At 72.1% G+C, this 56,826-nt stretch carries 49 protein-coding genes and 1 pseudogene (2 of these 50 only partly in view); 29 read left to right on the top strand and 21 right to left on the bottom strand.

Annotation, left to right across the window (positions count from 1 at the left end; translation table 11 throughout):
• The 4 genes in view from pcaH to QFZ75_RS06760 are tightly spaced (at most 8 nt apart) and all read right to left on the bottom strand, a layout consistent with a single transcriptional unit that may run on beyond the window.
• Positions 1-41, bottom strand: the start of a protein-coding gene (gene pcaH / locus QFZ75_RS06775) for a protocatechuate 3,4-dioxygenase subunit beta (protein ID WP_307534674.1). The gene continues 754 nt to the left of window position 1, outside the view; only the first 41 of its 795 coding nucleotides appear in the window; the start codon lies at positions 39-41; its stop codon lies off the left edge, out of view.
• 8 nt (positions 42-49) lie between these two features.
• Positions 50-1,252, bottom strand: a complete 1,203-nt coding sequence (locus QFZ75_RS06770; protein WP_307534672.1) for a thiolase family protein — start codon at positions 1,250-1,252, stop codon at positions 50-52.
• The gene (locus QFZ75_RS06765) at positions 1,249-1,920 is read right to left on the bottom strand and encodes a CoA transferase subunit B (protein ID WP_307534670.1); all 672 of its coding nucleotides are present in this window, start codon (positions 1,918-1,920) and stop codon (positions 1,249-1,251) included. The genes QFZ75_RS06770 and QFZ75_RS06765 overlap by 4 nt, the downstream gene beginning before the upstream one ends.
• Positions 1,920-2,732: a CoA transferase subunit A gene (locus tag QFZ75_RS06760; RefSeq protein WP_307534668.1), complete on the bottom strand. Its 813-nt coding sequence runs from the start codon at positions 2,730-2,732 to the stop codon at positions 1,920-1,922. Before QFZ75_RS06760 ends, QFZ75_RS06765 begins: the two co-directional genes overlap by 1 nt.
• A gap of 207 nt (positions 2,733-2,939) precedes the next feature.
• Between QFZ75_RS06760 and QFZ75_RS06755 the strand changes: the two genes are divergently transcribed.
• Positions 2,940-3,422 (top strand): MarR family winged helix-turn-helix transcriptional regulator, encoded by a 483-nt coding sequence (locus QFZ75_RS06755; protein WP_307534666.1) that lies wholly within the window; start codon positions 2,940-2,942, stop codon positions 3,420-3,422.
• Between the two features lie 57 nt (positions 3,423-3,479).
• Here the strand turns inward: QFZ75_RS06755 and QFZ75_RS06750 are convergent, their stop codons facing one another.
• The 3 genes from QFZ75_RS06750 to QFZ75_RS06740 all read right to left on the bottom strand — a co-directional run bounded on the left by QFZ75_RS06750 (position 3,480) and on the right by QFZ75_RS06740 (position 9,438).
• On the bottom strand, positions 3,480-4,442 hold the full coding sequence (locus QFZ75_RS06750) for a DUF3048 domain-containing protein (RefSeq protein ID WP_307534665.1): 963 nt from the start codon (positions 4,440-4,442) through the stop codon (positions 3,480-3,482).
• A gap of 323 nt (positions 4,443-4,765) precedes the next feature.
• A complete protein-coding gene (locus QFZ75_RS06745; RefSeq protein ID WP_307544257.1) occupies positions 4,766-6,961 on the bottom strand; it encodes an OmpL47-type beta-barrel domain-containing protein in 2,196 nt (731 codons plus the stop codon).
• A 47-nt stretch (positions 6,962-7,008) separates the two neighbouring features.
• On the bottom strand, positions 7,009-9,438 hold the full coding sequence (locus QFZ75_RS06740; RefSeq protein ID WP_307544256.1) for a ThuA domain-containing protein: 2,430 nt from the start codon (positions 9,436-9,438) through the stop codon (positions 7,009-7,011).
• Positions 9,439-9,803: 365 nt separating this feature from the next.
• Here QFZ75_RS06740 and QFZ75_RS06735 point away from each other — a divergent pair, with 365 nt between their 5' ends.
• From QFZ75_RS06735 to QFZ75_RS06725, 3 genes are all read left to right on the top strand, one after another.
• Positions 9,804-10,790, top strand: coding sequence for a multicopper oxidase domain-containing protein (locus QFZ75_RS06735; protein ID WP_307544254.1), 987 nt, complete (start codon positions 9,804-9,806; stop codon positions 10,788-10,790).
• A gap of 282 nt (positions 10,791-11,072) precedes the next feature.
• The gene (locus tag QFZ75_RS06730) at positions 11,073-12,113 is read left to right on the top strand and encodes a LacI family DNA-binding transcriptional regulator (RefSeq protein ID WP_307534664.1); all 1,041 of its coding nucleotides are present in this window, start codon (positions 11,073-11,075) and stop codon (positions 12,111-12,113) included.
• 166 nt (positions 12,114-12,279) lie between these two features.
• The gene (locus tag QFZ75_RS06725) at positions 12,280-12,564 is read left to right on the top strand and encodes a WhiB family transcriptional regulator (protein WP_373465817.1); all 285 of its coding nucleotides are present in this window, start codon (positions 12,280-12,282) and stop codon (positions 12,562-12,564) included.
• Positions 12,565-12,787: 223 nt separating this feature from the next.
• Here the strand turns inward: QFZ75_RS06725 and QFZ75_RS06720 are convergent, their stop codons facing one another.
• From QFZ75_RS06720 to QFZ75_RS06710, 3 genes are all read right to left on the bottom strand, one after another.
• Positions 12,788-13,768, bottom strand: a complete 981-nt coding sequence (locus QFZ75_RS06720; protein WP_307534661.1) for an acyl-ACP desaturase — start codon at positions 13,766-13,768, stop codon at positions 12,788-12,790.
• Between the two features lie 236 nt (positions 13,769-14,004).
• Entirely contained in the window at positions 14,005-14,781 is a 777-nt protein-coding gene (gene ddaH, locus QFZ75_RS06715; protein WP_307534659.1) for a dimethylargininase, read from the bottom strand.
• A 209-nt stretch (positions 14,782-14,990) separates the two neighbouring features.
• On the bottom strand, positions 14,991-16,622 hold the full coding sequence (locus QFZ75_RS06710; protein ID WP_307534658.1) for an ABC-F family ATP-binding cassette domain-containing protein: 1,632 nt from the start codon (positions 16,620-16,622) through the stop codon (positions 14,991-14,993).
• A gap of 358 nt (positions 16,623-16,980) precedes the next feature.
• On the opposite strand from QFZ75_RS06710, the gene QFZ75_RS06705 reads away from it, so the two are divergent.
• Positions 16,981-17,646: a GPP34 family phosphoprotein gene (locus QFZ75_RS06705; protein WP_307534657.1), complete on the top strand. Its 666-nt coding sequence runs from the start codon at positions 16,981-16,983 to the stop codon at positions 17,644-17,646.
• A gap of 111 nt (positions 17,647-17,757) precedes the next feature.
• Complete coding sequence (locus QFZ75_RS06700) at positions 17,758-18,600, top strand: isocitrate lyase/phosphoenolpyruvate mutase family protein (protein WP_307534656.1); 843 nt, start codon at positions 17,758-17,760, stop codon at positions 18,598-18,600.
• Positions 18,601-18,705: 105 nt separating this feature from the next.
• Here QFZ75_RS06700 and QFZ75_RS06695 read toward each other — a convergent pair whose 3' ends face one another.
• Positions 18,706-19,122, bottom strand: coding sequence for an SsgA family sporulation/cell division regulator (locus tag QFZ75_RS06695; RefSeq protein ID WP_307534654.1), 417 nt, complete (start codon positions 19,120-19,122; stop codon positions 18,706-18,708).
• A 267-nt stretch (positions 19,123-19,389) separates the two neighbouring features.
• On the opposite strand from QFZ75_RS06695, the gene QFZ75_RS06690 reads away from it, so the two are divergent.
• From QFZ75_RS06690 to mmpA, 3 genes and pseudogenes are all read left to right on the top strand, one after another.
• Positions 19,390-20,469, top strand: a complete 1,080-nt coding sequence (locus QFZ75_RS06690) for a YCF48-related protein (RefSeq protein ID WP_307534652.1) — start codon at positions 19,390-19,392, stop codon at positions 20,467-20,469.
• 94 nt (positions 20,470-20,563) lie between these two features.
• A pseudogene (locus tag QFZ75_RS06685) lies at positions 20,564-21,266 on the top strand (endonuclease V).
• Positions 21,267-21,337: 71 nt separating this feature from the next.
• Positions 21,338-21,478, top strand: coding sequence for a morphogenic membrane protein MmpA (gene mmpA / locus QFZ75_RS06680; protein ID WP_307534650.1), 141 nt, complete (start codon positions 21,338-21,340; stop codon positions 21,476-21,478).
• Here the strand turns inward: mmpA and QFZ75_RS06675 are convergent.
• Both QFZ75_RS06675 and QFZ75_RS06670 read right to left on the bottom strand, forming a co-directional pair.
• Complete coding sequence (locus QFZ75_RS06675) at positions 21,465-22,367, bottom strand: adenosine kinase (RefSeq protein ID WP_307534648.1); 903 nt, start codon at positions 22,365-22,367, stop codon at positions 21,465-21,467. The two genes, mmpA and QFZ75_RS06675, sit on opposite strands and share 14 nt — an antisense overlap.
• Positions 22,368-22,440: 73 nt before the next feature.
• The gene (locus tag QFZ75_RS06670) at positions 22,441-23,631 is read right to left on the bottom strand and encodes a trans-acting enoyl reductase family protein (RefSeq protein WP_307534647.1); all 1,191 of its coding nucleotides are present in this window, start codon (positions 23,629-23,631) and stop codon (positions 22,441-22,443) included.
• 204 nt (positions 23,632-23,835) lie between these two features.
• Between QFZ75_RS06670 and QFZ75_RS06665 the strand changes: the two genes are divergently transcribed.
• The 4 genes from QFZ75_RS06665 to QFZ75_RS06650 all read left to right on the top strand — a co-directional run bounded on the left by QFZ75_RS06665 (position 23,836) and on the right by QFZ75_RS06650 (position 29,652).
• Positions 23,836-24,993: a CaiB/BaiF CoA-transferase family protein gene (locus QFZ75_RS06665; protein ID WP_307534645.1), complete on the top strand. Its 1,158-nt coding sequence runs from the start codon at positions 23,836-23,838 to the stop codon at positions 24,991-24,993.
• Complete coding sequence (locus tag QFZ75_RS06660; RefSeq protein ID WP_307534643.1) at positions 24,990-26,132, top strand: acyl-CoA dehydrogenase family protein; 1,143 nt, start codon at positions 24,990-24,992, stop codon at positions 26,130-26,132. The genes QFZ75_RS06665 and QFZ75_RS06660 overlap by 4 nt, the downstream gene beginning before the upstream one ends.
• A 39-nt stretch (positions 26,133-26,171) precedes the next feature.
• Positions 26,172-27,386 carry an acetyl-CoA C-acetyltransferase gene (locus tag QFZ75_RS06655; protein WP_307534642.1) on the top strand — a complete coding sequence of 405 codons (1,215 nt, stop codon included), beginning with the start codon at positions 26,172-26,174 and terminating at the stop codon, positions 27,384-27,386.
• A gap of 73 nt (positions 27,387-27,459) precedes the next feature.
• The gene (locus QFZ75_RS06650; RefSeq protein WP_307534640.1) at positions 27,460-29,652 is read left to right on the top strand and encodes a 3-hydroxyacyl-CoA dehydrogenase NAD-binding domain-containing protein; all 2,193 of its coding nucleotides are present in this window, start codon (positions 27,460-27,462) and stop codon (positions 29,650-29,652) included.
• On the opposite strand, the gene QFZ75_RS06645 is transcribed toward QFZ75_RS06650, so the two are convergent.
• Complete coding sequence (locus QFZ75_RS06645) at positions 29,577-30,491, bottom strand: ABC transporter permease (protein WP_307534638.1); 915 nt, start codon at positions 30,489-30,491, stop codon at positions 29,577-29,579. The two genes, QFZ75_RS06650 and QFZ75_RS06645, sit on opposite strands and share 76 nt — an antisense overlap.
• Before the next feature lie 205 nt (positions 30,492-30,696).
• On the opposite strand from QFZ75_RS06645, the gene QFZ75_RS06640 reads away from it, so the two are divergent.
• Positions 30,697-31,422, top strand: coding sequence for an SDR family NAD(P)-dependent oxidoreductase (locus tag QFZ75_RS06640; RefSeq protein WP_307534637.1), 726 nt, complete (start codon positions 30,697-30,699; stop codon positions 31,420-31,422).
• A gap of 15 nt (positions 31,423-31,437) precedes the next feature.
• On the opposite strand, the gene QFZ75_RS06635 is transcribed toward QFZ75_RS06640, so the two are convergent.
• Positions 31,438-32,142, bottom strand: a complete 705-nt coding sequence (locus QFZ75_RS06635) for a MerR family transcriptional regulator (protein WP_307534636.1) — start codon at positions 32,140-32,142, stop codon at positions 31,438-31,440.
• Between the two features lie 206 nt (positions 32,143-32,348).
• On the opposite strand from QFZ75_RS06635, the gene QFZ75_RS06630 reads away from it, so the two are divergent.
• The 3 genes from QFZ75_RS06630 to QFZ75_RS06620 all read left to right on the top strand — a co-directional run bounded on the left by QFZ75_RS06630 (position 32,349) and on the right by QFZ75_RS06620 (position 37,391).
• Positions 32,349-34,313: a Xaa-Pro dipeptidyl-peptidase gene (locus tag QFZ75_RS06630; RefSeq protein ID WP_307534635.1), complete on the top strand. Its 1,965-nt coding sequence runs from the start codon at positions 32,349-32,351 to the stop codon at positions 34,311-34,313.
• The gene (locus QFZ75_RS06625; RefSeq protein WP_307534633.1) at positions 34,310-35,593 is read left to right on the top strand and encodes a M14 family metallocarboxypeptidase; all 1,284 of its coding nucleotides are present in this window, start codon (positions 34,310-34,312) and stop codon (positions 35,591-35,593) included. Before QFZ75_RS06630 ends, QFZ75_RS06625 begins: the two co-directional genes overlap by 4 nt.
• 88 nt (positions 35,594-35,681) lie before the next feature.
• Positions 35,682-37,391, top strand: coding sequence for a BCCT family transporter (locus QFZ75_RS06620; RefSeq protein ID WP_307534631.1), 1,710 nt, complete (start codon positions 35,682-35,684; stop codon positions 37,389-37,391).
• 120 nt (positions 37,392-37,511) lie between these two features.
• Here QFZ75_RS06620 and QFZ75_RS06615 read toward each other — a convergent pair whose 3' ends face one another.
• On the bottom strand, positions 37,512-38,477 hold the full coding sequence (locus QFZ75_RS06615; RefSeq protein WP_307534628.1) for an FAD-dependent oxidoreductase: 966 nt from the start codon (positions 38,475-38,477) through the stop codon (positions 37,512-37,514).
• Positions 38,478-38,543: 66 nt separating this feature from the next.
• On the opposite strand from QFZ75_RS06615, the gene QFZ75_RS06610 reads away from it, so the two are divergent.
• Both QFZ75_RS06610 and QFZ75_RS06605 read left to right on the top strand, forming a co-directional pair.
• Positions 38,544-39,581, top strand: a complete 1,038-nt coding sequence (locus QFZ75_RS06610) for an oxidoreductase (RefSeq protein WP_307534627.1) — start codon at positions 38,544-38,546, stop codon at positions 39,579-39,581.
• A 94-nt stretch (positions 39,582-39,675) separates the two neighbouring features.
• Positions 39,676-41,316, top strand: a complete 1,641-nt coding sequence (locus tag QFZ75_RS06605; protein WP_307534625.1) for an ABC-F family ATP-binding cassette domain-containing protein — start codon at positions 39,676-39,678, stop codon at positions 41,314-41,316.
• Between the two features lie 100 nt (positions 41,317-41,416).
• Here the strand turns inward: QFZ75_RS06605 and QFZ75_RS06600 are convergent, their stop codons facing one another.
• The 3 genes from QFZ75_RS06600 to QFZ75_RS06590 all read right to left on the bottom strand — a co-directional run bounded on the left by QFZ75_RS06600 (position 41,417) and on the right by QFZ75_RS06590 (position 45,650).
• Entirely contained in the window at positions 41,417-43,813 is a 2,397-nt protein-coding gene (locus QFZ75_RS06600) for a Tex family protein (RefSeq protein ID WP_307534623.1), read from the bottom strand.
• Positions 43,814-43,944: 131 nt separating this feature from the next.
• On the bottom strand, positions 43,945-44,811 hold the full coding sequence (locus tag QFZ75_RS06595; RefSeq protein ID WP_307534621.1) for a hypothetical protein: 867 nt from the start codon (positions 44,809-44,811) through the stop codon (positions 43,945-43,947).
• An 80-nt stretch (positions 44,812-44,891) separates the two neighbouring features.
• Positions 44,892-45,650, bottom strand: coding sequence for an enoyl-CoA hydratase/isomerase family protein (locus QFZ75_RS06590; protein WP_307534619.1), 759 nt, complete (start codon positions 45,648-45,650; stop codon positions 44,892-44,894).
• Between the two features lie 96 nt (positions 45,651-45,746).
• Here QFZ75_RS06590 and QFZ75_RS06585 point away from each other — a divergent pair, with 96 nt between their 5' ends.
• Both QFZ75_RS06585 and QFZ75_RS06580 read left to right on the top strand, forming a co-directional pair.
• Positions 45,747-46,415: an HdeD family acid-resistance protein gene (locus QFZ75_RS06585; protein WP_307534618.1), complete on the top strand. Its 669-nt coding sequence runs from the start codon at positions 45,747-45,749 to the stop codon at positions 46,413-46,415.
• Positions 46,416-46,544: 129 nt separating this feature from the next.
• A complete protein-coding gene (locus tag QFZ75_RS06580; protein ID WP_307544252.1) occupies positions 46,545-47,051 on the top strand; it encodes an ATP-binding protein in 507 nt (168 codons plus the stop codon).
• A gap of 116 nt (positions 47,052-47,167) precedes the next feature.
• Here the strand turns inward: QFZ75_RS06580 and idi are convergent, their stop codons facing one another.
• Together idi and galE are read right to left on the bottom strand one after the other, a co-directional pair.
• On the bottom strand, positions 47,168-47,761 hold the full coding sequence (idi, locus tag QFZ75_RS06575; protein WP_307534617.1) for an isopentenyl-diphosphate Delta-isomerase: 594 nt from the start codon (positions 47,759-47,761) through the stop codon (positions 47,168-47,170).
• Between the two features lie 323 nt (positions 47,762-48,084).
• Entirely contained in the window at positions 48,085-49,053 is a 969-nt protein-coding gene (gene galE / locus QFZ75_RS06570) for a UDP-glucose 4-epimerase GalE (protein WP_307534616.1), read from the bottom strand.
• Positions 49,054-49,342: 289 nt separating this feature from the next.
• Here galE and QFZ75_RS06565 point away from each other — a divergent pair, with 289 nt between their 5' ends.
• The 8 genes from QFZ75_RS06565 to hpnC all read left to right on the top strand — a co-directional run.
• Positions 49,343-51,154 (top strand): DUF5941 domain-containing protein, encoded by a 1,812-nt coding sequence (locus QFZ75_RS06565; protein ID WP_307544250.1) that lies wholly within the window; start codon positions 49,343-49,345, stop codon positions 51,152-51,154.
• Entirely contained in the window at positions 51,151-51,903 is a 753-nt protein-coding gene (locus QFZ75_RS06560; RefSeq protein ID WP_107019961.1) for a sugar phosphate nucleotidyltransferase, read from the top strand. The genes QFZ75_RS06565 and QFZ75_RS06560 overlap by 4 nt, the downstream gene beginning before the upstream one ends.
• Positions 51,891-52,955, top strand: coding sequence for an iron-containing alcohol dehydrogenase family protein (locus tag QFZ75_RS06555; protein ID WP_307534614.1), 1,065 nt, complete (start codon positions 51,891-51,893; stop codon positions 52,953-52,955). The genes QFZ75_RS06560 and QFZ75_RS06555 overlap by 13 nt, the downstream gene beginning before the upstream one ends.
• The gene (locus QFZ75_RS06550) at positions 52,933-53,712 is read left to right on the top strand and encodes a CDP-alcohol phosphatidyltransferase family protein (RefSeq protein ID WP_307534613.1); all 780 of its coding nucleotides are present in this window, start codon (positions 52,933-52,935) and stop codon (positions 53,710-53,712) included. The genes QFZ75_RS06555 and QFZ75_RS06550 overlap by 23 nt, the downstream gene beginning before the upstream one ends.
• 35 nt (positions 53,713-53,747) lie before the next feature.
• On the top strand, positions 53,748-54,602 hold the full coding sequence (locus QFZ75_RS06545; protein ID WP_307544249.1) for a glycosyltransferase family 2 protein: 855 nt from the start codon (positions 53,748-53,750) through the stop codon (positions 54,600-54,602).
• 97 nt (positions 54,603-54,699) lie between these two features.
• Positions 54,700-55,629, top strand: a complete 930-nt coding sequence (locus QFZ75_RS06540; RefSeq protein ID WP_307534612.1) for an ABC transporter permease — start codon at positions 54,700-54,702, stop codon at positions 55,627-55,629.
• A complete protein-coding gene (locus QFZ75_RS06535; RefSeq protein ID WP_307534610.1) occupies positions 55,622-56,395 on the top strand; it encodes an ABC transporter ATP-binding protein in 774 nt (257 codons plus the stop codon). The genes QFZ75_RS06540 and QFZ75_RS06535 overlap by 8 nt, the downstream gene beginning before the upstream one ends.
• Positions 56,396-56,785: 390 nt before the next feature.
• On the top strand, positions 56,786-56,826 hold the start of the coding sequence (gene hpnC, locus QFZ75_RS06530; protein WP_307534608.1) for a squalene synthase HpnC. It continues 862 nt past the right edge of the window; the window shows 41 of its 903 coding nt (coding positions 1-41); it begins with the start codon at positions 56,786-56,788; its stop codon lies beyond the right edge, outside the window.

The raw sequence follows: 56,826 nt of genomic DNA, 5'->3' as shown, positions 1-56,826 counted from the left end.
GGCTGCGAGAGCGCCGGGGTGGGTGCGGGGGTGCGAGCCATGAGGGTTCCTAACGCTCCAGTACGAGGGCGAGGCCCTGGCCGACGCCGATGCAGAGGGTGGCGACGCCGACCCCCGAGCCCTTGCGGGCGAGCTGGTGGGCGACGGTCCCGGCGAGGCGGGCGCCGGACGCGCCGAGGGGGTGGCCCAGGGCGATGGCGCCGCCCTGCGGGTTGAGGACGGCCGGGTCCAGCTCGGGCCACTCGGCGACGCAGCCCAGCACCTGGGCGGCGAAGGCCTCGTTCAGTTCGAGGGTCGACAGGTCGTCGAAGGTCCTGCCCGCCTTGGCGAGTGCGCGGTTGACGGCCTCGACGGGGGCGAGGCCGAAGTAGTCCGGGTCGAGCGCGGAGACGCCGGAGGCGGACACCCGGGCGAGCGGCTCGCGGCCGGTGGCCGCCAGGCCTTCCTCGTCGACCAGCAGCAGGGCGGCGGCGCCGTCGTTGAGGGGCGAGGCGTTGCCCGCGGTGACCGTCCCGTCCTGGGGGCGGAACGACGGCTTGAGACGGGCCATCGCGGCGAGGGACGCGTCGGCGCGTACGCATTCGTCGGCGGCGAAGGGCAGCGGGTCGCCCTTGCGCTGCGGGACGGGGACCGGGGCGAGTTCGGCGTCGAACAGGCCCGCGGCCCGGGCGGCGGCCGCCTTGCGGTGGCTGGCGAGGGCGAACTCGTCCTGCTGCTCGCGGGTGATCCTGTGCTTGTCGGCGATCAGCTCCGCGCTCTCGCCGAGCGGGACGGTCCACTGCGGGTCCATCCTCGGGTTGACCATGCGCCAGCCGAGGGTGGTGGAGTACAGCTCGGTGTGCCCGGCCGGGAAGGGCCGGTCGTTCTTCGGCAGGACGTAGGGGGCCCGGGTCATCGACTCGACACCGCCGGCGAGGGCGACGGAGGCGTCGCCGAGCGCGATGGCGCGGGCGGCCTGGATGACGGCCTCCAGGCCGGAGGCGCACAGCCGGTTGACGCTGACGCCCGGTACGGAGGTGGGCAGTCCCGCGAGCAGGGCGGCCATCCGGGCGACGTTGCGGTTCTCCTCGCCGGCGCCGTTCGCGTTGCCGAAGTACACGTCGTCGATCCGGGCCGGGTCCAGGTCCGGGGTACGGGCCAGGAGTTCGCGCAGGGCGTGGGCGGCCAGGTCGTCCGGGCGGACGCCGGCGAGGCTCCCGTTGTACTTGCCGAACGGGGTACGGACGGCGTCGACGATGTAGACGTCCTTCACGGCTGCTTCTCCTCGGTGAGCTGTTCGGTGAGCTCTTCGGCGGCGTGGACCTCGGCGGCGGTCTTCGCCACGATCTCCTCGACCGTGACGCCGGGCGCCGTCTCGACGAGTACCAGGCCGTCGTCGGTGACGTCCAGGACGCCGAGGTCGGTGATGACGCGGTCGACACAGGCCCTGCCGGTCAGCGGCAGCGTGCACGCGTCCAGGATCTTCGGCGACCCGTCCTTGGCGGTGTGGGTCATCACGACGATCACGGTACGGGCGCCGTGCACCAGGTCCATGGCCCCGCCGATGCCGGTGATCATCTTGCCGGGCACGGCCCAGTTCGCCAGGTCGCCGCCCGCGGAGACCTGCATCGCGCCGAGCACGGCGACGTCGATGTGCCCGCCGCGGATCATCGAGAAGGACAGCGCGGAGTCGAAGTAGGAGGCGCCGGGCAGGACCGTGACGGTCTCCTTGCCCGCGTTGATCAGGTCCGGGTCGACCTGGTCCCCGGCCGGGTACGGGCCGGTGCCCAGGATGCCGTTCTCGGACTCCAGGATCACCTCCACGTCCGGCGGGAGGTGGTTGGGGATCAGCGTCGGCAGCCCGATGCCCAGATTCACGTACTGGCCGTCGGCGAGTTCGCGGGCGGCGCGGGCGGCCATCTCCTCCCTGCTCCAGGCCATTACCGGCTCACCTCTCCCGGTGCGGCCGCGCCGGGTGCGACCGTCTTTTGTGCGGCGGGCGCGGACACCGTGCGCCGCTCGATCAGCTTGGCGGCGGCCTGTTCCGGGGTGAGCGCGACGACCCGCTGTACGAAGACGCCCGGCAGGTGCACCGCGTCCGGGTCGATCTCCCCGGGCTCCACCAGCTCCTCCACCTCGGCGATCGTGATCCGGCCGGCCATCGCCGCCAGGGGGTTGAAGTTGCGGGAGGACTTGTTGAAGACGAGGTTGCCGTGCCGGTCGCCCTTCGCGGCCCGCACCAGGGCGAAGTCGGTGCGGATGCCGTGCTCCAGCACGTACGGGGTGCCGTCGAAGTCCCGCACCTCCTTGGGCGGCGAGGCGAGCGCGATGCCGCCCTCGCCGTCGTAGCGCCAGGGCAGTCCGCCGTCGGCGACCTGGGTGCCCACGCCGGCCGGGGTGTAGAACGCGGGGATGCCGGCGCCGCCGGCCCGCAGCCGCTCGGCCAGGGTGCCCTGCGGGATCATCTCGACCTCCAGCTCCCCGCCCAGGTACTGCCGCGCGAACTCCTTGTTCGCCCCGATGTACGAGCCGGTGACCCGGGCGATGCGGCCCGCCGCCAGGAGGACCGCCAGACCGGACTCCATCGCCCCGCAGTTGTTGGACACCACGCCCAGGCCGGTGACCCCGCGCTCGTACAGCGCCTGGATCGTCACGTTCGGCACACCGGCGAGACCGAACCCGCCGACGGCGAGCGTCGCCCCGTCGGGCACGTCGGCCACTGCCCCGGCGGCGGTGGAGACCACCTTGTCCATCTGTGAAGCCCCATCTCTCCCGAGCGTCCCGCGTCCCCGATTAGTCAGGGCACTGAGTATTTCTGCGAGGTTCCGAACACGCTGCCATTCCGGCCGTGAACCGTCAAGACCCCCGCCGAACGACCAGCTCGGCGACTCGGTGCGGGAGAGGGACAGGAAGAGCGGTCGCCCGCTATCGTTCAGTGCACCAACGAATAAGGAGCGCTCATGGCCGCGGTGGACCTCTCCGCCCACCCCGGGCACCTGGCCCGGCGGCTGCAGCAGGCGCACTACCTGCTGTGGAACACGATGGTCTCCGAGGAGATCACCTCACCCCAGTTCGCCGTCCTGAACGCGCTCGTCGCCGAACCCGGTCTCGACCAGCGCACGGTGGGGGAGCGGGTGGGGCTCGACCGGTCCACCATCGCCGAGGTCATCAGCCGGCTCGGCCGGCGCGGTCTGCTGGACAAGGTCCGCGACCCGCAGGACGGCCGTCGCTCCATGCTGCGCCCGACCGACGACGGTCTGCGCGTCCACCGCAAGCTGACGGTGCGGACGGCCCGGATGAACCAGGTCTTCCTCGCTCCGCTCTCCGGCGAGGAGCAGACCCTGTTCCTGGACCTGATCCGGCGCGTCTCGGACGCGGCGGAAGGACTCCGCAACCCCGGCACCCCCGGTGCCCCGGAGGAGCCGGCCGTCGGCCGACGGTGAGCGCCGCCGGCAGGTGCGGCACAGCCCCTGCGCCCCTCACCGGCGCCCCGGCGGGGGTCACGCCCGCGCGAACACCACCCACACCTGGCCCTCGGCGAAGTTCATCGGCGCGCCGTCCGCCGTGGTGAACCGCGTCCCGCCCGTGGCCGTGGGCCGCTTCCAGACGGCGTCGAAGGACTTGCCGTCGCGCAGCACCTTCGCCGTGCCCGAGCCCACCGTCTCCGTGTAGGGCGTGATGTTGCCGAGGTAGTCGTGGTACCTGGACGCACGGATGTTCACGTACTGCACGACGACCGTCGAGGCGGCCACCCGCTTCCCGCCGGCCGTCACCGCCGGCGTGCCGTCCATCGACACCAGCCAGCGCCGCCGGTCCCCGGACCAGTCGAAGGTGAAGCGGGCCTGCGGGAAGCGGACGGTACGCGTGTCCTCGGGGGTCCCCCCGGCGGGCGCCGCCCCGTACCGGAACCCCGTGGTCAGCGCGTCGGCCCCGGGTGCGGAGGCCGGCAGCCGCCCAGGGCGCAGATAGAGGTTGTGCGGCGAGGGCCGGTCCGTGCCCCGGTAGTACGCGGACGTCTTCTCCTCCGGAAGGGCGGTCCGCAGCGGTGCCCTGCCGATCAGCGGCAGCAGCTTCTTCTGCGCGCCCGAGAAGGCGAGGGTCGGGTCGTGGAACTGGCGCAGCAGCTCCAGGTCCGACTCGCGCGCGCTGCGTACGGGGCCGACGACCTCCGGCAGCCGGGTCGCGTACACCGCCATCAGCCGGCTGAGACCGCCCTCGACCTGCTCGGCGTACACGAGGTCGGCGACGTCCAGACCGGTCTGCGGACGGGCGCCGGGCACGTTGTCGATCTTCACGACGAGCGGCGAGGCGGCACGGGGCGCCGGGCTCGCCGGTCTGCTGGGACCGTCCGTCGTGCCGGTGCGGTGCGGCGGGCCGCCGCGTCCGTCGTCGGACGGCTCGCCCCGCGTGCAGGCCGTCGCCGCGGTGCCCACCAGGAGGGTGGCCAGCAGCGCCGTCGTCATGGCGGAGCGCCGCGCCCGCCCAGGCCCCGTCCGTCTCATATCCACCGTGCCCCGTTTCGTCGTCCGTCCGGTGACAGGAACGGTGAGTACGTACCCCGTGCCGCCGGTACCGAAGGCGTGCACTGGTCCGAGCGGGTCACGGGCGCGAGCGGGACATCACGGCGGTTCGCCGGACGGGGCAAGGGCGGGGGCGGTCCTGACGCGTTCCCCCGGAGGGGGTATTTCGCAGGGCCGTTCGGTCCTGCGGTCCCAGGAGACCGGGGACGGTGCGGCGGTGGCCGCCCGGGGACCGCGGCCGTCGGACGGCCGCGGTCCCCGGTGACTCACAACTCCTTGATCCGGACGTCGCGGTACGACACCACGTCCGTCGTGCTGTGCACCTGGAGCCCGATGTAGCCGGAGGAGAACCGCCGCCCGTCCGTGCCCGGGTCGTCCGAGCGCGGCGGGGTGAAGTCCTGGCCGCCGGTGTTGTCGAACTCGTTGATCAGCACGCCGTTGCGGTAGACGGAGTAGTGCTGGTCCACCACGCGGATCTCGTAGTCGTTCCAGGTGCCCTTCTGGGTGACACCGGCACCGGCCAGGCCCACCCGGTCGAAGCCGTAGACGGAACCGGTCTTGTACATGTCGCCGGTGGGGCTGTCGAACTCCTGGATCTCGTGCCCGTACTTGATGGCGACCCACTCGGGCCGGGATTCCTCGGGATGGTTGTGCACCTGCGGGAACCGCACGAACACGCCGGAGTTGGCGTTGCCAGTACCCGGCGCGTCGTCACGCCACTGGAGCTTCAGCGAGAAGTCCCCGTACTTGCGCTCGGGGAACCACAGCATGCCGAGGCCGTCCCTCGTCCTGCCCGACGTGATGGTGCCGTCGCCGTTCAGCGCGAACGAACCGCCGCCCACGTGCTGCCACGCGCCGAAGGTCTCCTGCGTACCGTCCATGATCGTGCGGTAGCCCTCGGTCTGGCCGGGGTCACCGATGCCGGACTCGTCGGCCGCCTCGTCGATCAGGTCGTACTCGCGCTGGACGATGACACCGTCCTTGAGGAGCGTCTTCAGGACCGTCGTCACGTGCTTGAGGAACAGCGCGTGGGACGTCCACTCCTTCTCGTCCTCGATCAACTCGTTGATGCGGCACCGGCTGTTGGTGATCCGGTTCGGCACGCCCGTGTCGACCGTGCCGACGACGACCGTCAACCGCTCGTCGTACTCGGCGCAGTTGGGCGCCGGCACGCCGCCGCCGGGGGCGATCGTGAAGCTCACCGTCCGGGCGTCCGAGGTGTTGCCCGCCTTGTCGCTCGCCCGGTAGACCACCGTGTGCGCGCCCACCCGGTCGACCACCACGGGAGCGGTGTACGCGAGGTAGGGGCCGCTGTCGAGCGAGTACTCGATCCTCTCCACCCCCGAGCCGCCGTGCGCGTCGGTCGCGGTCACCGTCACCTTGGCGGTGTTGATGTACGCCCCGGCCGAGTTCTTCGTGCCCTCGACGTTCACACCGGTCACCGGGGGAGTGGTGTCCTCGACGGGCGGCGCGACGACGGCGAACGACACGGACTTCTCGGCGGCCGCGTTGCCCGCCTTGTCCGTCGCCCGGAACCGCACCTTGTGCGCGCCCACCTCGTGGACCATCACCGGAGCCGTGTACGCCTGCCAGGCACCGGCGTCACCGAGCGCGTACTCGATGGTGTTGACGCCGGAACCGGTGTCGGAGGCCGTCACCGTGACGGTCGCCATGGAGACGTACTCGCCCTGCGCGTTCTTCTCGCCGGTCACCGTGGCCGAGGTGTCCGGCGCGGTCGTGTCGTCCGTCGGCGGGGCCACCACCGTGAACTGCTCCGCCTTCTCCGCGGACGTGTTCCCGGCCTTGTCGACGGCCCGGTAGCGGACCTTCTGGGCGCCGGCCTGGTCGACCACCACGGGCGTGGTGTACGGCTGCCAGGCGCCCGCGTCACCGATGGCGTACTCGATGCGCCCGACGCCCGAACCGGCGTCCGTCGCGCTGAGCGCCACGGTCGCCGAACCGACGTACGCGCCGTCCGCGTTCTTCGTGCCGGTCACCTGCGCCGCGGTCTCCGGCGCGGTGGTGTCCTCGCCGGTGCCCTCGGTGACCACCAGGATGCCCTGCATCTGGCCGTGGCCGGGGATCGTGCAGAAGTAGCGGTACCGGCCGGGTGAGAGCGTCACCTCGGCCGTGTGCCGGCCGCCCTGGTCGTCGTTCGGGTTGGCCAGGATGTTCAGCGGGACGTCGTTCTGGTACTCCGGGTCCGACACGTCGAACGTCAGCGTGTGCGGCATGCCCATGGTGTTGCCGGTCGCCTCGCTGTTCTCGAAGACGATCGTCGTCGGGCCCGCGACCGCGGTGGTGGGTGCGGACGCGTACTTGGTGATGTCGTCACCGGCCGTCCAGGTGAGCGTCTGCGCCGCGGCGCCCGCCCTGGACGGGGTGTGGTCGGTCTGGCCGGACGCCGAGGTGGACGCGAGGCCCAGCACCATCAGCAGTGAGGCGACAAGCGCCGTCCACAACCGTCCAGTTCTTCGCCCGCGGATGCCGCGGTTGGTCGTCGTGCTCGTCACTGCGCCTCCCTGGCGAGCTGATCGGCGGCGGGAGTGGGGCCGCCGCCCTTGTACGTCACCTGCCACAGAGCGGACTTGGAGTCCGAGGTGAAGAAGCCGCGGCCGTAGTCGAGGACGTACAGCGTGCCGTCCGGGCCGAACTTCCAGTCCATCAGGTTCTTGATGCCGTCGTTGCCGATGGGGACGATCTTCTTCAGGGACTCGGCGTGCACGGGAATGCCGCCCTGCCCTGCCGTCTTCGGGTCGAGGAGCACGGCGTGGCGCGGCTGGTCGGCGTCGTAGAAGTCGCCCACGAACCACTTGCCGTCCCAGTACGAGGGCCACTTGGCGGCGTTCGCCAGCGTGCCGTCGTAGCGGTAGACGGGCCCGTCCATGGCCGCCTGGCCGCCGCCCTTGAGCCACGGCAGCAGGAACTTCTGCTCCGCCGTCTTGTACGACGGGACACCGTTGGCGTCCCGCGGGAAGTCCGGTCCGCCGCCCTGGGGCGAGTACCAGATGGTGTTCGACGTGACCGGCGGCAGGTTCACGAGACCGTCGTTGTTCGGCGACTCGTTCTTCGGCGCGTTGCAGTCGTACCAGCCCAGCGGCTTCGTCGGATCGGGCAGGTTGCGGTCCCGGTAGGGCTGCTTGTTGCCCATGCAGTACGGCCAGCCGTGGTTGCCCGGCTTGGTGATCGCGGCGAACGTGTCGTACTTCGCCGGTCCCCAGGTCGTCGACGGCGCCCCGGCGTCCGGGCCGACCCAGCCCGCGTACAGCGTGTCGGTCTTCTTGTCGACGGAGATGCGCGCCGGGTTGCGGACACCCATCACATAGATCTCGCCGCGCGTCTTGCCGCCGCCCTCGGCGGTCTCCTTGCCGGTGAAGAGGTTGCCCTCGGGCAGGGTGTACGTGCCGTCCTGCTCCGGGTGGATGCGCAGGATCTTGCCGTTGAGGTTGTTGGTGTTGCCCGCCGTGCGGCGCGCGTCCGCGAAGGAGACGCCCTTGTAGTTGGGCTGCGGGTTGTTGCCCGAGTAACCGTCGCTGAAGCCACTGGAGTTGTTGTCACCGGTGGCGATGTACAGGTTGGCCTTGGAGTCCCAGGCCAGGCCGCCGCCCGCGTGGCAGCAGCTGTGGATCTGGACCGGCCACTTCAGCAGGACCTTCTCGCTGTTCAGATCCAGCCTGCTCGTCGTCGAGTTGTAGGTGAAGCGGGAGACGTAGCGCTCGGCCATCCGCTTGTCGCGGTCGATCCGGGAGTGCGGCGTGTAGTGCAGGTACACCCAGCCGTTCTCCTGGAACCGCGGGTCCAGCTCGATGCCGAGCAGGCCCTCCTCGACCTTGACCAGCTCGTCGCCGCCGCCCTTGTTGCCGAAGACGTTCAGCGTGCCGGCCAGCGTGACCTTCTTGGTCCTCGGGTCGTAGACGTGGATCTCGCCCCTGCCCTTGCCGACGTCCGGGTTGTTCCAGTCCGTGATCACCGGCTGCGAGGAGTCGGCGCCGCCGCGGCCGATGTAGAACACACGGCCGTCGGGCGCGGTGACCAGGCCGTGGGGCTCGCCTATCTGGTCGTTCTGGCCCGGCTGGTTGGGCTGGGTCAGCCGCTCCGCCTTGTAGTTGGCGTTGATCGTGGCCTTGCAGTCGGCCTGCGAGATACGGGTCGTCCAGGCGAGCGCGCCGCGCAGGTGCGAGCGGAACTCCGTCTCGTCGTACGAGGACTCCGTGCCGCCCATACCGGTGTAGAAGGACCGGCCGCCGTCGTAGTCACGGCACCAGGAGACGGGGTGGTCGGCGCCGTTGGCGCTCGTGCCCGGCGCGTACGTCGACTCGCGGACCCGGGCCACCGTGTGCACGTCGCCGGACGGGTTCTTGGCCCAGTTCAGCCACCGGTCGGGGCGCTTCCACTGGAGCGGGAGGTCCTTGGTGGCCGGATGCTGCCGGTCGCCGACCTCGACGGTGGCCCGCTGTACGGTGGTTGGGCCGTTCGCCGCCGGACGGGCCCCGACGAGTCCGGTGAACCAGTCCGAGTACGGCTCGGCGCGGGCCGCGTCATGGATGCCGAGGAAGCCGCCGCCCGCCTCCATGTACGCCTCCAGACCGGCCTCCTGCTCCGGTTCGAGGACGTCGCCGCCGCCGGTCAGGAAGACGACGGCGTTGTAGCGGCCGAGTTCCGTGTCGTCGGTGAAGACCGAGGCGTCGTCCGTGGCCGTCACCTTGAACCGCCCGGCCGTGGGGCCCGTCTGGCCGATGTCCTCGATCGCCTCGATGCCGGCGTTGACGACGGGCGACTCGTCGCCGCCCGCCGCGGACCCGTGGTAGATCAGCACCCGTACGTCCGAGCCGCCGGGCGGCGACGTGATCGACATCGTTGTCAACGACGGGTCGGGCGCCGGGCGTGCGCTCGCGGCCGGCCCCGAGAGGACGCCCGCCGCCACGACTCCCGCAGCCAGTGCGGCCGTCCAGCCTCTCCGTCTGGTCCTGTTCGACTTGCGTACCGTCAGTGGCGTTCGATGCGGTGTGGGCCGCATGTGGTCACCCCATCCTCCTCGGTCACAGCAACAGCGCCATGGAAGCTAGACCTTTTCTCGGAACTCGCCAATAGCTATGACCGGGATGGCATGAACTTTGTCCTGAGTGTGGATAAACGAAGGCGATGCCACTACCGTCTCCCCAGTTCGTCTCTGTCACCCGGTTCGGTCGGATCCGCCACCAGATCCGCGACCGGACCCACCAATCCCGTCAATTCCGTTGACCGCGTTGCAGGTTGGGAGAGTTCGGCATGGGCACCACGGACGACATGGCCACCACGGACGCGATGGACAGGCGTGGGTTCAGCCGTCGGATGGTGATGGGCGGGGCCGCCGTCGCCACGGTCGCGACATCGTTGTCGCTCGTTGCCGCGAAGGACGCGACGTCCGCCGCCGGTGCCGAGAGGGCCGCCGGCGCGAGCGCCGCGCTCCGTACGGCCCCCGCGGGCGGCGAGGTCAGACGCCTCAAGCTCTATGTCGAGAAGCTCGCCGACGGGCAGATGGGCTACGGACTGGAGAAGGGCGCGGCCACCATTCCCGGCCCGCTGATCGAGCTCAACGAGGGCGACACCCTGCACATCGAGGTCGAGAACACCATGGACGTGGCGGCGAGCCTGCACGTCCACGGCCTGGACTACGAGGTCTCCAGCGACGGCACGAAGCTGAGCGGCTCGCATGTCGAGCCCGGCGACACGCGTACGTACACCTGGCGCACGCACGCCCCCGGCCGCCGTAAGGACGGCACCTGGCGGGCGGGCAGCGCGGGCTACTGGCACTACCACGACCACGTCGTCGGCACCGTGCACGGTACGGGCGGCATCCGCAAAGGCCTGTACGGGCCGGTGATCGTGCGCCGGCAGGGCGACATCCTGCCCGACAGGACCCATACCATCGTCTTCAACGACATGACGATCAACAACCGGCCGGGTCACGACAGTCCCAACTTCGAGGCTACGGTGGGGGACCGGGTCGAGTTCGTGTCGATCACGCACGGCGAGTACTACCACACGTTCCACGTGCACGGTCACCGCTGGGCCGACAACCGCACCGGCCTGCTGACCGGTCCCGACGACCCCAGCCGGGTGGTCGACAACCTGATCGTGGGTCCCGCCGACTCGTTCGGCTTCCAGGTCATCGCGGGCGAGGGCGTCGGCGCGGGCGCGTGGATGTACCACTGCCACGTCCAGAGCCACTCCGACATGGGGATGGCGGGCCTGTTCCTGGTGAGGAAGACGGACGGCACGATCCCGGGCTACGAGCCGCACGAACACTGAACACACCACCGCCCGCGACGCTTTCAAGGGACGCGGGCAACCACGGCGTACCCGCACCCGGCGGTCGGCGTGCTTTCAAGGGGCGCGGGGAACGGCGCGGGTAACCAGGGCGTACCCGCACCGGGCGGTCGGCCTGTTTTCAAGGGGCGCGGGGAACGGCGCGGGTAACCACGGCGCACCCGGCGACCGCCGCGCAGCCCGGGGCTCGCCTGGGAGCGCTCTCAGCGACCCGTCGGACGAGGGCTATCCTGATCGGCAACCGCCGCCCTGAGGAGCCCCGAGGTGACCGACCAGTCCACAGCGCCACGCCCCACCCTGGAGGCCGTGGCCGCCCGGGCCGGAGTCTCTCGGGCCACCGTGTCGCGCGTCGTCAACGGCGGCGAGGGCGTGCGCGAACCCCTGGTCGAGCGGGTCAGGCGCGCCGTCGACGAACTCGGCTACGTCCCGAACCAGGCCGCCCGCAGCCTGGTCACCCGACGCCACGACGCCGTCGCCGTGGTCATCGCCGAACCGGAGACCCGCGTCTTCGCGGACCCCTTCTTCGCCCTGCAGCTCCGCGGCATCAGCAAGGAGCTCACGGCCCATGACTCCCAGCTCGTACTCCTGCTCACGGAAGGCCGCGACGACCACGCCCGGGTGGCCCGCTACCTCGCCGGCGGCCACGTCGACGGCGCGCTCGTCTTCTCCCTGCACCTCGACGACCCGCTCCCGGGCCTCATCCGCGGCGTGCCGACCGTGTACGGCGGTCGCCCCGGCTGGAGCGACGCGTCCCGCGACGCGGTGTACGTCGACTGCGACAACAGGGGCGGCGCCCGCGAGGCCGTACGGCACCTCGTCGGCCTCGGCCGCCGCCGCATCGCCCACATCACCGGCGCCCTCGACCAGACCTCGGCGGTCGACCGGCTCGACGGGTTCCGCGACGTCATGGCGGACGCCGACCCGCGGCTGATCGTGGAGAGCGACTTCACCCCGGGGGGCGGTGAGCGCGCCATGCGCGAGCTGCTCGACCGCTGCCCCGACCTGGACGGCGTGTTCGCCGCGAACGACCTCACGGCGGCGGGCGCGCTGCGGGTCCTGCGGGAGCGGGGACGACGGGTGCCCGAGGACGTCGCCGTGATCGGGTTCGACGACATGCTGCCGTTCACCGAGCAGGCCGACCCACCGCTCACGACGGTCCGGCAGGACATAGAGGGGATGGGCCGGCTGATGGCGCGGCTGTTGTTGCAGGGGCTGGAGCGGACAGGGGCGGCGTCCGCGGAGGAGATGGGCGCGCCGTCCGGTGTCGTGCTGCCCACCACGCTGGTGCGACGGGCCTCCGCGTAGCGCTCCGGCGGGACTTTCGCGAGAAACCTCGCGGATTCGTCGCGCGCCGGTGTGCGTCCACCACGCGGCCGGGGAATCATCGGGCTTCGTGGCACGCCCCGGACCTCGCGTTCGGCGCCGGCCCCGCGGTCCATGAACGTGCGGGCGGTGTCCCGTTGAGCCGACGTTGATCGAACGTTTTTCGATGTACGGCACGATCGCCGGCATGCGCAACGACACCACCGCCGTGCCCGACCTCTCCTGGCAGGAACAGGCACTGTGCGCCCAGACCGGATCCGACTTCTTCTTTCCCGAACCGGGCAGCTCGGTACGGGAGGCCAAGCAGATCTGCGGCATGTGCGAGATGCGCTCCGCCTGTCTCGAGTACGCGCTCAACCATGACGAACGCTTCGGCGTCTGGGGCGGCCTGTCCGAGAAGGAACGGCTCGGCCTCCGACGTGCCCGGCACTGACCGCCGGCATCGGTACCGGGACGCTTCGTCCCGGCGACCCGCGTGTCCCGGCACGTGGCGCCCGTCTCGACGTACGGACCGGGGACCGCTGCGGCGCGCCCAGCTGGACGCACTGCGCCGCCACCCGGTGGCCGATGTGCGCGACATGGTGCCGGCCCGGGTGACGGCGTACGAATGACGGCCGTCCCGGTCCCGGCGCACACGCCGGGACCGGGACGGCGTGTTACTTCGCGGCGGCGCGGGCCGCCATGCGGGCCTTGCGGGTCGCGAGCTTCTCGTCGAACTTGGCGGCCTCGGCGTCCAGGCCGCCCATGTAGAGGCCGAGCTCTTCCTGTGCCTTGAGACCCTCGGGGCCGAGCCCGTCGATCTGCAGGACCTTGAGGTGGCGAAGGATCGGCATCAGCACGTCGTCGTGGTGGATCCGCATGTTGTAGACCTCGCCGATCGCCATCTGCGCGGCGGCCCGCTCGAAGCCGGGCATGCCGTGTCCGGGCATCCGGAACTGGACGATGACATCCCGCACGGCCTGCATGGTCAGGTCGGGGGCGAGCTCGAACGCGGCCTTGAGCAGGTTGCGGTAGAAGACCATGTGCAGGTTCTCGTCGGTCGAGATGCGCGCCAGCATGCGGTCACAGACGGGGTCACCCGACTGGTGTCCGGTGTTGCGGTGCGAGACGCGGGTCGCGAGCTCCTGGAAGGCGACGTACGCGACGGAGTGCAGCATCGAGTGACGGTTGTCCGACTCGAAGCCCTCGCTCATGTGCATCATGCGGAAGGCTTCGAGCTGATCCGGGTCCACGGCGCGCGACGCGAGGAGGTAGTCGCGCATCACGATGCCGTGGCGGCCCTCCTCGGCGGTCCAGCGGTGCACCCAGGTGCCCCAGGCGCCGTCGCGGCCGAACAGGGAAGCGATCTCGTGGTGGTAGCTGGGCAGGTTGTCCTCGGTCAGGAGGTTCACGACCAGCGCGATGCGGCCGAGCTCGGTGACCTTGGACTGTTCCTTGTCCCAGGCCTCGCCGTCCTCGAAGATGCCGGGGAAGTTGCGACCGTCGGACCAGGGCACGTACTCGTGCGGCATCCAGTCCTTGGCGACCTTCAGATGACGGTTGAGTTCGGTCTCCACCACTTCTTCCAGTGCGAACAGCAGGCGCGCGTCGGTCCAGTCGGAGGACGGGCTGCCGAGTTGGGGAGAAGTGATCGTCACGGGGGCTCCAGGGGGACGTAACTGCTGAGCGGTAACTCCAACCTACGGCATCGTAGGCTACGTAAGCGTAGGTTACGATGCCGTAGGTTAAGGTCGTGGTAAAGAGCCCTGATCAGCGATGATCTGTTCGAGGGCGCTCGCGGCATCTATACGGAGGCCATCCGTCCGGCGGATGTGCAGCTCATGCGCGGCGGATGCGCGGATCCGGGGGCCGCGCGGAGGGGCCCGCCGGCTCCTCAGACGTACAGGTCCCGCAGGCGGACCGAGAGGCATGTCACACAGCCTTCGAGCTTCTCGAACTCGCTGATGTCGACGAGGACGGGTTCGAGGCCGAGACCGGCGTACAGCTCGGCGGTCTTCGGGGCGCTCGCCGCCATCAGGAGCCGTCCGCCGCCGAGGAGGACGACGTGCGAGCCCGCCTCCTCCGGCACCGCCAGGAAGCGCGGGAACAGCGACGGTGTGTCCACCAGCGGCTCGTGCCCGACGATCGTGCCGTCCGGCAGCGCGGTGACGGCCGACTTCAGGTGCAGCACCCGGCTCACCGGTACGGCGACGACCCGGGCGCCGAGCGGCTCGAACGTGGCCCGCAACTGCTGGATACCGGCTCCGTTGGTGCGCCCGCCGAGACCCACGTAGATCGTGTCGCCGACCTTCAGGACGTCGCCGCCCTCCAGGGTGCCCGGCTCCCACACCCAGTTCACCGAGCAGCCGAGGCGCGCCACCGCCTCCTCGACGCCGGCGGTCTCGGCGCGCCGGGACTCCGCGCCCGGGCGGCCGATCAGCGCCACGTTGCGGAAGACGACCACCGCGTCCTCGACGAACACGGAGTCCGCGCAGTCGTCGGCGGGCTCCACCTCCAGGGTCTCCCAGCCGTGCGTACGCAGGGCTTCCACGTACGCCTCCCACTGGTCGACCGCCAGAGCGAGGTCGACCGGCGTGCGCTCGAGGTGCGTGACGAGACCTTCGGCGAGGCGGGGGCTGGGACGGCGAACGAGGGCTTTCTGGCTGGGCACGTGCGGATCTCCGTCTCGGCAGGGTGTGTCCTCGCACATCATGCAGCCCCCACCGACCTGGCAACAGCCCCCTCGGCACGCCGCGGCCCGGGCCCCGCCCGCCCGCACCCTGCGAACGGCCGACGGCTGCCGGAACGACCGGCGGACACCCGGGCGGCCGACGGCGGCGGCCCGGGTGACCCGGCAGCGGCTGCCCGGGCGACCGACGGCTACCCGGGGTACCCCAGCGCTTCCGGCGTCGTCCCCTTCAGCTCCCCCTCCTCCAGCAGCAGCCACCGCGTGATCCCGATCGACTCCAGGAACGGCATGTCGTGGCTGGCCACGATCAGCGCCCCCTCGTACGACTCCAGGGCCGTGGTGAGCTGGCGCACGCTCGCCATGTCGAGGTTGTTGGTCGGCTCGTCGAGCATCAGGAGCTGCGGCGCGGGCTCGGCGAGCATCAGCGCGGCCAGGGCCGCCCGGAACCGCTCGCCCCCGGAGAGCGTCGCCGCCCGCTGGTCGGCCCGGGCGCCCCGGAACAGGAAGCGGGCCAGCCGCGCCCGGACCCGGTTGTTGGTGGCACCCGGCGAGAACCGGGCCACGTTCTCGGCGACCGTCAGCTCGTCGTCGAGGACGTCCAGCCGCTGGGGCAGGAAGCGCATCGGCACATGGGCCCGCGCTTCCCCCGCGACGGGTTCCAGCTCCCCGGCGATGGTCCGCAGCAGCGTGGTCTTGCCCGCGCCGTTGCGGCCGACCACCGCGATCCGCTCGGGCCCGCGCAGGTCGAAGGAGCCCGCGCGCGCCCCGTACGCCAGTTCCAGGTCCAGCAGCGTGAGGACGGTACGTCCCGGCGGCACGGCCGTGTACGGCAGGTCGACGCGGATCTCGTCGTCGTCCCGCACGGCCTCCACCGCGTCGTCGAGCCGTCCCTTCGCCTCGGCGAGCCGCTCCTCGTGCATGATGCGGTGCTTGCCCGCGGACTCCTGGGCCGCGCGTCTGCGCGCCCCCATCACGATCTTCGGCTCGCGTTTCTGCTCGAACATCTTCTGCCCGTACCGCTTGCGCCGGGCCAGCTTGACCTGCGCGTCGGCCAGTTCGCGCTTCTGCTTCTTCAGGTCGGACCCGGCGACCCGCACCATGCGCTCGGCTGCCTCCTGCTCGGTGGCCAGGGCCTCCTCGTAGGCCGAGTGGTTGCCGCCGTACCAGGTGATCCCACCGGAACGCAGGTCGGCGATCTGGTCGACCAGGTCGAGGAGTTCGCGGTCGTGGCTGACCACGACCAGAATGCCGGAATAGGCCTCGACGGCCGCGTACAGCCGCCGGCGCGCGTACAGGTCGAGGTTGTTGGTGGGCTCGTCCAGCAGGAGCACGTCGGGCCGGCGCAGCAGCAGCGCGGCCAGGCGCAGCAGGACCGACTCGCCGCCCGAGACCTCGCCGATGGTGCGGTCGAGGCCGATGTGACCGAGGCCGAGTTCGCCGAGCGTCGCCACGGCACGCTCCTCGACGTCCCAGTCGTCGCCCACGACGTCGAAGTGCGACCCGGACACGTCGCCCGCCTCGATGGCGTGCAGCGCGGCCCGCTTCGCGGCGATGTCCAGGACCTCGTCGACGCGGAGCGCGGTGTCGAGGGTGACGTTCTGCGGCAGCCGGCCGACCTCGCCCGTGACGCGGACGGTGCCCTCGGAGGGGGTGAGTTCCCCCGCGATGAGCTTCAGCAGGGTCGACTTGCCCGAGCCGTTGACGCCGACGAGCCCGGTCCTGCCGGGGCCGAAGGCGACCTGGAGGTCCTCGAACACGAGGGTGCCGTCGGGCCAGGAGAAGGAGAGGGAGGTGCAGGTGAGGGAAGTGGGGGCATGAGACATACAGGCCTCGCGATGCTGGATGCGGTCAGGGCGACACGTATCGAGACACCGGAAGGCGGCGACGGCCGGAAGGACGGAACCCTTCGGGACATCCGCGGAGTGCGGGGCACGGGAGAAGCCCTGTTCCGCCGGACGGCTCGGAGCCGAGGTCGCACGCTGCGCACACACGGGACGTGGGTGACGCGGTGTCTCGTGACCTCAGACGAGCAACGTCCTTCTCCATTCGGCGACAACAGGGCGATCAACACGGTAGGAGGGGGCCGAACCACTGTCAACGAATTAAATGACCCCACCCCACTTTTGACCTCGGCCTCGACCCCGGTCCGGCTCCCATCCCCGACCACCTGAAGGAGACTCCGTGCCCAACGGCCCGCTCTCGCTGCCCGCCCGTCTCTACCTGCTGGCCTGGGACACCACGAAAGGCAAGGTCACCGGTGCTTCCCAGGTTCCGCACCTGGTCCGCGCCGGTGCCCTCACCGAGCTGGCGCAGCGCGGGCTGCTGGCCGACGCGGACGGCGTCGCCGTGCCCACCGACCCCGACGGCCGCACCGGGGACCCGGTCCTCGACGGCCTCCTGGAACTCGTCGAGGAGTCCCTCCCGCACAAGTGGAAGACCTGGGTGAGCCTGCGGGCCCGCATCACGCTGGACGCGGTGGAGGCGCAGCTCGCCGCGGACGGCTATCTGCGCGCCGAGAAGACGCGCGTGCTCGGTGTCTTCCCGTCCGTGGAGTACGAGATCGACCGGGTCGCCGTGGTGGACAAGCTGCGCGAGGAGGCACGCCTGGTGCTGGAAGGACCGGTACCGGTCGACGAGGTGTCCCCGCGGGACGCGGCGCTCGTCGCCCTGGCGGCCGCGGCCGAGGTGCGCACGCTGGTGCCGGGCAGGGAGTTCCGGCAGTACGAGGCCCGGACCGCGGCCCTGGCCGAACGCGGCGGGACGACGACGCCGATGCTGAAGCAGGCGGTCCAGGACATCCTCTCGGCGGTGGCCGGGACGGCGCCCCCCGGGGTGCCGGGGCACTGAGCGGCGCGGCCCACCGGAAGGGGCGCCGGGTCCGGCGGGGTCCGTCCGGTGTCCACGCACGTGTCGGATTCCTGCCAGCGGGCAGCCCTGCCCGGTGGTTGGCTCCTGCGCATGAGCAGACTTCTCGAGCAGGCCCTGGAGTTCCGCGCGCTGCACGTCGCCGGACGGCCCCTTGTCCTCGCCAACGCCTGGGACACCGCGAGTGCCCGGCTCGTCGAGGCGGCGGGTGCCCGCGCCGTCGCGACCACCAGCGCGGGCCTCGCCTGGGACCTCGGCGCCGCGGACGGCGACCGGCTCGACCGGGACACGGCCCTCGCGGCTGTCGCACGGATCGCCGCCGCGGTCCGCGTACCCGTCAGCGCGGACATCGAGACCGGGTACGCCGGGGACGCCGGGGGTGTCGGTGAGACGGTCCGCGCGGTACTCGCGGCCGGCGTCGTGGGCGTGAACATCGAGGACGCCCTCCACGAGCCGCACCCGTCCCCGGAAAGCGGCGAGCCGCTGCGGCCGATCGCCGAGCAGGCCGCGCGGATCGCGGCGGCCCGCGCCGCCGCCGACTCGGCCGGGGTGCCGCTGTTCGTCAACGCCCGTGTCGACACGTACCTGCGGGGCGCCGGAAGCCTGTCCGCCACCCTGGAGCGCGCGGCCGCATTCCTGGCCGCCGGTGCCGACGGCGTCTTCGTACCCGGCGTGGTGGACCCGGTCACCGTCAAGGCCCTGGCCGAGGGCGTGGACGGCCCGCTCAACGTGATGGCGGGGCCCGGCGCCCCGTCCGTCACGGAGCTGTCCTCGCTGGGGGTCGCCCGGATCAGCGTGGGGTCGGGCATCGCGCAGGCGGCGCACGCACTGGTCCGCCGTGCCACGCGGGAGCTGCTGGACACGGGGACGTACGGAGCGCTGGCCGACGGCCTCGACCACGGGGAACTCAACGCCCTCCTCGGCGGGGCGGGCTGACCGCACACCACCTGCCGGGACGCTTCTGTCGGGGCGCCTGCGCCGGGACACCTCCGCCCGTGCGCCGGAAACTTGTGCGCCGGAAACCCGTGGGCCGGAAAGCCGTCAGCAGGAGTCGCGCAGCAGTTCGGCGAGCCCGTGGTCCAGGTCCTGGTGCAGATGCTCCAGACCGACCGGGACCAGTTCCGTCGAGCTGTCCAGGAAGTGCCGCAGTTCGCCCGCGCGCACGTGGATCACGGCGGTGCCCTCCGGGGCGTGGAACTCCAGGACGATGCGGTCGTACCCGTACGGCCGCACCCGTACGTCCCCGTGCCCCACCTCCTCCTCCAGGCCCGCGGCGAGCAGCTCACGGGCGAAGGTCCAGCACACCTCCACGCCTTCGAGCGTGGACGGGGCCGGGAAGGACATGCGGACGGCGAAGGGATCGTGGGGGTCGTAGCCGAGGGTCGCGGGAATGCTCGGCATCCGCGGCGCGGCGGCGACGAGGCGGGCCTCTACGGGCTGCTCGATAACGGTGGACAACGCCTTGCTCCCTTGTGACGTGCGGACGAACTGCGGACGGATGAGCCGGGCACTTGTAAGGACGTCGGAACCGGCCGATCCGTGCCTGTGAAAACGTATGAACTCCAAGTGACCTCCGTCACCGCCTTTCAATCACGGGAGTGATCGCTGATTTCCGGGTGATCGCCCGGGACCCCTGGGACCTCTGGACGCGACCGGGGGAGTGGGCTAGCTTCGCCCGCCATGAGGGGCTTGGGGAAGACGCGAGGCAGGACACGTACGAAATTCATGAGGCGCGTGGTGACGGCGGGGGTGTGCGGGGCGGCGTTCGCGGCCGTGCTTACCGCACCGGCGCAGGCGGACGGACCGGCGGCCCACGGGCCGGCCGGCGGGAAACCGGCGCACTGGGAACCGAGGGCCACCGGTACGGACGCGCGCTTCCGCGGCCTGTCCGCCGTCAGCCGGAACACCGCCTGGCTGGCCGGATCCAAGGGCACCGTCCTGCGCACCGCCGACGGCGGCGCGCACTGGCGGAACGTGTCGCCGCCCGGGGCCGCCGGACTGGAGTTCCGTGATGTCGAGGCCTTCGACGGCAGGCGCGCCGTGGTGCTGGCCATCGGTGAGGGCGAGGCCTCCAGGATCCTGCGGACCGAGGACGGCGGCGCCACCTGGACCGAGTCGTTCCGCAACACCGACGCCAAGGCCTTCTACGACTGCATGACCTTCCTCGACCGGCGCCACGGACTGGCGATGAGCGACCCGGTGGACGGGAAGTTCCGCATCCTGTCGACCGGCGACGGCGGCCGCTCCTGGAAGGTGCTGCCCAGCGCCGGGATGCCCGCCGCCCTGGAGGGCGAGGCGGGTTTCGCGGCCGGTGGGCAGTGTCTGGTCGGTTCGGGGCCGCGGGACGTGTGGCTGGCCACGGGCGGCGCGGCACGCGCGCGTGTGCTGCACTCCGCCGACCGCGGCCGCACCTGGACCGCCACCGACAGCCCCCTCCCGGCGGGCGACCCGGCACGCGGCGTCTTCGCCCTCGCCTTCCGCGACCGCACGCACGGCATCGCGGTCGGCGGCGACTACCGCGCCGACCAGGCCTCGCCGAAGGCGGCAGCGGTCAGCGGCGACGGCGGCCGCACCTGGACCGCGGCCACCACGCCGCCGCCCGCGTACCGCTCCGGCGTCACCTGGCTCCCGCGCAGCCGCACCTCCGCCCTCGCGGTCGGTCCCACCGGCACCGACCTCACCACGGACGGCGGCCGCACCTGGCGCACGCTGGACACCGGCTCGTACGACACCGTGGACTGCGCCCCCGACCTGGCCTGCTGGGCCTCGGGCGAGAAGGGCCGGGTGGCCCGCCTGGAACGCTGACGGGGCTTCGGCCGGCACCCGGGGCGGCCGGCCCCGCCACCGGCCGTCCCGGCGTCGGCCCGGGCTCGACGCCACCACGACCGAGGGCGAGAACATGACTGAGGGCACCGTGACGACCGTACGCATTCCCGTGGACTGGCCCGCCACCGAGGAGCGGGCCCTGGCCGTGCAGGACGGGCTGCGGGGGCGGGTGGTCCTCGACGAGCCGGGGCCGGCGCCGGGAACCGGCCGGGTGACCGGCGTCGACGTGGCGTACGACGACGAGCGCGACGTCGTCGTGGCCGCGGCCGTCGTGCTCGACGCGGCGACCCTCGACGTGGTCGCCGAGTCCACGGCCGTCGGCCGGGTGCCGTTCCCGTACGTCCCGGGACTGCTCGCCTTCCGGGAGCTCCCGGCCGTCCTGGCCGCCCTCGAAGCGCTGCCGTGCGCCCCGGGTCTGGTGGTCTGCGACGGCTACGGCCTCGCCCACCCCCGCCGCTTCGGCCTGGCGAGCCACCTCGGCGTCCTCACCGGCCTCCCGACGATCGGGGTCGCCAAGAACCCGTTCACCTTCACCCACGAGGAGCCGGACGCCGCGCGGTTCCTCCGCACCGCTGCTCGCGGGCGAGGAGGAGGTCGGCCGCGCGCTGCGCACCCGGGCGGGGACCAGACCGGTGTTCGTCTCGGTCGGCCACCGGGTGACCCTGGACACCGCCTGCGCCCACACCCTCCACCTCGCGCCGCGCTTCCGCCTGCCCGAGACGACCCGGCACGCCGACGCGCTGTGCCGCCGGGCGCTGCGGGGGACGACGGCATGAGTGCGTTCTGAGTACGCGTCCTGAGTACCCGTACGGATGCCTGACCCCACCATGATCGGCAGGCTGGGCGCATGACGACACACCGCGCCCCGAAGCCCGCCGCCGGCCCCGCCCGGCCCGCCGAACGGACCGTGATGGCGGGACTGGTCCTCGCGGTCGTGGTGGGCGTCGCCTGGACGGTGGGCATGGTCTGCACGGTCATCGGGTGGTAGCCGTGGCCCTGAGCAGCTCCTCGCGGGAGATGACGTCGGAGCCGGTGGCCGGCACCGTGCAGGCGTAGGCCCCGGCGACCGCGCCGAAGAGGCCGCAGCGCCCGGGCGGTTCGCCCGTCAGCCGCCCGAAGAGGTAGCCCGCCGCGAAGGCGTCCCCGGCCCCGTTGGAGTCCACGACGGGCGCGGGCGGTGCGACGGCCGGGATGTGCGTCAGCTCGCCGTCGAGCAGCTGGTACGCGCCCTCGGCCCCCGCGGTGGCGACGACGACCTCGGCCCGGCCCCGGTCGGCGATCCGCCGCATGGTCCCCTCCGGGTCCGCCAGCGCGGTCGTCGACAGGAAGACGACGTCGGCCTCGTACGCGAACCGCTCGTGGTAGGCCTGCGTCCCGTCCCAGTTGTGCAGGTCGGTCGAGACGGTCACCCCCGTCTCCCGCAGGACCGGCAGGGCGTGCGCGCAGGGCCGGCTGATGGAGACGTGGGCGTGCCGGCTCACCGAGGCGAGCGCCCGTACGGTCCGCGGGGGCAGCCGGTCGTCGTCGTGCCCGCGCGTGCTGTCGTACAGCGACAGCCGCCGCCCGTCCGGCCCGACGAGGTTCACCGCCCGCTTGGTGCCGGCCGGCTGCGGGACCTCGGTGAGCGCGACCCCCCGGTCCCGGTGCAGCGCCCGGACCAGATCGCCGTGGTGATCGGCGCCGAGCATGTCGAGGTGGTGCGTACGCAGCCCGAGCGCGTGCGTCCCGAGCGCGACGAAGTCCCCGGTCTGCCCGGCCCGCGTCTCGATGGACGGCACCATACGGCTGTCCGCGTAGGGCAGGGGCAGTTCGGACACGTACACGATGGTGTCGACCCCGGCCCCGCCGAGGACGAGTACGTCGATCCCGGAACCCAAGGATGCTCCCGTGTGATGAGAGGGCGCCGGACGGGCGGCCCTTCCTGCCGCGCCTTCCGTGGCGCGCGGAGCGCTACCGCGTGGCCGCGACCCGGAAACGGATCCCCGCCCCCCGCAGCCGCTCGATGAGCGCATCTCCCAGGGCGACGGTTGTCGTCACCTGCCCCGACGTGGAGGGGAGCTCGTCGAGGGCGAGACACAACGCCGACTCGGCCAGCATCTTGGCGGTGTCCCCGTACCCCGGATCCCCGCCGGCCACCTCGGTGAAGACCCGCTTGCCGCCCCCCTCCCCGATGAACCGCACGGAGAACCAGCTGCCCGCCCGCTTCTCCTCGTCCGGTCCGTCGCCCGGCTTCAGGCGGTCCGACAGCCACCGCCGCACGGCGGGCACCTGCGCCGCCGCGATGAGCGTCCCGGCTCCCAGCACCCCGCCGACGGCGGACGGCAGCGTCCCGACCGCCGCGTAGTGCCGGTAGCGGAAGTCGGGCCCGTACCGTTCCAGCGCCCGCGCGGACCGCCGCACGATCTGCGCGTCGACGGTGGGCAGCGGCAGGGCCCACGCGCCCAGCTCGCCCACGTAGCGCGGGGCGCCCGTCGGCGCGTACGCCCGGCGCCCGACCAGCCGCGGCTCGTGCCGCCCGCGGTCGCGCGCCGCGGCCGCCATGTGCCGCCCGCGCGCGAACTGACCCAGGGCGGAGGCGAAGGTGCCGCCCGAGAACGTCGCCCCGACCCGTACGAACCCGTCCACGGTCAGCGGCACGCCCTCGGGGAGCTGCCGCACGGTGAACCATGCGCCCAGGTCGTGCGGGACCGAGTCGAAGCCGGCCGCGTGCACCAGCCGGGCGCCGGTCTCCCGCGCGCGTGCGTCGTGCCGTACGTACATGAGGTCCACGAACTCGGGCTCGCCGCAGAGGTCCAGGTAGTCGGTGCCCGCCTCCGCGCAGGCGGCGACCAGCCCCTCGCCGTACTGCAGGTAGGGGCCGACCGTCGTGGCCACCACGCGCGCGTGCTCCGCGACGTCCCGCAGGGAGGCCGGATCGGTGACGTCGGCCCGCAGCAGCGGCAGCTCCGCGCAGCGCGGGTCGATCGCCGTCAAGCGGTCCCGCAGCCGCTCCAGCCTCCCGGTGTCGCGGGCCGCGACCGCCCAGCGCAGCCCCTGGGGGGCGTGGGCGGCGAGGTACTCCGCGGTGAGTGTCCCGACGAACCCCGTGGCTCCGAAGAGCACGATGTCGTACGTGCGTTCCGTACCGTCCTGCCTGCTCATGGCACCTCTCCGCCGTTCAGCCCGCGCCGTTGCCGGTGGCCGAGGCTAGCGTGAGGCGCGGAGAACCGGACCGGTATCCCGGCGAAAAGGCCGCAAGCCCTCCAGAATTGACTGAGCGCTTGCTCGCCGAGGGCTTGTGCGGAGCGGGACGCGTTCTTAACATCACTGATGTTACATCAGTTGTGTCACAGTGCTGGGGGCTTGATGGCAGCGGCGGGAACGGCAGGGCACGGCCCGCTGACCGGGGTGCGCGTGGTCGAGCTGGCGGGCATCGGACCCGGTCCGTTCGCCGCCATGCTCCTCGCCGACCTGGGCGCCGACGTCGTCCGCGTGGACCGGCCCGGCGGCGGGGGGCTCGGGATCGACCCCGCGTACGACATCACCAACCGCAACAAGCGCTCGGTGGTCGTCGACCTCAAGGCACCCGACGGGGCCGAGCGGGTCCTCGGCCTGGCCGGGCGCGCCGACGTCCTCGTCGAGGGCTACCGTCCGGGCGTCGCCGAACGCCTGGGCGTGGGGCCGGCGGCCTGCCACGCCCGCAACCCCGGGCTCGTCTACGGCCGGATGACCGGCTGGGGCCAGGACGGGCCGCTCGCCCCGCGCGCCGGCCACGACATCGCGTACATCGCGCTGACCGGCACCCTCGGCATGATCGGTGCCCCGGACGCGCCCCCGGCCGTCCCCGCCAATCTCCTCGGGGACTACGCGGGCGGCTCGCTGTACCTCGTCGTCGGCGTCCTCGCCGCCCTCCACCACGCGCGCGCGGGCGGCGCCGGTCAGGTCGTGGACGCGGCGATCGTGGACGGCACCGCCCACCTCTCCTCGATGATCCACGGCATGCTGGCCGCCGGCGGCTGGCACGACCGGCGCGGCGCCAACCTCCTGGACGGCGGCTGCCCCTACTACGGCACGTACCGGACGGCCGACGGCCGGTACATGGCGGTCGGCGCGCTGGAGGAGCGGTTCTACGACGAGTTCACCGAACTGCTCGGCCTCGGGGAGCACGCCTCGGCGCGCAAGGACCTCTCCCGCTGGGGCGAGCTGCGCGAGGCGGTCGCGGCCCGCTTCGGGACCCGTACGCGCGACGAGTGGACCGCGGTCTTCGACGGGTCCGACGCGTGCGTGGCGCCCGTGCTCTCGCTGCGCGAGGCACCGCACCACCCGCACCTCGCGGCCCGCGGCACCTTCACCGAACACGGCGGCATCACCCAGCCCGCCCCCGCGCCCCGCTTCTCCGCCACCCCTACCACCGTCCGCGGGGGACCGGCGCGGCCGGGCGGCGACACCGCGGACGTGGCCCGCGACTGGGACGTACCGGATCTCCTGCAGGGCCTCCCCGAACCGAAGGGCACCCCCGAATGAAGCGGCAGATCTTCACGCCCGAGCACGAGGCGTTCCGCGAGACCGTCCGCACCTTCCTCGCCAAGGAGGTGCTGCCGCACCACGAGCAGTGGGAGAAGGACGGCATCGTCTCGCGCGAGGCCTGGCTCGCGGCCGGCCGGCAGGGGCTGCTCGGCCTCGCCGTCCCCGAGGAGTACGGGGGCGGCGGCGACACCGACTTCCGCTACAGCGCCGTACTCGCCGAGGAGTTCACGCGCGCGGGCGCCGCCGGGCTCGCGCTCGGGCTGCACAACGACGTCATCGGGCCCTATCTGACGGGCCTCGGCACCGAGGAGCAGAAGCGGCGCTGGCTGCCCGGCTTCTGCGACGGCTCCCTGATCACCGCCATCGCCATGACCGAGCCCGGCGCCGGCTCCGACCTCCAGGGCATCAGGACGCACGCCGAGGACCGGGGCGACCACTGGCTGCTCAACGGCTCCAAGACGTTCATCTCCAACGGCATCCTGGCCGACCTGGTGATCGTCGTCGCCAGGACCACCCCCGAGGGCGGCGCGAAGGGGCTCTCCCTGCTGGTCGTCGAGCGCGGCGCGCAGGGGTTCGAGCGCGGCCGCAACCTCGACAAGATCGGCCAGAAGGCGCAGGACACCGCGGAACTGTTCTTCCACGACGTACGCGTCCCGAAGGAGAACCTGCTCGGCGAGCCGAACGGCGCCTTCCTGCACCTGATGACGAACCTCGCGCAGGAACGGCTGGGCATCGCCGTGGCGGGGATCGCCGCCGCCGAGCACCTGCTGGAGATCACCACCGACTACGTCAAGGAGCGCGAGGCCTTCGGGCGCCCGCTGGCCAGGCTCCAGCACATCCGCTTCGAGGTGGCCGAGATGGCCACCGAGTGCGCCGTCACCCGGACGTTCATCGACCGCTGCATCGTCGACCACACGGCGGGTGAACTCGATGCGGTGCACGCCTCGATGGCCAAGTGGTGGGCCACCGAACTGCAGAAACGCGTCGCGGACCGCTGCCTGCAACTGCACGGCGGCTACGGCTACATGACGGAGTACCGCGTTGCCAAGGCCTTCACCGACGGCCGCATCCAGACCATCTACGGCGGGACGACCGAGATCATGAAGGAGATCATCGGCCGTTCCCTGCTCGGCTGACCGCCCCGCTCTCCCGGGCTCTCCCCGAAAGGCTCACGAGTGACCACCGAAGCGTACGTGTACGACGCGATCCGCACCCCGCGCGGCCGCGGCAAGGCGACCGGCGCCCTGCACGGCACCAAGCCCGTCGACCTGGTCGTGGGGCTCATCCACGAGATCCGGGACCGCTTCCCGGGGCTCGACCCGGCCGCGATCGACGACGTCGTGCTCGGTGTCGTCGGACCGGTCGGCGACCAGGGATCCGACATCGCCCGCATCGCGGCCCTCGCCGCCGGCCTGCCGGACACCGTGGCCGGCGTCCAGGAGAACCGCTTCTGCGCGTCGGGTCTGGAAGCCGTCAACCTGGCCGCGATGAAGGTCCGTTCGGGCTGGGAGGACCTCGTCCTCGCGGGCGGCGTCGAGTCGATGTCCCGGGTGCCGATGGGCTCCGACGGCGGCGCCTGGTTCGCCGACCCGATGACCAACCTGGCCACCGACTTCGTACCGCAGGGCATCGGCGCCGACCTCATCGCCACCGTCGAGGGCTTCTCCCGCCGCGACGTCGACGAGTACGCGGCGCTGTCGCAGGAGCGTGCCGCCGAGGCCGCGAAGGACGGCCGCTTCGACAGGTCCGTCGTGCCCGTCAAGGACCGCAACGGGCTCGTCGTCCTCGACCACGACGAGCACCCGCGCCCCGGCACCACGGCCGACTCCCTGGCCCGGCTCAAGCCGTCGTTCGCGGACATCGGCGAGCTGGGCGGCTTCGACGCCGTGGCGCTGCAGAAGTACCACTGGGTGGAGAGGATCGACCACGTCCACCACGCGGGCAACTCCTCCGGGATCGTGGACGGCGCCTCGCTGGTCGCCGTCGGGTCCAAGGAGGTCGGCGAGCGCTACGGGATCACCCCGCGCGCGCGGATCGTCTCCGCGGCCGTCTCCGGCTCCGAGCCGACCATCATGCTGACCGGGCCCGCGCCCGCCACCCGCAAGGCACTCGCCAAGGCCGGCCTGACCATCGACGACATCGACCTCGTCGAGATCAACGAGGCCTTCGCCGCGGTCGTCCTGCGCTTCGCCCGGGACATGGGCCTGTCCCTCGACAAGGTCAACGTCAACGGCGGCGCCATCGCGCTGGGCCACCCGCTCGGCGCGACCGGCGCGATGATCCTCGGCACGCTCGTCGACGAACTGGAGCGCCGGGACAAGCGGTTCGGCCTCGCCACGCTGTGCGTGGGCGGCGGCATGGGCATCGCGACGATCGTCGAGCGCCTGTAACCCGCCGGTGGACAACCGGCCCCCGCACATCCCGGACTTCCGCGGCCCCCGGACCTCTACGGAGAACCCCCTCATGACCGAGAGCACCACCATCCGCTGGGAACAGGACGAGACCGGTGTCGTCACCCTGGTCCTCGACGACCCCGACCAGTCCGCGAACACCATGAACCAGGCGTTCAGGCAGTCGCTCACCGCGGTCGCCGACCGCCTGGAGGCGGCGGTCCAGGCCGACCCGCGGTCCGTGCGCGGTGTCATCCTCACCTCCGCCAAGAAGACCTTCTTCGCGGGCGGCGACCTGCGCGACCTCATCCGGGTCACGCCGGAGACGGCCGGGCAGCTCTTCGACGGCGGCCTCGCCGTCAAGCGCGACCTGCGCCGCATCGAGACCCTCGGCAAGCCCGTCGTCGCCGCCATGAACGGCGCGGCCCTGGGCGGCGGCTACGAACTGGCGCTGGCCTGCCACCACCGGATCGCTCTCGACGCGCCCGGCTCCAGGATCGGCTGCCCCGAGGTCACCCTCGGCCTGCTGCCCGGAGGCGGCGGCGTCGTCAGGACCGTACGCCTCCTCGGCATCGCCGACGCGCTCCTCAAGGTCCTCCTCCAGGGCACCCGGTACAGCCCGCGACGCGCCCTGGAGAACGGCCTCGTCCACGAAGTGGCGGCCACCCGGGAGGAGATGCTCGCCAAGGCCCACGCCTTCATCGACGCCAACCCCGAGTCGTCCCAGCCCTGGGACGAGCCCGGTTACCGCATTCCCGGCGGCACCCCGTCCAGCCCCCGGTTCGCGGCGAACCTGCCCGCCTTCCCGGCCAACCTGCGCAAGCAGACGAACGGCGCGCCCTACCCGGCGCCGCGCAACATCCTCGCGGCCGCCGTGGAGGGCTCCCAGGTCGACTTCGAGACCGCGCAGGTCATCGAGGCGCGCTACTTCGTGGAGCTGGCCGCGGGCCAGACCTCCAAGAACATGATCCAGGCCTTCTTCTTCGACCTCCAGGCCGTCAACTCCGGGGCCAACCGCCCCCAGGACGTCGCGCCCCGCCAGGTCCGCAGGGTCGCCGTCCTGGGCGCCGGGATGATGGGCGCCGGCATCGCGTACGCGTGCGCCCGCGCCGGTATCGACGTCGTCCTCAAGGACGTGTCCGCCGAGGCCGCCGCCAAGGGCAGAGGCTACTCCGAGAAGCTCTGCGCCAAGGCCGTCTCCCGCGGCCGTACGAGCCGGGAGAAGGCCGACGCGCTCCTCGCCCGCATCACGCCCACCGCCGACCCGAACGACCTCGCGGGCTGCGACGCCGTGATCGAGGCCGTCTTCGAGGACCCGGCGCTCAAGCACAAGGTGTTCCAGGAGATCCAGCACGTCGTCGAGCCGGACGCGCTGCTGTGCTCCAACACCTCGACCCTGCCGATCACCGTGCTGGCCGAAGGCGTCGAGCGGCAGACGGACTTCGTCGGACTGCACTTCTTCTCGCCCGTCGACAAGATGCCGCTCGTCGAGATCATCAAGGGCGGGCGCACCGGCGACGAGGCCCTGGCGCGCGCCTTCGACCTCGTACGGCAGATCGACAAGACCCCGATCGTCGTCAACGACTCGCGCGGCTTCTTCACCTCCCGCGTCATCGGGCACTTCATCGACGAGGGTGTGGCGATGGTCGGCGAGGGCATCGAGCCCGCCTCCGTCGAGCAGGCCGCCGCCCAGGCCGGCTACCCGGCCAAGGTGCTCTCCCTGATGGACGAGCTGACGCTCACCCTGCCGCGGAGGATCCGCGCCGAGTCGAGGCGGGCCGTCGAGGAGGCGGGCGGCACCTGGACGACCCACCCCGCCGAGACCGTCGTCGACCGCATGGTCGACGAGTTCGGGCGCACCGGCCGCAGCGGCGGCGCCGGATTCTACGAGTACGGGGAGGACGGCAGGCGCGCCGGGCTGTGGCCGGGACTGCGGGAGCACTTCACCCGCCCGGGCACGGAGATCCCCTTCGAGGACATGCAGGAGCGCATGCTGTTCTCCGAGGCGCTGGACACCGTCCGGCTCCTGGAGGAGGGCGTCCTGACGTCGGTCGCCGACGCCAACATCGGGTCGATCCTCGGCATCGGCTTCCCCGGCTGGACGGGCGGCGTCCTGCAGTACATCAACGGGTACGGCGAGGGCGGCGGGCCCGCCGCGTTCGTGGCCCGCGCGCGGGAGCTCGCCGAGCGCTACGGGGAGCGGTTCGCGCCGCCCGCCCTGCTCGTGGAGAAGGCGGAGCGGGGCGAGCGGTTCAGCGACCGCTGACCTCGCGCCGTTCGGCTGCGGCGGCGCCGCAGCCGAACACGCCCCCCCACCGCACCGGCAGGTGTACCGCTCAGTGGTACGCCGGACTTGCCCCCGTGGGGACGGCTCCCGGACGCTGACCGGCGTCCGGTCCCCGTCCCCACGAGGAGCACACGATGGGCCGCCGCCCCGCCTCCGCCCTGCTCGACATCCTGCGCGGCGAGGGCGTGGACCGCGGCTTCGGCAACCCCGGTACCACCGAACTGCCGTTCCTGGCCGCCCTCGTGGACGCCGAAGCGGCCCCTGAGTACGTCCTGGGCGTCGGCCTCGACGCGGGTACGGACGACAGGGATGCCGCTGAACGCGGCGGCGTCCGGATTGGACCCGACCGCCCGCGCCCGCGCCCCGAAACGGGTCCGGGTGAGCACCACCGTGAGGCCGCCCGCGACCGCCGGCAGCACCCACAGCGCGAACGGCACCCCGCCCGCGTCGCCGCCGGCGAGGGTGAAGAACGAGTCGTCCAGCGGCAGGTCGGTGATCTGCTTCCCGTCGGCGAGCGCCAGCCCGACACCCCGGAACAGCAGCGCGCCGACGACCAGGCACATCGCGTAACCGCCGCCGACCGACAGGTCGACTTCGCGCATGGCCAGCGCGAAGACCATGCCGCACGCCATGAGCGAGATGTAGACGGAGTTGTGCGCGGTGGTGAGCAGGACGCCGAGCTCGTCGGGGAGCCGTCCGGGGGAGAGGCGGCCCGCCCGCCACCGGCCCCGTGGCGGCCCGGACCGTCGCCCGCCCCCGGCTCCGCCCGGTTCGCGGGCGCGCCCGGCGCCGTCCACGGCAGGGTCGGTCCCGGTCATCGGGCACGGCTCCCGAACGGGCTGGTGGCCAGGGGGTCCTGGCGGGGCCCCCGCAGCGTCGGCCCGCCGGGCGCGGGCGGCAACACGGACGTTCCGGCGAATGGAACAAGGCCCGGCGCGGGTCCGGCGGAGACCGGGCCGCGGGCCGTTCCGGAGACCGGAAACGCCCCTTGCCGCGCGTCCACCGGTTGCGCACACTCACCGCATGGAGACGCGTACCGCACTGGTGACCGGCGCGGCACAGGGCCTCGGACAGGAGTTCGCGGTCGCGCTCGCGGGCCGCGGGTACCGAGTGGCGGGACTCGACCTGGTTCCGCAGCGGAAGACGGCCGACCGCATCCTGGACTACGTGGAGCTGGTCGCCGACGCCACGGACGAGACGCAGATCCGCGGGGCGCTGGAGCGGGTGATCGACCGGTTCGGCACCCTGCACATCCTGGTCAACAACGCCGGCGTCTACCCCGAGACGTCCTTCGAGGACATCACGCCCGAGGAGTGGCGGCGGGTCATGCGCGTCAACCTGGAGGCGCCGTTCCTGATGACCCGCGCGGTACTGCCGCACCTGAAGGCGGCGGGCTGGGGCCGGATCGTGAACATCGCCTCGGCCGCCGCCCTCACGGCCCCGCCCACGATGGTGGCGTACACCGCCTCGAAGGCCGGACTGATCGGTTTCACCCGCGCACTGGCCTCGGCGCTCGGCCCGTACGACATCACCGTCAACGCGATCGCGCCGAGCATGGTCCGCACGGAGACCGCCGAACGCACGGTCGGCGCCGGCGGCGGCTTCGAACACGTCCGCGCGCAGCAGGCCGTGCCCAGGACCCAGGAGCCGCCCGACCTCGTCTCGACCCTCCTGTACGTGATCGACGAGGGCAGCGGTTTCCTGACCGGCCAGACACTCGACGTGGCAGGCGGCTCGGCCTACCCGTGAGGCACCACCGGCGGCTCACGGGCCCGTGAGCCACTCCCGCAGCTCTTCGTTCAAGGACCGCTGAAAGGTCGTCAGCAGGGCCTGCACCACCAGCGGTTGCATGGAGGCCGACAGATCCTTCACGGCCTCGACCGACTCGTGCCCGGACACCTCGTCCCGGAACAGCACGGAGAGTTCACGGGCCGCGGCGCGGGTGTGCTTCACCATCACCGTGCGCGCGGCGAGGATCGTCTCGTGCGCCATCGGCACGTCGAGCAGCTGCACGCCGAGCCGCAGCAGCCCCAGATCCACCCGGTACAGGTCCGGTCCGGCCGCCTCCCGCAGGACGCCCATCGCGGCGAGCCGGTCCAGGTCCCCCTCGCCGAGCGGCCGCCCCGCCCGGCGCTCCAGCTCGGCCCGGTCCATCTCCTGCGCGGCGTCGGGCGCCCAGGAGGCGACCACGGCCCGGTGGATGGCCAGGTCCTGGGCGCTGAGCCCGTCCGGCAACTGCTGCAGATAGCGCTCGATCCCGGCCAGCGTCATCCCCTGCCGCTGCAGCTCCTCGATGAGCGCGAGCCGCGACAGGTGGTCCTGGCCGTAGTGCCCCACACGCCGCGGCCCGATGACGGGCGGCGGCAACAGCCCCCTGGTGCTGTAGAACCGGACGGTCCGCACCGTCACACCGGCCCGCGCGGCCAGCTCGTCGACGGTGAGCGCCGCCCCCTCGATGTCCGTCGCCATGCCTGCTCCTCCGGTACCGGGCCCACCACCTGCTGCGGTGAAACAGTATTGCTGTCTCACCCGCCTTGTGAAAGATCCGGGGCGCAGCCCCCCTCCCCACACCCCCCGCGGAGCGAACGGCACCTTTCAAGCCACACCCGGGCCGAAGCCCGCCCACCCCGATGAGCCCTCTTTTGCACAGGACTTGACCGGAGTACCTTCCGCGCATGCGGACACCTGCGCGCCACCTGCGCCACCTCACCTGGAGATCGCTCGCGACGGCGGCCACCGCCGCCCTGATGGCCACGCTCCTCACCCCGGCCGCCGCCCACAGCGCTCCGCGGGAGAGCACCCCCGTCTACTCGTACGACACCGCGATCCGCGAGTCCGTCTGGGTGGACACCGCACTGGACGGCGACAGCGACGGGAAGAGCGACCGCGTCGCCGTCGACATCGTCCGCCCGCGCGAACCCGCCCGGCAGGGCCGCAGGATCCCCGTGATCATGGACGCCAGCCCGTACTACTCCTGCTGCGGCCGCGGCAACGAGAGCCAGCGCAAGACCTACGACGCCGACGGCGACGTCGTCCAGATGCCGCTGTACTACGACAACTACTTCGTGCCGCGCGGCTACGCCTTCGTGGCCGTCGACCTCGCCGGCACCAACCGCTCCGACGGCTGCGTGGACGTCGGCGGCCGCTCCGACGTCCGGTCGGCGAAGGCCGTCGTCGACTGGCTGAACGGCCGGGGCAAGGGCTACACCTCCCGTACGGGGAGCACGAAGGCCAGCGCCGGCGGCTGGACCAACGGCAGGACCGGCATGATCGGCAAGAGCTACGACGGCACCGTCGCCAACGGCGTCGCCGCCACCGGTGTCGAGGGCCTGGAGACGATCGTCCCGATCGCGGCCATCTCCTCCTGGTACGACTACTACTTCGCCCAGGGCGCCCCCCTCTACGACTCCGGCCCGGAGTGGCTGTCGGACTACGTCGAGAGCCCCGAGGCCCGCGCCAGGTGCGCCGCCGTCCAGCAGAGGATCGTCGACGGGGCCCCGCGCACCGGCGACCGGACGAAGTTCTGGACCGAGCGCGACTACGTGAAGGACGTCCGCAAGGTCGACGCCAGCGTCTTCGTCATCCACGGCATGCAGGACCTCAACGTCCGCCCCAAGCACTTCGGTCAGTGGTGGGACGGCCTCGCGAAGAACGGCGTCGACCGCAAGATCTGGCTGTCCCAGACCGGCCACGTCGACCCCTTCGACTTCCGCCGCGCCGAGTGGGCCGACACGCTGCACCGCTGGTTCGACCACGAACTCCTCGGCTACGACAACGGCGTCGACGACGAGCCGATGGCCGACATCGAGCGCGCCCCCGACCGGTGGGTCACCTCGGACGTCTGGCCGCCGCGCGCCACCGGCACCGTGACCCTGCGCCCGGACAGGGGCGAGCAGGCCGGCGTCGGCACCCTCGGACTGCGTACCGGATCGGGCACCGAGACCTTCACCGACGACCCGGGGCAGGACGAGAGCGACTGGGCCGCCGAGATCGACCGGTCCACGGCCGCCAAGGCCGGCTTCGTCACGAAGCCGCTCACCCGCGACGTCCGCCTGTCCGGCTCCTCGAAGGTGACCGTCACCGCCACGCCGACCACGTCGAGCGCCCACCTGTCCGCCGTCCTGGTCGACCTCGGCCCCGACATCGTCCGCGACTACGCCGCCGCAGGCGAGGGCATCACGACGCTCACCGAGCGCACCTGCTGGGGGCCGAGCACCACCGGCGACAGCTCCTGCTTCAGGGAGACCGCGGCCAGGACCACCGCCGTCGAGCACACGGTGTTCAGCCGGGGCTGGGCCGACCTCGGCAACCACTCCTCGGACCAGGGCGCTCCGCTCACCCCCGGCAAGCGGTACACCATCACCCTCGACCTGCACGCGAGCGACCACGTCGTCCCGAAGGGCCACCGGCTCGCGCTGATCGTCGCCGGCACCGACCGGGGCCTCATCGACCCGCCGTCGACCACCCCGACGCTCACGCTCGACCTGTCCCGCACCTCGGCCCGCGTGCCGCTCGTCGGAGGCACCGCCGCCTTCGCCCGCGCCACCTCGGGATCCTCGTACATCACGCCCGACGAGATCCTCGACGGCGTCGGCGCCCCCCGCGCCGCCCACCGCGTCCCCGGAGGCGATGGACGATGACACCCCGACGGACCGCAGCCCTCGCCCTGACGGCGGCCCTGCTCACCGCACCCCTCCTCGGCGCACCGGCCCACGCGGGCGACCATCCGCCGCGCACCGGATTCGAGCGGAGCGGCGGAGCCCGCTGGACCACCCAGCCCGAGGAGCAGACCTTCCTGACCGCCGTCGACCGGGCGAGCGGACGGGTGTCCCTCAGCCGGATCGGCACCACGAAACAGGACCGCCCCGTCCAGCTCGTACGGATCGGCGACCCGCACGCCGCCACCACCGTGCTGCTCGTCTGCAGCCAGCACGGCGACGAACCGTCCGGGCGCGAGGCCTGCCTCACCACCGTGCGCGACCTCGCGTTCGCCAGGGACGCGAGCACCCGCCGGTTCCTCGACCGCACCACGCTGCTCGTCGTGCCCACCGCCAACCCGGACGGCCGGGCCGCCGACACCCGCGGCAACAGCGACGGCACCGACATCAACCGCGACCACCTGGCACTGCGGACGGCCGAGGCCCGCGCCATGGCCGCGGTCGTGCGCGACCGCAAGCCCGACGTGGTCTACGACCTGCACGAGTACGGGGCCACACCGCCGTACTACGACAAGGACCTCTTCGACCTCTGGCCGCGCAACCCCAACACCGACGCGGCCGTCCACGACGAGGCCCAGGCCCTGTCGGAGGCGTACGTACGGCCCGCCGCGCGCGCCGCCGGCCACACGATCGGCACGTACGGCATCTGGACCGACCCGGTGACCGGCGACCCGGTCCGCCAGGTGGCGGGCGACGGCCAGGAGCGGATCCTGCGGAACATGTCCGGCGTCAAGCACGCCGTCGGACTGCTCATAGAGAGCCGCGTCGATCCCCTCACGGACGCCGAGAAAGCCGACGGGTCGCTCAACAACCGGCGCCGGGTCCACTCCCAACTGGCCGCACTGGGAGGCCTGTTCGACTTCACCGACGAGCGGCGCGGACGGATCGGGGCGGCCACGGCGGCGGCCCGGCTGGCCGGTTACCGGGACACCGGGCCGGTGTACACGGGAGGCGCCGACAACGACCCGGCCGAACCGTCCGAGACCATCGGGGACCCGCCCTGCGCCTACCGGCTGACGGCGGCCCAGTACGCGGACGTGCGGGACGAGCTGGCCCTGCACGGCGTCACGGCGCACCGGGACCCGGACGGTGCGGGCGCCGTCGTACCGCTGCGCCAGTCCCTGCGCGCCCTCGTCCCGCTGCTGCTGGACGAGCGCGCGCCGTACCACCTGACGGTCGCGGAGCCCGACACCCGCTGCTGAGACGGTTGGGATCGGCGGTACCTGTGGTAGGCCAAAGGCACACAACCAGGCAGGTGTGTCCGAACGCTTTCCGGGGAAGGTGCCGCCGATGACCGAAGATCTGAAGGACAGGGGAGGCCGGGGCGATCCGTCGGGCACCCCCGGTGGTTCGACCCGCCCCCAGACGGACCGCGTGGTGTTCGGCGTCACGGCCGTGCTCACCGTGGCTTTCGTGATCTGGGGGTCGGTGGCCACCGACTCCCTGGAGAGCGCCTCCTCGAGCATGCTCGGCGGCCTGATCCACAACGGCGGCTGGGCGTTCATGCTCGCCGCCTCGTGTTTCGTGGTCTTCGCGCTCTGGCTGGCCGTCAGCCGCTACGGAAGGATCCACCTCGGCGCGGAGGGCGAGGAGCCCGAGTTCCGCACCGTCTCCTGGGTGGCGATGATGTTCAGCGCCGGTATGGGCATCGGCCTGATGTTCTACGGCGTGAGCGAGCCCCTCTCGCACTACTCGACACCTCCGCCGGGCACCGCGCCCGCCGACTCCGCGGAACGCATGGAGACGGCGATGGCCACCACCCTCTTCCACTGGACGCTGCACCCCTGGGCGATCTACGCGGTGGTCGGCCTCGCCATCGCCTACAGCACCTACCGCAAGCGCCGCCGCCAGACCATCAGCGCGGTCTTCACCCCGCTCATCGGCGAGAAGCACGCGAACGGCTCGGCGGGCCGCGCCATCGACATCCTCGCCATCATCGCCACCATCTTCGGCTCGGCGGCCTCCCTGGGCCTCGGAGCCCTCCAGATCGGCTCCGGCTTCACGGAGCTGGACTGGATGGACAAGGTGAGCAACGGCCTGCTCGTCGCGATCATCGCCGTGCTGACCGTCGCGTTCGTCGCCTCGGCCGTCTCCGGTGTGGAGAAGGGCATCCAGTGGCTGTCCAACATCAACATGGTGCTGGCGCTGATCCTCGCCGTCTTCGTGTTCATCGCGGGCCCCACGATCATCGTCCTCGACCTGCTGCCCACCTCGATCTTCTCCTACCTCGGTGACCTGCCCCAGCTCGCAGGCCGCACCGAGGCCAGCGGCGGCAAGGGCGTCGCGGACTGGCTCGGCAGCTGGACCGTCTTCTACTGGGCGTGGTGGATCTCCTGGACGCCCTTCGTCGGCATGTTCATCGCCCGCATCAGCCGCGGCCGCACCATCCGTCAGTTCGTCGGCGGTGTCATCCTCGTGCCCAGCACGGTCAGCCTCGTCTGGTTCGCGATCTTCGGCGGTACGGCGATGAAACTGAAGGAGGGCGGCGCGCTCGCCGGTGAGTCGACCCCCGAGGGCCAGCTCTTCGGCGTCCTGCAGGAGTTCCCCATCGCGACGGTCACCAGCCTGCTCGTGATGATCCTCGTCGGCATCTTCTTCGTCTCCGGCGCCGACGCCGCCTCCATCGTGATGGGCACGCTCTCCCAGAAGGGCGCCCTCGAACCCGGCCGTTTCGTCGTCATCTTCTGGGGCGTGGTGACCGGAGCGGTCGCGGCCATCATGCTGCTCGTCGGCACGGAGGGCGACGCGCTCACCGGCCTGCAGAACCTCACGATCCTGGCTGCCGCACCCTTCGTCCTGGTGATGATCGGCATGTGCGTCGCCCTCATGCGCGACCTGCGCAGGGACCCGGTCATCGTCCGCAACGAGATGGGCTCGGAGGCAGTGGAACTCGCCGTCATCGAAGGCCACAGGAAGTACGACGGCGACTTCGAGATCCGAGTGGGCCCGGGCCCCGGCACGGAAACGAACGGCGACCCCCTGGGCCACGACCACAACTGACCACCGGAACAACGAGCCGGGGCGCCTCCTTCAAGAAGGGGGCGCCCCTCGGTTTCGAGTTTTCAGGGGCGCGGAGAAGCGCGCGACCAGCCACGGCGCACGCGCACCCGACCCACGACCTCAGGGGACGAGCCCCAGAACAACCTCCGCGCACCCCCAGGCCACGGTCACCCCGGCCCCGCCGTGCCCGTAGTTGTGCACCAGTACCCCGCCCCCGGCCCCGCCGGCCGAGGCATCCCGCTCAAGCCGCACGGCGGACCGCACCGGCCGCAGTCCCACCCGATGTCCGATCACCCGCGCCCCCGCCACCTCGGGCCGCAACACCGCGCACCGCTCCACGATCCCCGCCGCCACCGAAGGGTCCGCGGTCAACGACCAGGAGTCCGCCTCGGTGGTCCCGCCCAGCACCAGCCCGCCGGGCTGCGGAAAGAGATACGTCGTGGTCCCGGCCACCGCGTCCGTCGACACGACCCATGTCCGCACCCCCGGGTTCTCCACGACCACCAACTGCCCCCGTACGGCCCGGACCGCCGCGTCCCCCACCAGCTCCCGCGCCCCGATCCCCGTGCAGTTGACGACGGTTCCCGCCTCCGCCCGGGCCTCGGCGAGGTCCGTCACGGTGCGTGCCTCGACCACCCCGCCCGCCCGCAGGAACCGCGTCCGCAGCCACCCCAGATGCACCGGCATGTCGATCAGCGGCAGCCGCGCCCACAGCCCCGGCCCCGCGTACTCCTGCGCCGTGGACGCCCGCAGCCCCGGCAGCCGGGCCGCGGCCCACGCCCCCTGTTCGTCCAGCAGGGCCCCGCCCATTACGCCCTCGACCATGCGTACGCCCGTCTCGTCGGGCCGCTCCGCCAACTCCTCGTACACGGAAAGTGAGTGCAACGCCCACGCCCGCGCGAGATCCTGCGGCTCGACGGCGTACGGCCACCACAGCGCACCCGCAACGGCCGAGGTGGTCCGTTCGGCCGGCTCCCGCGTCCAGATCCGTACGCGCCTGCCGCTCCCGGCGAGGACGAAGGCCGTCGTGAGTCCTATGACCCCGCTGCCGACCACGATCACGTCACCGCTTCGATCCTCCGCCACGCGGGGACGTTAGCGGAATATGTCATGCCGTGCGCGGAGTCCGCCCGATCCGGGAATACTCACAGCATGTCTGCCGAGTACGCGACCTTCGGCCTGGCACCGGCGATGCGTGCCGGTGGGGTACTGGCCAACGGTGACTACCAAGCGCACCGGGACTTCGTGGACTTCATCGTCGACGGACGCCCGCTGCTGTACCAGCTCTCCGACCTCGACGCCGTGTCCCCCCTCGCCTCCGACGTACCGCCGGCGATCTTCACCGCCCAGGTACGCAGTCTGCTGCTGGAAGCCGATCCTCCGCTGGAGGGCGGCCGGTACGTCATCTACGGCTGCCCGGAGTGCGAGGACCTCGCCTGCGGCGCCGTGACCGCCGTGATCGACCGGCACGGCGACGACTTCGTGTGGCGCGACTTCGCCTGGCAGACCGACGAACTCCCCGACCTGGAACGCAACGGCTACCACGGTATCGGCCCCTTCCTCTTCCACGGCGACACCTACCGCGCAGCCCTGCGCTCCCTGCTCGCCGGCCCCACGGCGCTCACGGGCACCGGGGGCGAACGCCGCCGCGTCCTGCTCATCGGCGCCAGGGCGGCCGTCCTGGCCAAACTGGCCGCCGCCCTGCGCATCATCGGGATCGGCGCCGACATCACCCGGGACGCCGCCGGCATCCCCGCCGACGAACTGCGCACCTACGGCGCCGTCGCCTTCGGCCGCGGCGCCGGCGAGCAGGAACGTGCCGCCGTACGCCAGGCCTTCGACGACGCCGGGGTCGACGTCGCGTACGTCGAGGGGCTGGCCCCGATCGTCCCGCTCCTGGTCGCCCAGCTGGAGAACGCCCTGGACCGCAGCCCCCGGGAGCAGCGCCGGCTGACCCGGCTGGTCGCCGCCGACGGCGAGGCGGGCGTCGAGGTCACCTCCGCCTGCCGGGTCCGGTTGATCGCGTACCGTCTGGACCGCCTCTGCCGCACCCATGTGCACGAGGTCTTCGACGGCGTCCTGGAGGCGGGCCGCCACCGGCTCGCGCTGGACGAGAAGGCGACCAAGGGGGAGTCGTTCATCGTGGCGCGGACCTCCGGGAGCGTACTGGTGGAGGCGATGGCCCGCTGACGGCGCAGGGCGCCCGCCCGAGGGGCCCGTGTGCGGGGCGCGCACGGAACCCCGGCGCGGAGGCGGGGGCCCGGCGATTAGGATCGGCCCCCTGATGACTGCCACTCTCGTCGCCAAGAACCTCGCCGCCGGCCACGGCGACCGCACCCTCTTCGCCGAACTCGACCTCGTCGTCGCGCCCGGCGACGTGATCGGTCTCGTCGGTGCCAACGGCGCGGGCAAGTCCACCCTGCTCCGGATGCTCGCCGGGCTCGACAGGCCGGACGAGGGCGAGCTGCGGCTCTCCCCGCCCGCCGCGGCCGTCGGGCACCTGCCGCAGGAGCCGGAGCGCCGCCCCGGCGAGACCGTGGGGCAGTTCCTGGCGCGCCGCACCGGGGTGGCCGAGGCCCAGCGGGTGATGGACGAGGCCACCCAGGCACTCGTCGACGGAGCGCCGGGCGCGGACGACGCGTACGCGGACAGCCTGGAGCGCTGGCTCGCGCTCGGCGGCGCCGACCTCGACGAGCGGGCCGAGGAGGTCGCGGGCACGCTCGGCCTCGCCGTCGGCCTGGACCAGCCGATGACCTCGCTCTCCGGCGGCCAGGCGGCCCGCGCCGGACTCGCCTCGCTGCTCCTCTCCCGCTACGACGTCTTCCTGCTCGACGAGCCGACCAACGACCTCGACCTGGACGGCCTGGAGCGCCTCGAACGTTTCGTCTCAGGGCTGCGCGCGGGCACGGTCGTCGTCAGCCACGACCGCGAGTTCCTCACCCGCACGGTCACCAAGGTCCTCGAACTCGACCTGGCCCAGCAGCAGATCACCCTGTACGGCGGCGGCTACGAGGCCTATCTGGAGGAGCGGGACGTGGCCCGCCGGCACGCCCGCGAGGGCTTCGAGGAGTACGCCGACAAGCGGTCCGCGCTGGAGGGCCGCGCCCAGATGCAGCGCTCCTGGATGGACAAGGGCGTCAAGAACGCCCGCCGCAAGGCGAACAACGACAACGACAAGATCGGCCGCAAGTTCCGCAGCGAGGCCAGCGAGAAGCAGGCCGCGAAGGCCCGCCAGACGCAGCGCATGATCGAGCGGCTCGACGTGGTCGAGGAGCCGCGCAAGGAGTGGGAACTGCGGATGGAGATCGCGGCGGCCCCGCGGTCGGGTTCCGTGGTCGCCACCCTGCGCGACGCCGAGGTCCGGCGGGGCGGCTTCACCTTCGGGCCGGCCACGCTGCAGATCGACTGGGCGGACCGGGTGGCGGTCACCGGCGCGAACGGCGCGGGCAAGTCCACGCTGCTCGGCGCGCTGCTCGGCCGGATTCCCCTGGACTCGGGCCACGCCTCGCTCGGCTCGGGCGTGGTCGTCGGCGAGGTCGACCAGGCCCGCAAGCTCTTCCACGGCCCGGAGGCGCTGCTCGACGCGTTCTGCGCGGCCGTCCCCGACACCGAGCCGGCCGAGGTCCGTACGCTGCTGGCCAAGTTCGGCCTCAAGGCGGAACACGTCCTGCGTCCGGCGGCGAGCCTCTCCCCGGGCGAACGCACCCGATCGGCCCTGGCCCTCCTCCAGGGCCGCGGCGTCAACCTCCTGGTCCTCGACGAACCGACCAACCACCTGGACCTTCCGGCCATCGAGCAGCTGGAGTCGGCCCTCGACTCCTACCAGGGCACCCTGCTCCTGGTGACCCACGACCGCCGCATGCTGGACGCGGTCCACACGACCCGCCGCCTGGAGGTGGCGGCGGGCAAGGTGACGGAGCACTAGGCCTTCGACGGGGCGCGCCCCGTCAGGGGCGCGGGGAACTGCGCGGCAAGCCCCCACCGGGCCCGCACGTCACGACGGCGCGGACCCGGCAGCCCAGAACTCAGCCCCGCCCCTTACGCCCCTTCGGATCCGCAAGCCCCGCCCGCCGCAGGGCATCGGCCATCGCACTGTTCCCGGGCGCGGGCGCGGAGGCCTGACGCGACCCCCCACCCCCGCCTCCGCCGGCCCGCCCCCGCTGCTGAGGCGGCCGCCCGCCACCGCGCTGAGGGCGCCCGGAGCCACCCTCCTGCGCTGCCGCCGAGGCGTCGTCGTCCAACCGCAAGGTCAAAGAGATCCGCTTGCGCGGAATGTCGACCTCCATCACCTTCACCTTCACGATGTCCCCGGACTTCACCACGTCCCGCGGGTCCTTCACGAAGGTCTTCGACATCGCCGAGACATGCACCAGACCGTCCTGGTGCACCCCCACGTCCACGAAGGCCCCGAACGCCGCCACGTTCGTGACGACCCCTTCGAGGACCATCCCCGGCTCCAGGTCGGCGATCTTCTCGACGCCGTCCTTGAAGGTCGCCGTCTTGAAGGCGGGCCGCGGGTCGCGCCCCGGCTTCTCCAGCTCCCGCAGGATGTCCGTCACGGTCGGCAGACCGAACTTCTCGTCCACGAAGTCGGCCGGCCTCAGCGAGCGCAGCGCCGCCGTGTTGCCGATGAGCGAGCCGACCCCGCTCCCCGCCGTCCTCACCATCCGCCGGACCACGGGGTACGCCTCGGGGTGCACGCTCGACGCGTCCAGCGGGTCTTCGCCGCCGCGGATCCGCAGGAAGCCCGCGCACTGCTCGTACGCCTTGGGACCGAGCCTGGCGACCTTCTTCAGCGCCGTGCGCGACGTGAACGGTCCGTTCGCGTCGCGGTGCGCCACGATGTTCTCGGCGAGTCCGGAGGTGATGCCGGAGACCCGGGTCAGCAGGGGGGTGGACGCCGTGTTCACGTCCACGCCGACGCCGTTCACCGCGTCCTCGACGACCGCGTCGAGGGAGCGGGAGAGCTTCACCTCGGACAGGTCGTGCTGGTACTGGCCGACTCCGATCGACTTCGGGTCGATCTTCACCAGCTCGGCGAGCGGGTCCTGCAGGCGCCGCGCGATGGAGACGGCGCCACGCAGCGACACGTCCATGCCGGGCAGCTCCTGCGAGGCGAATGCCGACGCCGAGTACACGGACGCCCCGGCCTCGGACACCATCACCTTGGTGAGGTTCAACTCCGGGTGCTTGGCGATCAGTTCACCGGCGAGCTTGTCCGTCTCGCGGGACGCCGTGCCGTTGCCGATCGCGATCAGCTCGACCGCGTGCTCCCTGGCGAGGCGGGCGAGTCCGGCGATGGCCTCGTCCCACCTGTTGGCCGGGACGTGCGGGTGGATGACGTCGGTGGCGACGGCCTTGCCGGTGGCGTCGACCACGGCCACCTTCACCCCCGTACGGAACCCGGGGTCGAGGCCCAGCGTCGTGCGCGTGCCCGCCGGGGCGGCCAGCAGGAGGTCGCGCAGGTTCGTCGCGAAGACGTCGACCGCCTCGTCCTCGGCGGCCGTGCGCAGCCGCAGCCGCAGGTCGATGCCGAGGTGGACGAGCAGCCGGGTGCGCCAGGCCCAGCGGACCGTGTCCAGCAGCCACTTGTCGCCGGGGCGGCCCCGGTCGGCGATCCCGAAGCGGTGCGCGACGATCGGCTCGTACGAGGACGGGCCGGGCTGCTCGGAGGGCTCCTCGGGCTCCAGGACGAGGTCCAGGACATCCTCCTTCTCGCCGCGCAGCATGGCGAGGATCCGGTGCGAGGGCAGCTGCTTGAAGGGCTCGGCGAAGTCGAAGTAGTCGGCGAACTTGGCGCCCGCCTCCTCCTTGCCGGCCTTCACCCTGGCGGCCAGCCGGCCGCGCGCCCACATGCGCTCGCGCAGCTCGCCGATCAGGTCGGCGTCCTCCGAGAACCGCTCGGTGAGGATGGAGCGGGCGCCGTCCAGGGCGGCCTGCGGGTCGGCGACGCCCTTGCCGGCGTCGACGAAGGCGGCGGCCGCGGCGAGCGGGTCGACCGACGGGTCGCCGAGGAGTCCCTCGGCGAGCGGCTCCAGGCCCGCCTCGCGCGCGATCTGGGCCTTCGTACGCCGCTTCGGCTTGAACGGCAGGTAGATGTCCTCCAGCCGCGCCTTGGTCTGCGCGGTACGGATGCGCTGCGCCAGCTCCTCGGTGAGCCTGCCCTGCTCGCGCACCGAGTCGAGGATCGCCGAGCGCCGCTCCTCCAGCTCCCGCAGGTAACGCAGCCGCTCCTCGAGCGTGCGCAGCTGCGCGTCGTCGAGCATCTCGGTCGCTTCCTTGCGGTAGCGGGCGATGAAGGGCACCGTCGAGCCGCCGTCGAGCAAGTCGACGGCCGCCTTGACCTGCCGCTCCCGTACACCGAGTTCCTCGGCGATCCTGCTTTCGATGGACCCCACGAGGGGTGGCAGCTCTGTGGTCACGATTCCCGTACCGCCTTCTTCACTGAGGGTGCGCGGCAATTGTGGCAGGTGGCACCGACAGCGGGGGATCAAGGGCGGCGCGGACCGGCGGGAGCCGGGCACGCGGGGAACCGGGACACGGCCGCGGGCGGTCAGCCCCTGCCGAACGCGTCCCCGGGGAACGCGCCGGCCGTCAGCGCCCTCGTGACGAGCCCCTTGGCCAGTTCGGTGAGGCGTTCGACGCCCGCCGCGCCCAGATGCGCGTACGGGGCCGCGTCGAGGCGGTCCGTCGCGTCCTCGACCTCCTTGCGCAGGGCGGCGCCGTCCGGTGTCAGCTCGCCCCCGGCGTCGAGCAGTCCGCGTTCCCGCAGGCGTCCGGTGGCCGCCTCCCAGTCCGCGCGGTGCCAGCCCCGGGTGGACAGGACCCACTTCGGTGTCATGCCCTTGCCGGTGGCCGTGTGGGTCACCAGCGCCTCCACGGGGTCGAGTTCCGCGCCGAGCAGCACCGCGAGGTGCCCGTCGCCCCGGTGTTCGCGCAGCAGGGTGGCGGCGTGCCAGAGCGCGAGGTACGGCTCGGCGGGCACGGGCAGGTCCGCGTGGGCGGCGTACAGCGGGCGGGCGGTCCTGGTGCAGGCCTCGGTGGCCCGCAGCGCGAGCCGCGCCGCCTCGGCGACCTCCGCGGAGGCGAGCACCTCGTCCCCGAGCAGCCGCCGCAAGGTCGCGTCCACGGCACGCGCGCGTGCGGCGAGGACCGCCTCCGGGGAGGCGGCCCGCCACACCTCGGGCACGTGCCGCGCCACCAGGTCGTGCCGGAAGGTGTAGAACGTCGCCGTCACGGTGCCCGCGCCCACCGCCCCCATGGCCGCGGACCGCACCGCCAGGTAGGCGGCGCGGTCGTCCGTCACGCCGGCCCCGGCCAGCTCCCTGCCGAGGTCCGGCGAGAAGTAGTGGCAGGAGTGCAGCGGATTGAGCACGTTGTGGCACCGGCGTCCGGCACGCTCCGGCAGAACAGTCGTCATGCCCAGCACGTTACCGACTGGTCGGTACGCAGGGAACGGCGGGGAGTCCGCCCGGTCCCGTCGTTCCCGGTCCGGCCGCGTCATTTCCGCCCGGCCGCCGACGCCGTCCAGGTGAACCCGGGCGGCCGGCGCTCCAGGAAGGCGGCCACCCCCTCCGCCGTGTCGCCGCCCCTGGCCTGCTCCGCCCAGTACGCGTCCCGGTCGTCGCGGCCGTCCGCGAACTCCTTCGCCGCGGCCTGCGTCAGCTGCGAGCGGGAGACGAGGATCCGTGCGAACTCCGCGACCCGCCGGTCCAGCGCGCCACCGGGCAGCACCTCGTCCACCAGGCCGGTGCGCAGCGCGCGCGCCGCCTCGATCAGCTCGCCGGAGAACAGGAGGTACTTGGCGGTGGCGGGCCCCACGAGGGACACCAGCCGCCGGGTGGAGGAGGCCGCGTAGACGATGCCCAGCTTCGCCGGCGTGATCCCGAACGACGCCTCCTCGTCCGCGAACCGCAGGTCGCAGGCGGCCGCGAGCTGGCACCCGCCGCCCACGCAGTAGCCGCGCACCGCCGCGAGCGTCGGCCTGGGGAACGCGGCGAGCGCCTCCTCCGCCTCCACGGCCAGGCCCTGCGTCCGGCCGGCCGCCTCCCGCAGCGAGGAGATGTCCGCCCCGGCGCAGAACGTCCCGCCCTCCCCGGTCAGCACGAGCACCCGTACGGCGGGGTCGGCGGCCAGCGCGTCGAGCAGCGGCGGCAGCGCCCGCCACATGCGGGCCGTCATGGCGTTGCGCTTGGCCGGATGGTGGATGACGACGGTGGCGACCCCGTCGGCGACGCTGTGCAGCAGCTGCGGCTCCATGGCCGGATGCTATCCGTCCACCCCGCACGTACGATCAAGAAGGAGGCGGGTAGGCGTGAGGGCACGGGGCACGCAGACAGGTCCGAGGAGGCGCAGATGGCCAGGTTCAGACTCAGGTCCGCGGCCGAGCCCGCATCCGCGTCCGGACCCCCAAGGGACGAGACCGCGAAACTGAACCGCAGCTTCGGCTGGCTCGCCGCGCTCGGCGTGATCCTGGTGCTCGCGGGTCTGGTCGGCCTGATCTACACCGGGCTCGCCACGCTGACCTCGATGCTGCTGTTCGGCTGGCTCCTGCTGATCGGCGGCGTGGTCGGCCTGCTGCACGCGGTGCAGGCCCGTGCCTCGAACTTCTTCTGGCTCGGTGTCGTGGTCGCGGCCCTGAACATCGCGGCCGGCGTCGTGATCATCAGCAAGCCGGAGGCCGCCGCCGAGGCGCTGACCATGTTCGCCGCGCTGCTGTTCCTGACGGGCGGCGTCTTCCGGCTGGTCGGCAGCCTGGTGGTGCGCGGCCCCCAGTTCGGCTGGTCCCTCGTCCAGGGAGCCTTCGGCCTGCTGCTCGGCATCCTCGTGCTCGCGTCCTGGCCGAGCAGCAGCAAGTACGTCATCGGTACGTTCTTCTCGCTGGCGCTGCTCTTCGACGGGCTCGGCCTGATCGCGACCGGGTACGGCGGGCGCCGCATCGTCAGTCTCGTCTCGGACCAAACCCGTACAACCGGACAAATGCCGAACACGACACAGGGCGAACAGAAGTTGCCGCACGACTGACGGCGCTGAGCGCAAGTGATCAAATATCGCCGATAGTGGCTGACTTCTGTTCAGTCGTCCGGTAGTGAGCGGTGCGTTACCAACACTCGACGTGTGGTGACAATCGAGCGCAGGGGCGGCGACCGGACGATGGACGACCAGGGGCGGGGGGCCGGCCCGCGTCCCGAGAGCGGGGAGGCGCCCCCCGACGACAGACCGCCCGGACCGCTGCCGTACGAGGGGGTGTGGCGGTTCACCGCTCCGGCCGCCGACTCCTCGGTGCCGCAGGCCCGGCACGCGGTCCGCGACCTGCTGGCCCGCCAGGGCGTACCGGTGTCGGACGACATCGTCCAGGGGCTGCTGCTGATCGTCTCCGAGCTGGTGACCAACGCGGTCCGGCACGCGGCGGTCCTCTCCCCGGTGCTCGCCGTCGAGGTCGCCGTCGGCGCCGAGTGGGTGCGGGTCGCCGTCGAGGACGACCACCCCTACCGGCCGACCGCCCTGGAGGCCGACCACGGCCAGACCGGCGGCCGGGGCCTCCTGCTGGTCCGCGAGATCACCCGGGAGGCGGGCGGGGTGTGCGACGTGGAGCACACGGCGTCGGGAGGCAAAGTGATCTGGTCCGTCCTGCCCCTGACCGTCGCGCGAACGGTCTGAGGACCCATGGCCCGCAGCCGGTCTGCGGGCCCGTCGCAACCTGTCGTGGTCTGCCACGCAGCCTTTCCGCGCCCCTGACGGGACGCGGCTCGTCCCAGGTCACCGGCGTGCGCGGATCACCAGCCCGCGGCTTCCCCGGTCAGTTCCCGGATCGCGGGCCGGGCCGAGTCCAGCACGGTCATGAACCACGCCGAGAACGGATCCCCGGCATGCCGCTCGGCCAGCTCGGCCGCGCTCACGAAGGCCGTCGACCCGACCTCCTCGGGGTCCGGCCGCAGCGCCGACTGCACCATCCCCACGAAGAGGTGGTTGAACTCCTGCTCCACCAGCCCCGAGTCCGGGTCCGGGTGGTTGTAGCGGACCGTGCCCGCCTCGGCGAGCAGCGAGGGAGAGACCCCCAGCTCCTCGAACGTCCGGCGCGCGGCGGCCGCGAAGGGCGCCTCGCCGGGGTACGGATGACCGCAGCACGTGTTGGACCACACACCGGGGGAGTGGTACTTGCCCAGCGCCCGCTGCTGCAGCAACAGCCGGCCCCGCTCGTCGAAGAGGAAGACGGAGAACGCCCGGTGCAGCTGCCCGGGCGGCTGATGGGCCGTGAGCTTCTCCGCCGTACCGATCGTGGTGCCGTCCTCGTCGACCAGTTCGAGCAAGATGGCTTCAGCGGTGCCGTTCGACGAACTGTGCGTCGCGGTGGCAGGAGTGATCGGCATACCCATCCTTCGCATCGGTCTTCGAGCCCCAAGTCTGCCGTACCGGACCGGCACTCCCGGCATCACGCGGGGCCCCGCACGTCCGGTTCCGTCGCGCGGCCGAACCGGACGTGGCGCCCGGCCCCGGCCGGACGCCGCAAGGGCCCGGACATCTGATCGTCACCGACGCTACCGGCACGGAGCCGTCCGGAACGGCAGTCCTCGCCCTTTCACCCGTGCCGGGGAACCGGGCCGTACGCCGTGGCCCGCAGCCGGTGCGCCGCCCCCGCCGGCCGGCCTGCGCGACGGCGTCGGGCCTCCGCCACCGGGCGTACGCCCGCTCCTCACGCGTGGTGCAGCTGCCAGCCCCGCCAGGCCGACTCGACCATCTCGCGCACCCCGCGCCGCGCGCTCCAGCCCAGCTCCTTGGCGGCCAGCGCGGACGAGGCGACCGCGCGCGGGGCGTCACCCGGGCGGCGCGGCTCGACGAGAACCGGCCGGGTGTCACCGGTGACCTCGCCGATGAGCGTCATGAGTTCGCGCACCGAGGCCCCCTCGCCGCGGCCGATGTTCACCGTCAGGTCGCCCGGGACGTCCGTCGAGGCGAGCCGCCGGGCCGCCGCGAGGTGCGCCTCGGCGAGGTCCGCGACATGGATGTAGTCCCGCACGCACGTGCCGTCCGGCGTCGGATAGTCGTCGCCGAAGATCCGCGGGGGCTCGTCGCGCGTGAGCCGGTCGAAGACCATCGGCACCACGTTGAACACACCGGTGTCCGCCAGCTCGGGCGCCGCGGCGCCCGCCACGTTGAAGTAGCGCAGGCACACGGTCCCGATGCCGTGCGCGCGGCCCGCGGCCCGCACCAGCCACTCGCCGGCGAGCTTCGTCTCGCCGTAGGGACTCATCGGGGCGCAGGGGGTGTCCTCCGTGATGAGGTCCACGTCCGGGTTGCCGTAGACGGCCGCGGACGAGGAGAAGACGAAGCGCCGCACACCGGCCCCGGCGACCGCGTCCAGGAGCGTGGCGAGCCCGCCGACGTTCTCCTGGTAGTAGCGGGCGGGCTGGGCCACGGACTCGCCGACCTGCTTGCGTGCGGCCAGGTGCACCACACCCGTCACCGCGTGCTCGGCGAGGAGCCGCTTCAGCAACTCCCCGTCCAGCGACGAGCCCTGTACCAGGGGGATCCCGTCGGGCAGCCGCGCGGAGACCCCGGCCGAGAGGTCGTCGAGCGCGACCACGCGCTCCCCGGCCCCGGCCATGGCCCGCGCCACGTGCGCACCGATGTATCCAGCCCCACCTGTGATCAGCCATGTCATGGACGCTCACCCTATGCCGCGACGCCGCTTCCGCGGAGCTCGGGAGGCATGTCGTGAATTGCGCCTTATAGGCCGTGGTTTGTCGGCCGGGCCCCGGATCCACGATGATGATCGCGGCGGACACGCCGATCAGAACCCGTTGATCGGACCGTGAACGGGCGGTGAACGGCCGCTTCCCATCATCGGATAGCCTCTGCCGACATGCCGCCCGGCCCACCCGGCCCGGGGCGCCCCCCACCACGCACCTGCCCGGCGTCACGCACGCCGGAACCCAGAGGAGTGAGTTCGTCTGTCGACCGCCATCCTCACCGGTCAGCCGGTTCCCGGGTCGTCGCTCGAGAGCGATCTGCGGACGCTCGGCTTCGAGGTGCGGGCCGCCACCGACGCGGCCGACGCCGAGACGCTCCTCGCGGCCGTCCCCGCCGACCAGCGGGTCGCCGTCGTCGACGCCCGCTTCGTGGGGCACGTCCACGCGCTGCGGCTCGGCCTGACCGACCCGCGCTTCGAGGCCGCCGCGATCCCCGGCGCCGTCACCGCCCGGCCCGCGGCGCGTCCGGCGCTGGCCAGGGCGCTGCGCACCGCCTGCGATGACGCGCCGAACGGGTCCGTGGTGGTCGGCATCGTCGCCGACCGCGTCGCCGAACTCCTCGACACCGACCTGCACCGCCCCGAACTGGGCGAACTCGTCGCCGTGGTCCCGAGGGACCCGCAGGCCCGCAACGAGTCCCGGCAGGCCGTCGCCTCCGTGGACGACGAGGCGATCCGGCTGCGTACGGCCGTGAAGTCCCGCGACGGCTTCTTCACCACGTACTGCGTCAGCCCGTACTCCCGCTACCTCGCCCGCTGGTGCGCCCGCCGCGGCCTGACCCCGAACCAGGTCACCACCGCCTCGCTGGTCACCGCGCTGATCGCGGCCGGCTGCGCGGCGACCGGCACCCGGGCCGGCTTCGTCGCCGCGGGGCTGCTGCTCCTCTTCTCCTTCGTCCTCGACTGCACGGACGGCCAGCTCGCCCGCTACTCCCTGCAGTACTCCACGCTCGGCGCCTGGCTCGACGCGACCTTCGACCGGGCCAAGGAGTACGCCTACTACGCGGGCCTCGCCCTCGGCGCCGCCCGCAACGGCGACGACGTGTGGGCGCTGGCCCTCGGCGCGATGGTCCTGCAGACCTGCCGGCACGTCGTCGACTTCTCCTTCAACGAGGCGAACGCCGACAGCACGGCCGCCGGCGCCGGCCCCACCGCCGCCCTTTCGGGCAAGCTCGACAGCGTCGGCTGGACGGTCTGGCTGCGCCGGATGATCGTCCTGCCGATCGGCGAACGCTGGGCGATGATCGCCGTGCTCACCGCGCTCACCACGCCCCGGATCACCTTCTACGTGCTGCTGATCGGCTGCGCCTTCGCCGCCTGCTACACCACCGCGGGCCGGGTGCTGCGATCGGTGACCCGCAAGGCACAGCGCACCGAGCGGGCCGCGGCGGCACTGGCGGACCTCACCGACTCGGGCCCCCTCGCGCGGGCCTGCGCCTCGCTGCTCGGCAGGCTTCCCGCCAAGCCGCCGTTCGGTTCGCGCCTGCTGGTCGCGCTGCCGGGCGCCGTGCTCCTCGTCGCCGCGGCCCGGACCGCCGACTACGGCAGCTGGTGGCCCGTCCTCGCCGCGGCGCTGTACGTCCTGACCTCCGGCGCCGCCGTCGCACTGCCCCTCAAGGGCGCGCTCGACTGGCTCGTCCCGCCGGTGCTGCGCGCCGCCGAATACGGCACCGTGCTGATCCTGGCGGCGAAAGCCGACGTGAACGGCGCCCTTCCGGCGGCTTTCGGGCTGGTGGCGGCGGTCGCCTACCATCACTACGACACGGTGTACCGCATCCGCGGCAACGCCGGCGCGCCGCCGCACTGGCTGGTGCGGGCGATCGGCGGGCACGACGGCAGGACGCTGCTGGTCACCGTCCTGGCCGTGCTGCTCGCCGCAGAAGATTTCAAGGTCGCGCTCACGGCACTCGCCGTGGCCGTGGCCCTGGTGGTGCTCTTCGAGAGCATCCGCTACTGGGTGACCGCCCACAGGCGCGGCGCACCCGCCGTACACGATGAAGGAGAACCCGCATGATCGGCCTCGTGCTGGCTGCCGGCGCCGGACGGCGTCTGCGCCCCTACACCGACACCCTGCCCAAGGCCCTGGTGCCGGTGGGACCCGAAGGCGACGAGGACAGCATCACGGTGCTCGACCTCACCCTCGGCAACTTCGCCGAGATCGGCCTGACCGAGGTCGCGATCATCGTCGGCTACCGCAAGGAAGCCGTCTACGAGCGGCGCGAGGCGCTGGAGCAGAAGTACGGCGTCAAGATCACGCTGATCGACAACGACAAGGCCGAGGAGTGGAACAACGCCTACTCCCTGTGGTGCGGCCGTGACGCCATCAAGCACTCGGTGATCCTCGCCAACGGCGACACCGTGCACCCGGTCTCCGTCGAGAAGACCCTGCTCGCCGCCCGCGGCGACGGCAAGAAGATCATCCTCGCCCTCGACACGGTGAAGTCCCTCGCCGACGAGGAGATGAAGGTCGTGGTCGGCCCCGAGGGCTCCATGACGAAGATCACCAAGCTGATGGACCCCGCCGAGGCGACCGGTGAGTACATCGGCGTGACCCTCATCGAGGGCGACGCCGCGGACGAGCTGGCCGACGCGCTGAAGACGGTCTTCGAGACGGACCCGCAGCAGTTCTACGAGCACGGCTACCAGGAGCTCGTGAACCGCGGCTTCCGCATCGACGTGGCCCCCATCGGCGACGTCAAGTGGGTCGAGATCGACAACCACGAGGACCTCGCCAAGGGACGCGTGATCGCGTGCCAGTACTGACGAGGCTCATCCCCTCGCCGGTCGTCGTCGACATCCGTCCGGGCGCGCTCGATGATCTGGCGACGATCCTGTCCGACCAGCGCATCGCGCCCTCCGGCAGCCTGGCCTTCGCCATCAGCGGCGGCTCCGGCCGGATCCTGCGCGAGCGCTTCGCCCCGGCGTTCCCCGAGGCGGACTGGTTCTCCGACGCCGACGGCACCATCGACGGAGCGGTCCGTCTCGCCGAATCCATCAAGAAGGCCGGCCGCTACGACGCGGTGGTCGGCCTCGGCGGCGGCAAGGTCATCGACTGTGCCAAGTACGCGGCGGCGCGGGTGGGCCTGCCGCTCGTCGCGGTGGCCACGAACCTGGCGAACGACGGTCTCTGCTCGCCGGTCGCCACCCTCGACAACGACGCGGGCCGTGGCTCCTACGGTGTGCCCAACCCGATCGCCATCGTCATCGACCTCGACGTCATCCGCGAGGCTCCCGTGCGCTACGTACGGGCCGGCATCGGCGACGTGATCTGCAAGATCTCCGCCGTGGCCGACTGGGAGCTGTCGCACCGGGAGAACGGCGAGCAGGTCGACGGCCTGGCCGCCGCCATGGCCCGCCAGGCCGCGGAAGCGGTACTGCGCCATCCGGGGGGTGTCGGCGACGACGCCTTCCTGACGACGCTCTCCGAGGCACTGGTCCTGTGCGGCATCTCGATGTCGGTGGCCGGTGACAGCCGCCCCGCGTCCGGTGCCTGCCACGAGATCAGCCACGCGTTCGACCTGAGCTTCCCCAAGCGCAGTGCCCTCCACGGCGAGCAGTGCGGCCTGGGCGGCGCGTTCGCCACGTTCCTGCGGGGCGACCACGAGACGGCCAGGCACATGGCCGAGGTCCTCCGGCGCCACGGACTCCCCGTGCTGCCGGACGAGATCGGCTTCACCCCGGACGAGTTCGTCCAGGTCGTGGAGTTCGCTCCGACGACCAGGCCGGGCCGCTACACCATCCTCGAACACCTCTCCCTCTCCACCGACCAGATCAGGGACGCATACGCCGACTATGCAAAAGCCATCGGTAGCTGAACTCCGCCCGGTCGTGCACCCCCCGGGTGTGAAGGACCGGCGGAGCGGCGAGCACTGGGGAGGCCGGCTCTACATGCGCGAGATCTCGCTGCGCATCGACCGGCACCTGGTGAACACCAAGGTCACGCCCAACCAGCTGACCTACGTGATGACCGTCTTCGGCGTGCTCGCCGCCCCGGCCCTGCTGGTGCCGGGCATCCCGGGCGCCCTGCTCGGCGTACTGATGGTCCAGCTGTACCTGCTGTTCGACTGCGTCGACGGCGAGATCGCCCGCTGGCGCAAGCAGTACTCGATGACCGGGGTGTACGTCGACCGCGTCGCCGCCTACCTGTGCGACGCCGCGGTCCTGGTCGGCTTCGGCCTGCGCGCCGCCGACCTGTGGGGCACCGGACGGATCGACTGGCTGTGGGCGTTCCTCGGCACCCTGGCCGCCCTCGGCGCCGTCCTGATCAAGTCCGAGACCGACCTCGTCGGGGTCGCCCGGCACCAGACCGGCAAGGCACCGGTCCAGGAGTCGGCGTCCGAGCCGCGCTCCTCCGGCATGGCGCTGGCCCGCCGGGCCGCCGGCGCGCTCAAGTTCCACCGGCTCGTCCTCGGCATCGAGGCCTCCCTGCTGATCCTGGTCCTCGCGGTCCTGGACACGGTCAGGGACGACCTGTTCTTCTCGCGGCTCGGCGTCGCGGTCCTGGCCGGCATCGCCCTGCTGCAGACCGTGCTGCACCTGGTGTCCATCCTCGCGTCGAGCAGGCTGAAGTGAGCACGGCCACGAAGGTCGGCGCGGTGATCATCACCATGGGCAACCGCCCCGACGAACTCCGCGCCCTCCTCGACTCGGTCGCCAAGCAGGACGGCGACCCGGTCGAGGTGGTCGTGGTCGGCAACGGCTCGCCCGTCCCGGACGTCACCGGCTCCGTACCCGGGGTCCGCACGGTCGAACTGCCGGAGAACCTCGGTATCCCCGGCGGTCGCAACGTCGGCATCGAGGCGTTCGGCCCCGGCGGCACCGACGTGGACATCCTGCTCTTCCTGGACGACGACGGCCTCCTCGCGCACCACGACACCGCCGAGCTCTGCCGGCAGGCCTTCGCGGCCGATCCGGAGCTCGGCATCATCAGTTTCCGCATCGCCGACCCGGAGACCGGGATCACCCAGCGCCGCCACGTCCCGCGGCTGCGCGCCTCCGACCCGATGCGCAACTCCCGCGTCACCACCTTCCTCGGCGGCGCCAACGCGGTCCGTACGAAGGTGCTCGCCGAGGTCGGCGGGCTGCCCGACGAGTTCTTCTACGCCCACGAGGAGACCGACCTCGCCTGGCGGGCCCTCGACGCGGGCTGGATGATCGACTACCGCTCGGACATGGTGCTCAACCACCCCACGACCGCGCCCTCCCGGCACGCGGTCTACCACCGGATGGTCGCCCGCAACCGCGTCTGGCTGGCCCGCCGGAACCTGCCCGCCCCCCTGATCCCGGTGTACCTCGGCGTGTGGATGCTGCTCACGCTCGCCCGCCGCCCCTCCCGCCCCGCCCTGCGGGCCTGGTTCGGCGGTTTCAAGGAGGGCTGGTCCAGTCCGTGCGGACCCCGGCGCCCCATGAAGTGGCGTACGGTATGGCGCCTGACCCGTCTGGGCCGACCACCCGTCATCTGACACGCTCGACATCTGAGAGCATTCGGGCCGTACCCCGGTCCCTGTCTTTGGCCTACGCCCGACCAGGCCGCGCATCCTGAGGACGAAAGTTTCCACTGTGAGTGAGACAACGCATGACGGCGGCGTCGCGGTGAGCGCCCCTCCGTCCCCCGACGAAGGGCTCTCCGCGGCGGACCTCGCCGTGAAGTACGGGCTGTCCGTGAGCGGCGCCCGGCCCGGACTGGTCAGTTACGTCCGCCAGCTCTGGGGACGGCGTCACTTCATCCTCGCCTTCTCGCAGGCGAAGCTCACCGCCCAGTACAGCCAGGCCAAGCTCGGCCAGCTGTGGCAGGTGGCCACACCGCTGCTGAACGCGGCCGTGTACTTCCTGATCTTCGGCCTGATCCTGAAGGCCGACCGCGGCATGGAGCGGGAGGTCTACATCCCGTTCCTCGTGACGGGTGTCTTCGTCTTCACCTTCACCCAGAGCTCGGTGATGGCGGGCGTGCGCGCGATCTCCGGCAACCTCGGCCTGGTCCGGGCGCTGCACTTCCCGCGCGCCGCGCTGCCGATCTCGTTCTCGCTGCAGCAGCTCCAGCAGCTGCTCTTCTCGATGATCGTGCTGTTCGTCGTGGCGATCGGCTTCGGCAGCTACCCCCGGCTGTCCTGGCTGCTGATCGTCCCGGTGCTGGTGCTGCAGTTCCTCTTCAACACCGGCCTGGCCATGATCATGGCCAGGATGGGTGCCAAGACCCCGGACCTGGCCCAGCTCATGCCGTTCGTGATGCGTACGTGGATGTACGCCTCCGGCGTCATGTTCTCCATTCCCGTGATGCTCGACGAGCACCCCGAGTGGATCGCCGACATCCTCCAGTGGAACCCGGCCGCCATCTACATGGACCTGATGCGGTTCGCGCTGATCGACGGCTACGGCTCCGAGAACCTGCCGCCGCACGTGTGGGTGGTCGCGGGCGGCTGGGCCGTCCTCGTGGCCGTGGGCGGTTTCGTGTACTTCTGGAAGGCTGAGGAGCGTTACGGCCGTGGCTGAGGACAACAGCGGGATCCCGACCGTCATCGCGGACGAGCTGCACATCGTCTACCGCGTCAACGGCGCCAGGACCGGCAAGGGCAGCGCCACCTCCGCCCTCAGCCGCATACTCCGGCGCGGCGAGGAGCGGGGCGTGCGCAAGGTGCACGCCGTCCGCGGTGTCTCCTTCACGTCCTACCGCGGTGAGGCCATCGGCCTCATCGGTTCCAACGGCTCCGGCAAGTCCACCCTGCTGCGGGCCATCGCCGGACTGCTCCCCGCGGAGAAGGGCCACGTCTACACCGACGGCCAGCCCTCGCTCCTCGGCGTCAACGCGGCCCTGATGAACGACCTCACGGGCGAGCGGAACGTCATCCTCGGCGGACTGGCCATGGGCATGACGCGCGAGCAGATCAGGGAGCGCTACCAGGACATCGTCGACTTCTCGGGCATCAACGAGAAGGGCGACTTCATCACCCTGCCCATGCGCACCTACTCCTCCGGCATGGCCGCCCGGCTGCGCTTCTCCATCGCGGCCGCCAAGGACCACGACGTCCTCATGATCGACGAGGCCCTCGCGACCGGCGACCGCAAGTTCCAGAAGCGCTCCGAGGCCCGGATCCGGGAGCTCCGCAAGGAGGCCGGCACGGTGTTCCTCGTCAGCCACAACAACAAGTCCATCCGTGACACGTGCGACCGCGTCCTGTGGCTGGAGCGCGGCGAGCTGCGGCTGGACGGACCGACCGACGAGGTCCTCAAGGAGTACGAGAAGTTCACGGGCCGGTAGCCCGGACCGCAGCGAGGAGCAAGGAACGCAGGGCCCCGTCGGAACGGTTCGACGGGGCCCTGCGTCTGCAAAGAGAAGGCCAACTCCCGCCGTCTGTAGGAAGCTTGAGGCCAATCGGTGTGTTCTTGTGATGTGCGGGACACCCCGGCGGAGCGCGGCGGGTTGTACAACGTAAGCTGTACCGGTGCTGATTCGCCGCAAGTGGGGCGAAAAGCGCGACGGCCCGCCCCGGGTCTGCCGCGCGGACGACCGGGCGGCGTGTCCGAAAGAGGCACCATCGGGTCAGCAGTGTAGAACGGGTGATGTGACGGCAATGGGTACGGAAACTCTCCAGCTCCGCTGCGCGTACGCCGTCTGCGCGGGTGCCGTTTCCGGCCCGGGCGGCGGGCGGTGACGCCGGTCGGGACGGCGCGCACCGGGGACCCGGAGCG

It is taken from the genome of Streptomyces sp. V3I8 (assembly GCF_030817535.1).
In the GTDB taxonomy this organism is placed as follows: Bacteria; Actinomycetota; Actinomycetes; order Streptomycetales; family Streptomycetaceae; genus Streptomyces.
The sequence above is the reverse complement of the archived record's forward strand: the minus strand, read 5'-3'. Positions and strand labels throughout refer to the sequence as shown.

What these genes read in the sequence shown, in the direction of transcription:
- QFZ75_RS06650 (WP_307534640.1), top strand. Translation starts at nt 27,460, where the DNA reads ATGACCGAGAGCACCACCATCCGCTGGGAACAGGACGAGACCGGTGTC.
- QFZ75_RS06735 (WP_307544254.1), top strand. Translation starts at nt 9,804, where the DNA reads ATGGACAGGCGTGGGTTCAGCCGTCGGATGGTGATGGGCGGGGCCGCC.
- QFZ75_RS06635 (WP_307534636.1), bottom strand. Translation starts at nt 32,142, where the DNA reads ATGGCGACGGACATCGAGGGGGCGGCGCTCACCGTCGACGAGCTGGCC.
- galE (WP_307534616.1), bottom strand. Translation starts at nt 49,053, where the DNA reads ATGACATGGCTGATCACAGGTGGGGCTGGATACATCGGTGCGCACGTG.
- QFZ75_RS06610 (WP_307534627.1), top strand. Translation starts at nt 38,544, where the DNA reads ATGTCTGCCGAGTACGCGACCTTCGGCCTGGCACCGGCGATGCGTGCC.
- QFZ75_RS06760 (WP_307534668.1), bottom strand. Translation starts at nt 2,732, where the DNA reads ATGGACAAGGTGGTCTCCACCGCCGCCGGGGCAGTGGCCGACGTGCCC.
- QFZ75_RS06750 (WP_307534665.1), bottom strand. Translation starts at nt 4,442, where the DNA reads ATGACGACGGCGCTGCTGGCCACCCTCCTGGTGGGCACCGCGGCGACG.
- QFZ75_RS06590 (WP_307534619.1), bottom strand. Translation starts at nt 45,650, where the DNA reads ATGGAGCCGCAGCTGCTGCACAGCGTCGCCGACGGGGTCGCCACCGTC.
- QFZ75_RS06560 (WP_107019961.1), top strand. Translation starts at nt 51,151, where the DNA reads ATGATCGGCCTCGTGCTGGCTGCCGGCGCCGGACGGCGTCTGCGCCCC.
- QFZ75_RS06595 (WP_307534621.1), bottom strand. Translation starts at nt 44,811, where the DNA reads ATGACGACTGTTCTGCCGGAGCGTGCCGGACGCCGGTGCCACAACGTG.
- QFZ75_RS06670 (WP_307534647.1), bottom strand. Translation starts at nt 23,631, where the DNA reads ATGAGCAGGCAGGACGGTACGGAACGCACGTACGACATCGTGCTCTTC.
- QFZ75_RS06550 (WP_307534613.1), top strand. Translation starts at nt 52,933, where the DNA reads ATGCAAAAGCCATCGGTAGCTGAACTCCGCCCGGTCGTGCACCCCCCG.
- QFZ75_RS06640 (WP_307534637.1), top strand. Translation starts at nt 30,697, where the DNA reads ATGGAGACGCGTACCGCACTGGTGACCGGCGCGGCACAGGGCCTCGGA.
- QFZ75_RS06690 (WP_307534652.1), top strand. Translation starts at nt 19,390, where the DNA reads ATGAGGCGCGTGGTGACGGCGGGGGTGTGCGGGGCGGCGTTCGCGGCC.
- QFZ75_RS06755 (WP_307534666.1), top strand. Translation starts at nt 2,940, where the DNA reads ATGGCCGCGGTGGACCTCTCCGCCCACCCCGGGCACCTGGCCCGGCGG.
- QFZ75_RS06545 (WP_307544249.1), top strand. Translation starts at nt 53,748, where the DNA reads ATGGGCAACCGCCCCGACGAACTCCGCGCCCTCCTCGACTCGGTCGCC.
- QFZ75_RS06625 (WP_307534633.1), top strand. Translation starts at nt 34,310, where the DNA reads ATGACACCCCGACGGACCGCAGCCCTCGCCCTGACGGCGGCCCTGCTC.
- QFZ75_RS06620 (WP_307534631.1), top strand. Translation starts at nt 35,682, where the DNA reads ATGACCGAAGATCTGAAGGACAGGGGAGGCCGGGGCGATCCGTCGGGC.
- QFZ75_RS06645 (WP_307534638.1), bottom strand. Translation starts at nt 30,491, where the DNA reads ATGACCGGGACCGACCCTGCCGTGGACGGCGCCGGGCGCGCCCGCGAA.
- QFZ75_RS06630 (WP_307534635.1), top strand. Translation starts at nt 32,349, where the DNA reads ATGCGGACACCTGCGCGCCACCTGCGCCACCTCACCTGGAGATCGCTC.
- idi (WP_307534617.1), bottom strand. Translation starts at nt 47,761, where the DNA reads ATGCCGATCACTCCTGCCACCGCGACGCACAGTTCGTCGAACGGCACC.
- QFZ75_RS06580 (WP_307544252.1), top strand. Translation starts at nt 46,545, where the DNA reads ATGGACGACCAGGGGCGGGGGGCCGGCCCGCGTCCCGAGAGCGGGGAG.
- QFZ75_RS06700 (WP_307534656.1), top strand. Translation starts at nt 17,758, where the DNA reads ATGAGCAGACTTCTCGAGCAGGCCCTGGAGTTCCGCGCGCTGCACGTC.
- QFZ75_RS06605 (WP_307534625.1), top strand. Translation starts at nt 39,676, where the DNA reads ATGACTGCCACTCTCGTCGCCAAGAACCTCGCCGCCGGCCACGGCGAC.
- QFZ75_RS06765 (WP_307534670.1), bottom strand. Translation starts at nt 1,920, where the DNA reads ATGGCCTGGAGCAGGGAGGAGATGGCCGCCCGCGCCGCCCGCGAACTC.
- QFZ75_RS06665 (WP_307534645.1), top strand. Translation starts at nt 23,836, where the DNA reads ATGGCAGCGGCGGGAACGGCAGGGCACGGCCCGCTGACCGGGGTGCGC.
- mmpA (WP_307534650.1), top strand. Translation starts at nt 21,338, where the DNA reads ATGACGACACACCGCGCCCCGAAGCCCGCCGCCGGCCCCGCCCGGCCC.
- QFZ75_RS06585 (WP_307534618.1), top strand. Translation starts at nt 45,747, where the DNA reads ATGGCCAGGTTCAGACTCAGGTCCGCGGCCGAGCCCGCATCCGCGTCC.
- QFZ75_RS06660 (WP_307534643.1), top strand. Translation starts at nt 24,990, where the DNA reads ATGAAGCGGCAGATCTTCACGCCCGAGCACGAGGCGTTCCGCGAGACC.
- QFZ75_RS06710 (WP_307534658.1), bottom strand. Translation starts at nt 16,622, where the DNA reads ATGTCTCATGCCCCCACTTCCCTCACCTGCACCTCCCTCTCCTTCTCC.